Source organism: Prochlorococcus marinus str. GP2 (genome assembly GCF_000759885.1).
In the GTDB taxonomy this organism is placed as follows: Bacteria; Cyanobacteriota; Cyanobacteriia; order PCC-6307; family Cyanobiaceae; genus Prochlorococcus_A; species Prochlorococcus_A marinus_J.
The window spans coordinates 225,417-281,961 of record NZ_JNAH01000008.1 but is presented as its reverse complement, the minus strand read 5'-3'; the positions used below and the strand labels follow the sequence as shown (position 1 = coordinate 281,961).

The 56,545-nt window shown below is 33.8% G+C and carries 68 protein-coding genes and 2 tRNA genes (2 of these 70 only partly in view); 50 read left to right on the top strand and 20 right to left on the bottom strand.

The window, feature by feature from the left end:
* A protein-coding gene (locus EU91_RS00895; protein ID WP_025895071.1) for a DUF2839 domain-containing protein crosses the window boundary here: on the top strand, positions 1-83 show its 3' portion. The gene continues 163 nt to the left of window position 1, outside the view; the window shows 83 of its 246 coding nt (coding positions 164-246); its start codon lies beyond the left edge, outside the window; it ends in the stop codon at positions 81-83.
* Positions 84-85: 2 nt separating this feature from the next.
* Here the strand turns inward: EU91_RS00895 and recA are convergent, their stop codons facing one another.
* From recA to ndhN, 5 genes are all read right to left on the bottom strand, one after another.
* Positions 86-1,183, bottom strand: coding sequence for a recombinase RecA (gene recA, locus EU91_RS00900; RefSeq protein WP_032525077.1), 1,098 nt, complete (start codon positions 1,181-1,183; stop codon positions 86-88).
* A 112-nt stretch (positions 1,184-1,295) separates the two neighbouring features.
* Positions 1,296-2,072, bottom strand: a complete 777-nt coding sequence (locus EU91_RS00905) for an HAD family hydrolase (protein WP_032525076.1) — start codon at positions 2,070-2,072, stop codon at positions 1,296-1,298.
* Positions 2,073-2,088: 16 nt separating this feature from the next.
* Positions 2,089-2,160 (bottom strand) — tRNA-Gln (locus EU91_RS00910).
* Between the two features lie 94 nt (positions 2,161-2,254).
* Positions 2,255-3,262 (bottom strand): LdpA C-terminal domain-containing domain, encoded by a 1,008-nt coding sequence (locus tag EU91_RS00915; RefSeq protein ID WP_032525075.1) that lies wholly within the window; start codon positions 3,260-3,262, stop codon positions 2,255-2,257.
* 5 nt (positions 3,263-3,267) lie between these two features.
* Positions 3,268-3,744: an NAD(P)H-quinone oxidoreductase subunit N gene (gene ndhN / locus EU91_RS00920; protein ID WP_025965040.1), complete on the bottom strand. Its 477-nt coding sequence runs from the start codon at positions 3,742-3,744 to the stop codon at positions 3,268-3,270.
* A 279-nt stretch (positions 3,745-4,023) separates the two neighbouring features.
* On the opposite strand from ndhN, the gene rplC reads away from it, so the two are divergent.
* The 30 genes from rplC to prfA all read left to right on the top strand — a co-directional run bounded on the left by rplC (position 4,024) and on the right by prfA (position 20,142).
* Complete coding sequence (gene rplC, locus EU91_RS00925) at positions 4,024-4,677, top strand: 50S ribosomal protein L3 (RefSeq protein ID WP_032525074.1); 654 nt, start codon at positions 4,024-4,026, stop codon at positions 4,675-4,677.
* Positions 4,674-5,306 (top strand): 50S ribosomal protein L4, encoded by a 633-nt coding sequence (gene rplD / locus EU91_RS00930; RefSeq protein WP_032525073.1) that lies wholly within the window; start codon positions 4,674-4,676, stop codon positions 5,304-5,306. Before rplC ends, rplD begins: the two co-directional genes overlap by 4 nt.
* Entirely contained in the window at positions 5,303-5,605 is a 303-nt protein-coding gene (locus EU91_RS00935) for a 50S ribosomal protein L23 (protein ID WP_011819168.1), read from the top strand. The genes rplD and EU91_RS00935 overlap by 4 nt, the downstream gene beginning before the upstream one ends.
* Before the next feature lie 12 nt (positions 5,606-5,617).
* A complete protein-coding gene (gene rplB / locus EU91_RS00940) occupies positions 5,618-6,481 on the top strand; it encodes a 50S ribosomal protein L2 (protein WP_002807290.1) in 864 nt (287 codons plus the stop codon).
* A 37-nt stretch (positions 6,482-6,518) separates the two neighbouring features.
* Positions 6,519-6,797 carry a 30S ribosomal protein S19 gene (gene rpsS, locus EU91_RS0108875; RefSeq protein WP_032525072.1) on the top strand — a complete coding sequence of 93 codons (279 nt, stop codon included), beginning with the start codon at positions 6,519-6,521 and terminating at the stop codon, positions 6,795-6,797.
* A complete protein-coding gene (gene rplV / locus EU91_RS00945) occupies positions 6,794-7,180 on the top strand; it encodes a 50S ribosomal protein L22 (protein ID WP_032525071.1) in 387 nt (128 codons plus the stop codon). Before rpsS ends, rplV begins: the two co-directional genes overlap by 4 nt.
* Positions 7,180-7,911, top strand: a complete 732-nt coding sequence (rpsC, locus tag EU91_RS00950) for a 30S ribosomal protein S3 (RefSeq protein WP_011819165.1) — start codon at positions 7,180-7,182, stop codon at positions 7,909-7,911. Before rplV ends, rpsC begins: the two co-directional genes overlap by 1 nt.
* An 11-nt stretch (positions 7,912-7,922) precedes the next feature.
* A complete protein-coding gene (gene rplP, locus EU91_RS00955; protein ID WP_025938709.1) occupies positions 7,923-8,405 on the top strand; it encodes a 50S ribosomal protein L16 in 483 nt (160 codons plus the stop codon).
* Complete coding sequence (gene rpmC / locus EU91_RS09145; RefSeq protein WP_025895061.1) at positions 8,402-8,620, top strand: 50S ribosomal protein L29; 219 nt, start codon at positions 8,402-8,404, stop codon at positions 8,618-8,620. The genes rplP and rpmC overlap by 4 nt, the downstream gene beginning before the upstream one ends.
* A 6-nt stretch (positions 8,621-8,626) precedes the next feature.
* Positions 8,627-8,893, top strand: coding sequence for a 30S ribosomal protein S17 (gene rpsQ, locus EU91_RS09140; RefSeq protein ID WP_032525069.1), 267 nt, complete (start codon positions 8,627-8,629; stop codon positions 8,891-8,893).
* Positions 8,890-9,255 (top strand): 50S ribosomal protein L14, encoded by a 366-nt coding sequence (gene rplN, locus EU91_RS00970; protein WP_002807235.1) that lies wholly within the window; start codon positions 8,890-8,892, stop codon positions 9,253-9,255. The genes rpsQ and rplN overlap by 4 nt, the downstream gene beginning before the upstream one ends.
* Complete coding sequence (rplX, locus tag EU91_RS00975; protein ID WP_032525068.1) at positions 9,256-9,612, top strand: 50S ribosomal protein L24; 357 nt, start codon at positions 9,256-9,258, stop codon at positions 9,610-9,612.
* Between the two features lie 74 nt (positions 9,613-9,686).
* Complete coding sequence (gene rplE, locus EU91_RS09135; protein WP_032525067.1) at positions 9,687-10,226, top strand: 50S ribosomal protein L5; 540 nt, start codon at positions 9,687-9,689, stop codon at positions 10,224-10,226.
* Positions 10,227-10,235: 9 nt separating this feature from the next.
* Positions 10,236-10,637, top strand: a complete 402-nt coding sequence (rpsH, locus tag EU91_RS09130; protein ID WP_032525066.1) for a 30S ribosomal protein S8 — start codon at positions 10,236-10,238, stop codon at positions 10,635-10,637.
* A gap of 12 nt (positions 10,638-10,649) precedes the next feature.
* Positions 10,650-11,189: a 50S ribosomal protein L6 gene (gene rplF, locus EU91_RS00990; protein ID WP_025922639.1), complete on the top strand. Its 540-nt coding sequence runs from the start codon at positions 10,650-10,652 to the stop codon at positions 11,187-11,189.
* Between the two features lie 14 nt (positions 11,190-11,203).
* Entirely contained in the window at positions 11,204-11,572 is a 369-nt protein-coding gene (gene rplR / locus EU91_RS00995; RefSeq protein ID WP_032525065.1) for a 50S ribosomal protein L18, read from the top strand.
* Between the two features lie 15 nt (positions 11,573-11,587).
* Positions 11,588-12,208 (top strand): 30S ribosomal protein S5, encoded by a 621-nt coding sequence (rpsE, locus tag EU91_RS01000; RefSeq protein ID WP_032525064.1) that lies wholly within the window; start codon positions 11,588-11,590, stop codon positions 12,206-12,208.
* Between the two features lie 5 nt (positions 12,209-12,213).
* Positions 12,214-12,672: a 50S ribosomal protein L15 gene (gene rplO, locus EU91_RS01005; RefSeq protein ID WP_032525260.1), complete on the top strand. Its 459-nt coding sequence runs from the start codon at positions 12,214-12,216 to the stop codon at positions 12,670-12,672.
* A 29-nt stretch (positions 12,673-12,701) separates the two neighbouring features.
* The gene (gene secY / locus EU91_RS01010; protein WP_032525063.1) at positions 12,702-14,021 is read left to right on the top strand and encodes a preprotein translocase subunit SecY; all 1,320 of its coding nucleotides are present in this window, start codon (positions 12,702-12,704) and stop codon (positions 14,019-14,021) included.
* A complete protein-coding gene (locus tag EU91_RS01015; protein ID WP_032525062.1) occupies positions 14,021-14,569 on the top strand; it encodes an adenylate kinase in 549 nt (182 codons plus the stop codon). Before secY ends, EU91_RS01015 begins: the two co-directional genes overlap by 1 nt.
* 45 nt (positions 14,570-14,614) lie before the next feature.
* Positions 14,615-14,731: a 50S ribosomal protein L36 gene (gene rpmJ / locus EU91_RS09085; RefSeq protein ID WP_011377173.1), complete on the top strand. Its 117-nt coding sequence runs from the start codon at positions 14,615-14,617 to the stop codon at positions 14,729-14,731.
* A 41-nt stretch (positions 14,732-14,772) separates the two neighbouring features.
* Positions 14,773-15,138, top strand: coding sequence for a 30S ribosomal protein S13 (gene rpsM, locus EU91_RS01020; protein WP_032525061.1), 366 nt, complete (start codon positions 14,773-14,775; stop codon positions 15,136-15,138).
* Positions 15,139-15,183: 45 nt separating this feature from the next.
* Positions 15,184-15,576, top strand: a complete 393-nt coding sequence (gene rpsK / locus EU91_RS01025; RefSeq protein WP_032525060.1) for a 30S ribosomal protein S11 — start codon at positions 15,184-15,186, stop codon at positions 15,574-15,576.
* 55 nt (positions 15,577-15,631) lie between these two features.
* On the top strand, positions 15,632-16,570 hold the full coding sequence (locus tag EU91_RS01030) for a DNA-directed RNA polymerase subunit alpha (protein WP_032525259.1): 939 nt from the start codon (positions 15,632-15,634) through the stop codon (positions 16,568-16,570).
* Between the two features lie 14 nt (positions 16,571-16,584).
* Positions 16,585-16,935 (top strand): 50S ribosomal protein L17, encoded by a 351-nt coding sequence (rplQ, locus tag EU91_RS01035; RefSeq protein ID WP_025946442.1) that lies wholly within the window; start codon positions 16,585-16,587, stop codon positions 16,933-16,935.
* 36 nt (positions 16,936-16,971) lie between these two features.
* On the top strand, positions 16,972-17,781 hold the full coding sequence (gene truA / locus EU91_RS01040) for a tRNA pseudouridine(38-40) synthase TruA (protein WP_032525059.1): 810 nt from the start codon (positions 16,972-16,974) through the stop codon (positions 17,779-17,781).
* Positions 17,782-17,897: 116 nt separating this feature from the next.
* The gene (gene rplM, locus EU91_RS09125) at positions 17,898-18,329 is read left to right on the top strand and encodes a 50S ribosomal protein L13 (RefSeq protein WP_032525058.1); all 432 of its coding nucleotides are present in this window, start codon (positions 17,898-17,900) and stop codon (positions 18,327-18,329) included.
* Positions 18,330-18,338: 9 nt separating this feature from the next.
* Positions 18,339-18,749: a 30S ribosomal protein S9 gene (gene rpsI, locus EU91_RS09120; protein WP_032525057.1), complete on the top strand. Its 411-nt coding sequence runs from the start codon at positions 18,339-18,341 to the stop codon at positions 18,747-18,749.
* Between the two features lie 13 nt (positions 18,750-18,762).
* Entirely contained in the window at positions 18,763-19,020 is a 258-nt protein-coding gene (gene rpmE / locus EU91_RS01055; RefSeq protein ID WP_032525056.1) for a 50S ribosomal protein L31, read from the top strand.
* Between the two features lie 27 nt (positions 19,021-19,047).
* Positions 19,048-20,142 (top strand): peptide chain release factor 1, encoded by a 1,095-nt coding sequence (gene prfA / locus EU91_RS01060; protein ID WP_032525055.1) that lies wholly within the window; start codon positions 19,048-19,050, stop codon positions 20,140-20,142.
* 22 nt (positions 20,143-20,164) lie between these two features.
* Here prfA and EU91_RS01065 read toward each other — a convergent pair whose 3' ends face one another.
* Positions 20,165-20,722, bottom strand: coding sequence for an HNH endonuclease (locus EU91_RS01065; RefSeq protein ID WP_032525258.1), 558 nt, complete (start codon positions 20,720-20,722; stop codon positions 20,165-20,167).
* Positions 20,723-20,739: 17 nt separating this feature from the next.
* On the opposite strand from EU91_RS01065, the gene alr reads away from it, so the two are divergent.
* Both alr and EU91_RS01075 read left to right on the top strand, forming a co-directional pair.
* Positions 20,740-21,939, top strand: coding sequence for an alanine racemase (gene alr, locus EU91_RS01070; RefSeq protein WP_032525054.1), 1,200 nt, complete (start codon positions 20,740-20,742; stop codon positions 21,937-21,939).
* A 62-nt stretch (positions 21,940-22,001) separates the two neighbouring features.
* Positions 22,002-22,090 (top strand) — tRNA-Ser (locus EU91_RS01075).
* Between the two features lie 34 nt (positions 22,091-22,124).
* On the opposite strand, the gene EU91_RS01080 is transcribed toward EU91_RS01075, so the two are convergent.
* Positions 22,125-22,913, bottom strand: a complete 789-nt coding sequence (locus tag EU91_RS01080) for a TIGR01548 family HAD-type hydrolase (protein ID WP_032525053.1) — start codon at positions 22,911-22,913, stop codon at positions 22,125-22,127.
* 95 nt (positions 22,914-23,008) lie between these two features.
* Positions 23,009-24,811 carry a precorrin-3B C(17)-methyltransferase gene (gene cobJ / locus EU91_RS01085; RefSeq protein ID WP_032525052.1) on the bottom strand — a complete coding sequence of 601 codons (1,803 nt, stop codon included), beginning with the start codon at positions 24,809-24,811 and terminating at the stop codon, positions 23,009-23,011.
* Between the two features lie 335 nt (positions 24,812-25,146).
* Here cobJ and psaA point away from each other — a divergent pair, with 335 nt between their 5' ends.
* From psaA to EU91_RS01100, 3 genes are all read left to right on the top strand, one after another.
* Positions 25,147-27,450, top strand: a complete 2,304-nt coding sequence (psaA, locus tag EU91_RS01090; protein WP_032525051.1) for a photosystem I core protein PsaA — start codon at positions 25,147-25,149, stop codon at positions 27,448-27,450.
* Between the two features lie 27 nt (positions 27,451-27,477).
* Positions 27,478-29,706, top strand: a complete 2,229-nt coding sequence (gene psaB / locus EU91_RS01095; RefSeq protein ID WP_011819135.1) for a photosystem I core protein PsaB — start codon at positions 27,478-27,480, stop codon at positions 29,704-29,706.
* A 104-nt stretch (positions 29,707-29,810) separates the two neighbouring features.
* Positions 29,811-30,773 carry a glycosyltransferase family 2 protein gene (locus EU91_RS01100; protein WP_032525050.1) on the top strand — a complete coding sequence of 321 codons (963 nt, stop codon included), beginning with the start codon at positions 29,811-29,813 and terminating at the stop codon, positions 30,771-30,773.
* A 3-nt stretch (positions 30,774-30,776) separates the two neighbouring features.
* Here the strand turns inward: EU91_RS01100 and EU91_RS09610 are convergent, their stop codons facing one another.
* Entirely contained in the window at positions 30,777-30,941 is a 165-nt protein-coding gene (locus EU91_RS09610; protein WP_241433952.1) for a hypothetical protein, read from the bottom strand.
* Positions 30,942-31,253: 312 nt separating this feature from the next.
* Between EU91_RS09610 and EU91_RS01110 the strand changes: the two genes are divergently transcribed.
* Positions 31,254-31,367 (top strand): photosystem I reaction center subunit VIII, encoded by a 114-nt coding sequence (locus EU91_RS01110; protein ID WP_002807990.1) that lies wholly within the window; start codon positions 31,254-31,256, stop codon positions 31,365-31,367.
* Between the two features lie 27 nt (positions 31,368-31,394).
* Positions 31,395-31,994: a photosystem I reaction center protein subunit XI gene (locus EU91_RS01115; protein WP_025893579.1), complete on the top strand. Its 600-nt coding sequence runs from the start codon at positions 31,395-31,397 to the stop codon at positions 31,992-31,994.
* 71 nt (positions 31,995-32,065) lie between these two features.
* Here the strand turns inward: EU91_RS01115 and EU91_RS01120 are convergent, their stop codons facing one another.
* A complete protein-coding gene (locus EU91_RS01120; protein WP_032525048.1) occupies positions 32,066-32,824 on the bottom strand; it encodes a C40 family peptidase in 759 nt (252 codons plus the stop codon).
* A gap of 3 nt (positions 32,825-32,827) precedes the next feature.
* On the opposite strand from EU91_RS01120, the gene EU91_RS01125 reads away from it, so the two are divergent.
* Positions 32,828-33,736: a serine hydrolase gene (locus EU91_RS01125; protein WP_032525047.1), complete on the top strand. Its 909-nt coding sequence runs from the start codon at positions 32,828-32,830 to the stop codon at positions 33,734-33,736.
* Here the strand turns inward: EU91_RS01125 and EU91_RS01130 are convergent.
* Both EU91_RS01130 and EU91_RS01135 read right to left on the bottom strand, forming a co-directional pair.
* Positions 33,733-33,945, bottom strand: a complete 213-nt coding sequence (locus tag EU91_RS01130; RefSeq protein WP_032525046.1) for a hypothetical protein — start codon at positions 33,943-33,945, stop codon at positions 33,733-33,735. The two genes, EU91_RS01125 and EU91_RS01130, sit on opposite strands and share 4 nt — an antisense overlap.
* Position 33,946: 1 nt before the next feature.
* A complete protein-coding gene (locus tag EU91_RS01135; protein WP_032525045.1) occupies positions 33,947-34,621 on the bottom strand; it encodes a recombinase family protein in 675 nt (224 codons plus the stop codon).
* A 288-nt stretch (positions 34,622-34,909) separates the two neighbouring features.
* On the opposite strand from EU91_RS01135, the gene lipA reads away from it, so the two are divergent.
* On the top strand, positions 34,910-35,803 hold the full coding sequence (gene lipA / locus EU91_RS01140; RefSeq protein ID WP_072012907.1) for a lipoyl synthase: 894 nt from the start codon (positions 34,910-34,912) through the stop codon (positions 35,801-35,803).
* A gap of 6 nt (positions 35,804-35,809) precedes the next feature.
* Here the strand turns inward: lipA and EU91_RS01145 are convergent, their stop codons facing one another.
* Entirely contained in the window at positions 35,810-36,103 is a 294-nt protein-coding gene (locus EU91_RS01145) for a YciI family protein (protein ID WP_032525044.1), read from the bottom strand.
* Positions 36,104-40,675, bottom strand: a complete 4,572-nt coding sequence (gene gltB, locus EU91_RS01150; RefSeq protein WP_032525043.1) for a glutamate synthase large subunit — start codon at positions 40,673-40,675, stop codon at positions 36,104-36,106.
* A gap of 195 nt (positions 40,676-40,870) precedes the next feature.
* On the opposite strand from gltB, the gene rpsL reads away from it, so the two are divergent.
* From rpsL to EU91_RS01185, 7 genes are all read left to right on the top strand, one after another.
* Positions 40,871-41,245 carry a 30S ribosomal protein S12 gene (gene rpsL, locus EU91_RS01155; RefSeq protein WP_011863619.1) on the top strand — a complete coding sequence of 125 codons (375 nt, stop codon included), beginning with the start codon at positions 40,871-40,873 and terminating at the stop codon, positions 41,243-41,245.
* Positions 41,246-41,271: 26 nt separating this feature from the next.
* Positions 41,272-41,742: a 30S ribosomal protein S7 gene (gene rpsG / locus EU91_RS01160; RefSeq protein ID WP_032525042.1), complete on the top strand. Its 471-nt coding sequence runs from the start codon at positions 41,272-41,274 to the stop codon at positions 41,740-41,742.
* Positions 41,743-41,838: 96 nt separating this feature from the next.
* On the top strand, positions 41,839-43,914 hold the full coding sequence (fusA, locus tag EU91_RS01165; protein ID WP_032525041.1) for an elongation factor G: 2,076 nt from the start codon (positions 41,839-41,841) through the stop codon (positions 43,912-43,914).
* Positions 43,915-43,959: 45 nt separating this feature from the next.
* Positions 43,960-45,159, top strand: a complete 1,200-nt coding sequence (gene tuf / locus EU91_RS01170) for an elongation factor Tu (protein WP_025923574.1) — start codon at positions 43,960-43,962, stop codon at positions 45,157-45,159.
* A 101-nt stretch (positions 45,160-45,260) separates the two neighbouring features.
* Entirely contained in the window at positions 45,261-45,581 is a 321-nt protein-coding gene (rpsJ, locus tag EU91_RS01175) for a 30S ribosomal protein S10 (protein ID WP_002807536.1), read from the top strand.
* A gap of 51 nt (positions 45,582-45,632) precedes the next feature.
* A complete protein-coding gene (locus EU91_RS01180) occupies positions 45,633-46,289 on the top strand; it encodes an LON peptidase substrate-binding domain-containing protein (protein ID WP_032525040.1) in 657 nt (218 codons plus the stop codon).
* Positions 46,290-47,225 (top strand): methyltransferase domain-containing protein, encoded by a 936-nt coding sequence (locus EU91_RS01185; RefSeq protein ID WP_032525039.1) that lies wholly within the window; start codon positions 46,290-46,292, stop codon positions 47,223-47,225.
* On the opposite strand, the gene pheA is transcribed toward EU91_RS01185, so the two are convergent.
* On the bottom strand, positions 47,226-48,071 hold the full coding sequence (gene pheA / locus EU91_RS01190; protein WP_032525038.1) for a prephenate dehydratase: 846 nt from the start codon (positions 48,069-48,071) through the stop codon (positions 47,226-47,228).
* Between the two features lie 53 nt (positions 48,072-48,124).
* Between pheA and EU91_RS01195 the strand changes: the two genes are divergently transcribed.
* Positions 48,125-48,643 (top strand): DUF1997 domain-containing protein, encoded by a 519-nt coding sequence (locus tag EU91_RS01195; protein WP_032525037.1) that lies wholly within the window; start codon positions 48,125-48,127, stop codon positions 48,641-48,643.
* On the opposite strand, the gene EU91_RS01200 is transcribed toward EU91_RS01195, so the two are convergent.
* Positions 48,629-49,246: a ribonuclease HII gene (locus tag EU91_RS01200; RefSeq protein ID WP_032525036.1), complete on the bottom strand. Its 618-nt coding sequence runs from the start codon at positions 49,244-49,246 to the stop codon at positions 48,629-48,631. The genes EU91_RS01195 and EU91_RS01200 overlap by 15 nt on opposite strands.
* A complete protein-coding gene (locus EU91_RS01205; RefSeq protein WP_032525035.1) occupies positions 49,203-51,011 on the bottom strand; it encodes an Rne/Rng family ribonuclease in 1,809 nt (602 codons plus the stop codon). The genes EU91_RS01200 and EU91_RS01205 overlap by 44 nt, the downstream gene beginning before the upstream one ends.
* A 295-nt stretch (positions 51,012-51,306) precedes the next feature.
* Between EU91_RS01205 and EU91_RS01210 the strand changes: the two genes are divergently transcribed.
* Both EU91_RS01210 and clpS read left to right on the top strand, forming a co-directional pair.
* Entirely contained in the window at positions 51,307-52,533 is a 1,227-nt protein-coding gene (locus EU91_RS01210) for an LL-diaminopimelate aminotransferase (RefSeq protein WP_032525034.1), read from the top strand.
* 27 nt (positions 52,534-52,560) lie between these two features.
* Positions 52,561-52,878: an ATP-dependent Clp protease adapter ClpS gene (clpS, locus tag EU91_RS01215; RefSeq protein ID WP_032525033.1), complete on the top strand. Its 318-nt coding sequence runs from the start codon at positions 52,561-52,563 to the stop codon at positions 52,876-52,878.
* A gap of 12 nt (positions 52,879-52,890) precedes the next feature.
* On the opposite strand, the gene EU91_RS01220 is transcribed toward clpS, so the two are convergent.
* From EU91_RS01220 to EU91_RS01230, 3 genes are all read right to left on the bottom strand, one after another.
* Complete coding sequence (locus tag EU91_RS01220) at positions 52,891-54,510, bottom strand: photosystem II high light acclimation radical SAM protein (protein WP_032525032.1); 1,620 nt, start codon at positions 54,508-54,510, stop codon at positions 52,891-52,893.
* 106 nt (positions 54,511-54,616) lie between these two features.
* Positions 54,617-55,708 (bottom strand): glycosyltransferase family 2 protein, encoded by a 1,092-nt coding sequence (locus tag EU91_RS01225; RefSeq protein ID WP_032525031.1) that lies wholly within the window; start codon positions 55,706-55,708, stop codon positions 54,617-54,619.
* A gap of 45 nt (positions 55,709-55,753) precedes the next feature.
* Positions 55,754-56,545: the 3' portion of an ArnT family glycosyltransferase gene (locus EU91_RS01230; protein WP_032525030.1), read on the bottom strand. The gene runs 762 nt beyond the window's last position; 792 of the gene's 1,554 nt are visible here — the last part of the coding sequence; its start codon lies beyond the right edge, outside the window; the stop codon is at positions 55,754-55,756.

The window sequence follows — 56,545 nt, the reverse complement described above, 5'->3', positions numbered from 1 at the left end:
TCGGAGGGTTAGTCATCTTATGGATTGTAGTGAGATTTATAGGACCTGCTGCTGGGTGGTGGACTTTAGCTGATTCTTTATAAATCTAAGCTACTGTTTTTATATCATTAACAGCGATTGTGTTAGCAGGATTGCTATTTAATGCTTTCATTGAATTAGAACTGACTTCAGTTCCTTCTGTTAATTTCTCTTTAACCATAGATTCTACTTTATTCCTAATTTCTAAGTTTTGATCAAGCCAAATAATTGTATTATCTCTTCCTTGTCCAATATTTTCTCCTTCATAACTATACCAAGCACCTCTCCTTATGATGATATTAGTCTCTTCTGCTAAATCTAATAAGCATCCTGTTGTACTAATACCTTTCCCAAAGAGAATATCAAATTCTGCAATTCTAAATGGTGGTGCAACTTTGTTTTTTGCTACTTTCACTTTTGCTCTTATGCCATATTCCTCAGTACCTCTTTTAAGAGTTTGAATTCTTCTGATATCAAGTCTTACTGAGGCGTAAAATTTTAATGCATTACCTCCAGTTGTTGTTTCTGGATTACCGTATGTAACGCCAATTTTTAGGCGTAATTGATTCAGGAATATTACCGTACATCCAGATTTGCCAATATTTCCTGTTATTTTCCTCATTGCTTGGCTCATTAGCCTTGCTTGGCTTCCAATTACGTGATCTCCCATCTCTCCTTCTATCTCGGCTCTTGGGGTTAGTGCTGCGACCGAGTCAACAACTACAAGATCTACCGCACTCGATCTTATAAGTTGGTCAACTATTTCTAGAGCCATTTCACCAGTATCTGGCTGTGAAACTAATAAATTTTCAACATCAACACCTAAAGAGGCCGCATAAACTGGATCGAGTGCATGCTCAGCATCTACAAATGCAGCTACTCCTCCATTTTTTTGGACTTCCGCAATCGCGTGAAGCGTTAATGTAGTTTTTCCTGAACTTTCTGGTCCGTAAACTTCTACTACTCTTCCTTTTGGATAGCCTCCTCCTAATGCTAAATCTAAGGTGAGCGCTCCAGTAGATATTGTTTCTACTTTCATTCTTGAGGCGTCACCAAGTCTCATTATTGAACCTCGTCCAAAATTTCTTTCTATTTGACCTAAGACAAGACTTAATGCCTTGTCTTTTTCTTTTGATTCAGTTTTTTTGTTTTCTTCAAGGCTCATTGTTTGATTTATTGGTTAAAGTTCTTGTAATTATTCTAAATTTGGAAATTTTTATTTAAACCAAACTTCATAAATACAAACTATAGTACATCTGTACTCTAGCTGATTATCTTTAAATTGCAACTAATTCTCCAAGGTTTCCTAATTTTAATAATTTGATTTCATTACTTAATTTATTTTTATCTGATTCTTTCAAATATCCCCAATCAGCTAGGAAGCATGGAATGTGAGAAGTTTCTGAATTTTGTTTAATATCGATTAGAGTTTTTTTTCTATCTTCTATAAAGCCTAAAATTTCATAAGTTTGTGTAAGTTTTTCAGCTATTTTGATTTTTGTTCCAGATTCATAACCAAAAACAAATTCTGGAAATATATTTAATTTTTTGAGAATTTTTTCTGCAAATTTTTGACCCTTCGTTGTTATGATTCCTTTTTTTATTTCTCTTTTCTTTAATTCTTCCATAAAATTTAAAACTTCAAAGAATGGTTTATGTAAATTTACCCACTGTTCAAAATTTTTTTCAATTTGGTATTCGCGAGACTTATCTAATATTTTCTGCAGATCTTCGGCAAGCCAACAATTATCTTTTAATATCCTCTGGCAATTTTGATGATAATTATTAATGAAATCATCTTTATTATCACTTTTTAATGGATTTTCTGTTTTTATAATTTCGTGGACAATTAGAATCATTTCCCAACCATATTTAACCCAAGGCCTAATTTCTTTGAAGGAATTTGGTACTCCTTTATAAAATTTTTGATCAATAGTGATGTTGGGTGAATTTAAATATCTTTCACAGGCCAGCAAGGAGCTATGCCAATATTCTTGCATTCCATCAACTATTACTCCATCAAAATCAAATAGAAAAATTTTTTGAGAAGACACCAATTGAATATTAGAACTGGGCCGCTAGGATTCGAACCTAGGAATGTCGAGACCAAAACCCGATGCCTTACCACTTGGCGACGGCCCATTGAATTTTTATTTTAATACATGAAAAGATTTTTTTCTATCCAAAAAATACAAAGTTTTTATAAACATGGCGCTAGTTTTGAAAAATAAAAATATTATTTGAATGAGCTCGATTTCCATGGCTCTAGAAATTTCTTAGCTTTTTTGATTGCTAAAGCCATTGTTTCAGGATACTCATAAAGTTTTTTGTTATTTTTGTGAGCCAATTCAATAAGGGGCTGCATAATTTTTCTTGCAGCACTTCCAAATGCTATTCCGTCTGGGAGATTGTTTGAATTCAAAAATTCATGAGTTTTTTCATTTGTTCCTCCTGCTAGTTGAATTAATCCAGGTGGAAGATTTGAACCGATTTTTTCAAATAACTTTACAGTATCTCTACTTGTTGAAGGAGCAAGATCTCCAGACATTGGCCTTCCATCTAGCTGCCAAATAAGAGGAATATCAAGTTTTTTAATAATTTCATATCTTTCCCAAAGAGCTTTCAAAAGATCTTCGGGCTCTTGTGATTTTTTGAAAGATTGATTTAATCCACAACTGATAGATAACTTGTCTAATTTTATTTCAGAACTTTCTAAGATACGGACAACTTTTGCAAAAGACTCTAGGCGATTGATTTCTGTATGAATTTCTACTGCATTAGGCTTTATTCTCTGAAGTGTTGATCCTAAATCATCTTTTGACAAATTATATTCATATTCACTAATTAGATTTAGGGGACAGCTATTCAAACATCTTCCACATCCATAACATTTACTCTTTTTGATCCCAGAATTATCAATTGCAAATGTGGGGCATGCTTTTTCGCACGGTCTTGGACAATTAGGGGGACATTTCAATGGATCAAATTTTGCTTTACGAAAGTGGATATCATTTCCATCACTAATGCTTATCATTAATCCAGGGGAGTTTTCAAAGACTTTTTTTGCCCACTCGATTCCTTTTTTTGCTGCGTGGACTATAGATTCTTCTGCAGCAACATCTATGTAGTCGACACCAGCAGCAGTATAAATTGCACATAAATCTTCTATGGCAACAATATCTTCATTGCTTGCACCACAAATTAACTTAATCCATTTATCTTTTGTATTCTTAGTTGTAATCAAACAATTTAACTTTCAAATTCATCTAAAATGTAATTACTTAACGGTTTCCATTCAAGTTTTCTTGAACCACCCATTTCAATAACTATAGTTAGCTTATTATCGTTAGTACAAATCTCTATTAAGCTTTCTAATTCAGATTGAGACAATACTTGACCTTCTAATAACCAAAGTAATTTATTTTTATCATTTTCATTAAATAACTCAGAAGCTTGTGGGATAACTTGTTGAACTTCCCCGAGTGCTCCATTTCTTCCAACGCTTTGATGACCAAGGTGCGGTGGTCTAACGCCATGCAATTTGAGCAAGAAGACTTCTGGATCTCCAAGCCCTCTTGCTGAGGTTATAAAAGTTTTAAAGCCCTTGGCCCTCATTCTCCTCAAAAGACGAGTTTCATAACCACCTTCAAGAGGAGCAAAGATTGCAAGACATTTGTTAGTTTTTAAATCGTTATGAAACTTTTTCCCAGTAAGCAGTAATGGCATAAAAATTTCCTTTATTTCTATTTTATTTTATTTTATGGTACTTGATGATGTACAATTGTAACTCAGTGAATTTTTAAGCTCGCAAGCTAGCCGAGCCTCTGTAAAATTTCACATTTTTAGCGTTTCGTTAAAAACACAGGTGGGTTTATCCCAGGAGAAACTATCTAGATTTTCAGATAAGTCTCAACCTTAATTAATTGTTTTTTTATTAACTTCACCTTAATAACTGAAGGTTTTAGATAATTTAAAAATCATTACGAGCTAGCCTAATTTAGTCTTATGTCTATAGGAATTTTAGGAAAGAAATTGGGCATGTCCCAACTTTTCGACGAGAAAGGTAATTCGGTACCAGTTACTCTTATCGAGGCTGGTCCTTGCCGTATCACTCAATTGAAAACAAACGCTTTGGATGGTTATACTGCCGTTCAAATAGGTTATGGCTTGTCCAAAGATAAGCATATAAGTAAGCCTGAAAAGGGACATTTGTTGAAATCAGGTGAAGAACTTTTAAAGCATTTGAAAGAATATAGGGTTGAAGAAACTTCATCTTATGAAATCGGAAATCAAATAACTGTAAAATATTTTGAGGTTGGTCAAAAAGTTGATATCAGTGGCAAATCTATGGGTAGAGGTTTCGCTGGTTACCAGAAAAGACATGGTTTTAGCAGAGGTCCTATGAGTCATGGTTCAAAAAATCATAGAGCACCTGGATCTACAGGTGCAGGAACAACTCCAGGCAGAATTTATCCTGGAAAAAGAATGGCAGGAAGATATGGAGGAAAACAGATTACTACTAAAGGTTTGTTAGTTCTAAAAATTGATGATAAGAAAAATTTGCTTGTAGTAAAGGGTTCTGTACCAGGTAAGCCCGGCTCAATAATAAACATTAAGCCAAATAATGTTGTAGGAAAAAAAGGAGGTGAAAAATCATGACAACACTTGAAACTCTTAAGTGGGATGGTAAAAAATCCGGCAAAGTTTCTCTTGATTTAGCAGTTGCTAAGGAAACTTCTTCGGCAGACTTAATGCATAGAGCAGTCCTTAGACAGCTAGCAAATAAAAGACAGGGAACAGCATCAACTTTGACAAGATCTGAAGTGCGTGGGGGCGGTAGAAAACCCTATAAACAAAAAGGTACGGGAAGAGCCCGTCAAGGATCAATAAGGACACCCTTAAGACCTGGTGGCGGAATTATTTTTGGACCGAAGCCACGTTCTTATAATCTTGATATGAATCGTAAGGAACGTAGGTTAGCTCTTAGAACAGCACTTATGTCTAGAGTATCTGATATGAAGGCCGTTGAAGATTTTGGATCTAGTTTAAAGCAGCCTAAAACAAGTGAGATCATCAATGGCCTTGCTCGATTGGGTATACAAAAAACTGAAAAAGTTTTGGTTATTCTTGATAGTCCGTCCGATGTTATAAAAAAATCCATCAATAATATCGAAAAAGTAAAATTAATTGCCGCCGATCAATTAAATGTATTTGATATTCTCAATGCTAATAAATTGGTTATAGGGCAATCAGCTTTAGATAAAATTCAGGAGGTTTATGCATCATGAGTAAATTATTCGATTCTCGTTTAGCCGATGTAATAAGAAAGCCAGTTATTACTGAGAAAGCTACAAATGCACTAGATCTTAACCAATATACTTTTGAAGTAGATCATAGAGCGGCAAAACCACAAATAAAGGCTGCTGTTGAAGCCTTATTCAGTGTTAAAGTGATAGGAGTTAACACTATGAATCCTCCCAGGAGAACAAGAAGAGTCGGGAAATTCTCTGGTAAACGTTCTCAGGTCAAGAAGGCAATTGTGCGTCTTGCTGAAGGAGACAAAATCCAACTATTTCCAGAATCTTAAGGAGTTTTAATCATGGCAATCCGTAAATTTAAACCTTATACACCTGGTACTAGGCAAAGAGTAGTTACTGACTTTAGTGAAATAACAAGTGCAAAACCTGAAAGATCACTAATAGTTTCAAAACATAGAGTTAAAGGCAGAAATAATCGTGGAGTTATCACTTGTCGTCATCGTGGAGGTGGTCACAAAAGGCAATATAGATTAGTTGACTTTAGAAGAGATAAAAGAAACATCAACGCTAAAGTTGCAGCTATACACTACGATCCTCATAGAAATGCAAGGCTGGCACTTTTATTCTACGAAGATGGGGAAAAAAGATATATTATCGCTCCAGCAGGAGTAAAAGTCGGACAGAATGTCATATCTGGAGAAAGTGTTCCAATTGAAGATGGTAATGCAATGCCACTTTCTGTTATGCCATTAGGATCTAGTGTTCATTGTGTTGAGTTATATGCAGGTAGGGGTGCTCAGATGGTTAGATCCGCAGGAGCTAGTGCTCAAGTTATGGCAAAAGAGGGAGATTATGTTGCTTTAAAACTACCATCTACCGAGGTAAGACTTGTAAGAAAAGAATGCTACGCAACTCTTGGTGAAGTTGGTAATTCTGAAATAAGAAATACTAGCTTAGGTAAAGCAGGAAGAAGAAGATGGCTTGGAAGAAGGCCTCAAGTGAGAGGTAGTGTAATGAACCCATGTGATCATCCACATGGAGGAGGAGAGGGAAAAGCACCAATTGGTAGAGCAGGACCAGTTACTCCATGGGGTAAACCAGCTCTTGGATTAAAGACACGTAAAAAGAACAAACCAAGTAATAAATTAGTTGTTCGAAGACGTCGTCGTGTTTCTAAGAGGAGTAGAGGAGGAAGAGACTCTTGATTACTTCATTTATTATTCCAATTTCTTTTACATAATCATGGGACGTTCACTAAAAAAAGGACCTTTCATAGCAGATAGCCTGCTCAAGAAGGTAGAAAAACAAAATACTGATAATGACAAGTCTGTTATCAAAACTTGGTCGAGATCCTCTACGATTTTACCTGTAATGATCGGTCACACAATCGCCGTACATAATGGCAAGACTCACATTCCAGTATTTATTACTGAACAAATGATTGGTCATAAACTTGGTGAATTTGCTCCTACACGCACTTACCGAGGTCATTTAAGAGATAAGAAAGGAGCAAAATCATGACAAAAACACCTGAAACAACAAAAACAGCAATTGCTCATGGGAATTACGTTCGCGGATCAGCCTCTAAAGTGAGAAGAGTTTTGGATCAGATAAGGGGTAGGTCTTATAGAGATGCATTGATTATGTTGGAATTTATGCCTTACAGATCTACAGACCCCATCACTAAAGTTTTAAGATCTGCGGTTGCCAATGCAGAACATAACCTTGGAATGGATCCATCAACCTTAGTTATTTCTTCTGCATGGGCTAATAGTGGTCCAGTAATGAAAAGGTATAGGCCCAGAGCTCAAGGTCGAGCTTTTTCAATTAAAAAACAGACTTGCCACATCAGTATTTCTGTTGAATCTGCTCCTGCTAAAACTAATACGGAGGTACAAAACTAATGGGACATAAAATACATCCTTCAGGACTAAGATTAGGAATTACACAAGAGCATCGCTCTAAGTGGTTTGCTACTTCTAAGACATATCCAATTCTTCTCCAAGAAGATTTTAAAATTCGTACCTTCATACAAAAAAAATATGGAGCAGCAGGCATTAGCGATGTTTTAATAGCTAGAAAAGCTGACCAATTGGAACTTGAATTAAAAACAGCAAGACCAGGAGTTATAGTTGGAAGACAAGGAAGTGGGATTGAAGAATTAAGATCTGGCATTCAAAAAACTATAGGGGATAGAACAAGGCAAGTTAGAATAAACGTTGTAGAAGTTGAGCGCGTAGATGCTGATGCTTTTTTACTAGCTGAATATATTGCACAACAACTTGAAAAAAGAGTCGCCTTTAGAAGAACTATAAGAATGGCCTTACAAAGAGCTCAAAGGGCTGGAGTCTTAGGTCTAAAAATTCAAGTAGGGGGAAGGTTGAATGGTGCTGAAATAGCTAGAACTGAATGGACTAGAGAAGGTAGAGTTCCATTACATACATTGAGAGCTGAAATTGACTATGCAACACGTGAAGCTAATACAACTTACGGTGTCTTAGGCATAAAAGTTTGGGTTTTCAAAGGTGAAGTTCTCCCCAAAGAAGAACAAACTATCCCTGTGGGTGCGAGCCCTAAGAGGAAAGCTAGTAGAAGACCTCAGCAATTTGAGGATCGTTCAAATGAGAATTCATAGGAGGTATAAAAATGCTTAGTCCAAAACGTACTAAATTCCGTAAACAACATAGAGGCAGAATGAGGGGTGTAGCCTCAAAAGGTAATACTATTGCATTCGGTCAATTTGCTCTCCAAGCTCAAGACTGTGGCTGGGTAACTGCACGTCAGATTGAAGCAAGCAGAAGAGCTATGACCAGATATATCAAACGTGGTGGTCAAATCTGGATTAGAATATTTCCTGATAAACCTGTAACCATGAGACCTGCCGAAACCAGAATGGGTTCTGGTAAAGGTAACCCAGAGTTTTGGGTCGCAGTTGTAAAACCTGGAAGAATACTTTTTGAAATGGGTGGTGAGGATATCACTGAGGAAACTGCAAAGGAAGCTATGCGTCTGGCTCAATACAAACTTCCTGTAAAAACTAAATTTATCTCCATTGATAAAAATCTAGAAAACTCCTCCCAAGAAAATACAAAAAATAGTAAAAAATCTCAAGAGGAGGTTAAACAATGAAAAACTCAGAGTCACTTAAGGAATTTAAAAAATTAAATTCTGAACAAATTACTGAAAAGATTGATCAATTACGAAAAGATCTTTTTGATTTGAGATTCAAGCAAGCTACAAGACAGCTCAATGAAACTCATAAATTTAAAATTATCAAGAAACAAGTTGCGCAATTACTCACTCTCAGTAAGAGTCAATCTGCTTCTAAAACAACTTCTGATTAATTAGTTATGGCACTTAAAGAAAGAATTGGTACTGTTGTCAGCGACAAAATGGATAAAACAGTTGTTGTTGCTGTCATTAACAGATATCCACATCCCACTTATAAAAAAATCGTAAGTAGAACTACACGATATAAGGCGCATGATCCAGAAAATACATGTGTTTTAGGTGATCGAGTTAAAATTAGAGAAACTAGACCGCTCAGTGCTCATAAAAGATGGGCAATACAAGAGATTCTCAATAAAACAAGTCAGGCTAAGGAGGTTAAAAAATGATTCAACAAGAAACTTATTTAACAGTTGCCGATAATAGCGGAGCAAAAAGACTCCAATGTATTAGGGTTTTAGGTTCTAATAGAAGGTATGCGCACGTCGGAGATGTAATCGTAGCAACTGTAAAAGATGCTCTTCCTAATATGGGAGTTAAGAAATCTGAAGTTGTTAAAGCTGTTATCGTCAGAACTAAAGCAACTTTAAGAAGAAATACTGGTAATTCAATCAGATTTGATGACAATGCAGCAGTATTGATTAATGAAGATAAGAATCCAAAAGGTACCAGAGTCTTTGGTCCTGTAGCTAGAGAACTGCGGGATAAAAATTATACAAAGATTGTTTCTCTTGCTCCGGAGGTGATTTAAATGTTGGACTCATTAAAACAAAAGAAAAATTCCCAGAGAATAAAAATGAGAATCAAAACTGGAGATTTGGTAAAAGTAATTAATGGCAAGGATAAAGGGAAAACTGGTGAGGTTTTAAAAACTATCCCTCTTCAAAATAGAGTAGTTGTAAAGGGAATTAACCTTAGGACTAAACATGTAAAACCAACTCAGGAAGGAGAAACTGGAAGAATACTTACAGAAGAAGCATCTTTACATGCATCAAATGTAATGTTTTTTTCAAAGGATAAAAATCTTACAAGTAAGATTGAATACTTTATTGATAAAGAGGGAGTGAAGAAAAGAAGATTGAAGAAAACTGGTGAAGTAATTGATTAATTTTTCACCAGAAACCAGATTTCAACTTTTTCTAATTTATCAATTCTGACAAAGACCAGAATTAACAAAAAATTATGACTCTAAAAAATCGCTACAAAGAATCAATAAGACCAAAACTTTTAAAGGAACTTGGTCTTAAAAATATTCATCAAGTACCTAAAGTTGTCAAAGTCAACGTTAACAGAGGTCTTGGTGAGGCAGCTTCAAATTCAAAAGCTCTAGAAGCCTCTTTAAACGAAATGGCAACAATTACAGGACAAAAGGCCCTTGTAACTAGGGCTAAAAAAGCTATCGCGGGTTTTAAAATTCGTGAGGGCATGCCAATTGGTTGTACTGTTACTTTGAGAGGAGACAGGATGTATTCCTTTTTGGAGAGATTTATAAATCTAGCTTTACCAAGAATAAGAGACTTCAGAGGAGTTAATCCAAAAAGTTTCGATGGGAGAGGGAATTATACCGTTGGAGTGAAAGAGCAATTGATTTTTCCTGAAATCTCTTTTGATAAAATAGATTCAATAAGAGGTATGGATATAACTATTGTCACAAGTGCAAAATCAGATCAAGAAGGTAAAGCTCTTTTACAGGAGTTAGGAATGCCTTTTAGTAAGAATTAAATTAAAACTATGTCAAATCACGATCCTATTTCAGATATGCTTACTCGAATTAGAAATGCGAGTCAAAAAAAGCATACAACAACAACAATCCCAGGTTCAAAAATGTCCTTAAGTATCGCCAAAGTGCTTCAAAAGGAGGGATTCATTTCTGATATTAATGAGGAAGGTGAAGGTTATAAATCACAAATAATACTCGGTCTCAAATATAGTGGTAAAAACAAATTTCCTACTATCCGATCTATGCAAAGAGTTAGTAAACCTGGATTGAGAGTATATAAAAATACTAGAGGTTTACCAAAAGTTCTTGGAGGTCTTGGAGTTGCCATAATTTCAACTTCTAAAGGCGTTATGAGTGATCGCGATGCTAGAAAGCAAGGCATTGGCGGCGAAGTCCTCTGCTATGTTTATTAAGGAGAATTAATCATGTCAAGAATCGGAAAAACACCAGTACTTATTCCTGAGAAAGTTACAGTTGATTTTGATGGATTAACAGTTACCGTGAAAGGCCCAAAGGGTGAGTTAAAACGTCTCATGCCTGAGGGAGTTAGTTTTGATAAGAAAGATAATACTGTTGTCGTAAGTCCTACTACAACCAAAATATATTCAAGGCAGAGACATGGATTATGTAGAGCCTTAATTGCAAATATGGTTGAAGGGGTTACTCAAGGTTTTTCAAAGAAATTAGAAATTGTTGGCGTTGGATCAAGAGCACAAGTAAAAGGTAAAAATCTAGTTGTAAGTGCAGGATATAGCCATCCTGTAGAAATGATCCCCCCTGATGGTATAACATACAAAGTTGAGAGTAATACAAATGTTACTGTATCTGGAATTGATAAGGAAATTGTTGGCAATGAGGCAGCAAAAATCAGATCAATTAGACCTCCAGAGCCATATAAAGGTAAAGGAATTAAATACCATGATGAGAGAATTCTCAGAAAAGCTGGTAAATCTGGCAAAAAATAATTCCAATTAAAAAAATGACCAAATTTTCCAGGAAATTACAAACCCAAAAAAGACATAGAAGATTAAGGAGATTCTTAATTGGAGATGCAACGCGTCCAAGATTGTCTGTTTTTCGCTCGAATAACCATATTTATGCACAGGTTATTGATGATAGCGCTCAAATAACTATTTGCTCAGCTTCCACTGTTGATAAGGAAATAAGAGAAAAATCTGAGAAATTACCCTCTGATTGTAAATCTTCTTCCATTGTTGGAAAATTATTAGCAAAGAGAGCTATAAAAAAAGGTATTAAGCAAGTTATTTTTGACCGTGGTGGAAATTTATATCACGGCAGAGTAAAGGCACTTGCAGATGCTGCCCGTGAAGCTGGCCTAGAATTCTAACTTTTATTTTTTACTATGACTGACACTCCAACAAAACAAGAAATTCAATCCAAGAATGATAAAGTTCCTGGAGCTATGCCTGTTGAACAAAAAAAGAATAATCGTAATGATCGAAAAAGAAATAAAAGAGGTGATTCAAAAAATCTTGAGAGAGATTCTGATTGGCAAGAAAGAGTTGTTCAAATTCGACGCGTTTCTAAAACTGTTAAGGGTGGAAAAAAAATGAGTTTTAGAGCAATAGTTGTTGTAGGTAATGAGAAAGGTCAAGTTGGAGTTGGAGTTGGTAAAGCAGGAGATGTCATTGGTGCGGTGAGAAAGGGAGTTTCAGATGGTAAAAAGAATCTTGTTAGGGTTCCTTTAACTCCAAATAATTCAATACCAACTTTATCAAAAGGTAGAGACGGTGCTGCTAATGTACTTATTAGGCCAGCTGCTCCAGGTACAGGGGTAATTGCTGGTGGTTCAATTAGAACAGTTTTAGAATTAGCGGGCATAAAAAATGTCTTAGCAAAAAGATTAGGTAGTAAAACACCTTTGAATAATGCAAGAGCGGCTATGGTAGCTCTTTCACAATTAAGAACACACAAATCTGCCTCAAGGGAGAGAGGAATCTCACTTGAACAGCTCTATTCTTGAAAATTATGACTTCAACATTAAATTCACTTAAATCAAACTCTGGCTCTAGAAAGAAAAAGTTAAGAAAGGGTAGGGGTATTGCTGCTGGTCAGGGAGCTTCTTGTGGTTTTGGAATGAGAGGTCAAAAGTCACGTTCTGGGAGACCAACTCGTCCAGGTTTTGAAGGTGGCCAAATGCCTTTATATAGAAGAGTTCCAAAATTAAAGCATTTTGAAATAATTAATCAAAAAAATTTTTCTATTATAAATTTAGATAAATTAAATGACTTTAAAGATAACGATACTGTTAATTTAGACTCACTAGTTAAAAAAGGATTGATCTTTAAGCCAAAATTTCCTTTAAAAATCCTTGGTAACGGAAAAGTTAATGTAAAGTTAAAAGTCCAAGCTCATGCATTCACGAAAGCTGCAAAACAAAAAATTGAGGACGCAGGTGGATCTTGCGAGCTTATAGTTAATAAATAAATTTACTAAAAAATTTAGGTAAGTTCAAAATGTTTGTTAACAAAAGTAGAAATCCTAGCGCTTCTGAAATACTATCCCAATTATTTTTAAATAAAGAGCTAAGAAGTAGAGTTTTAACAACTTTAGGTCTTCTTCTTTTAGTAAGACTTGGTATTTATATCCCCATGCCAGGTATTGATAGAGTTGCTTTTAAAAGTTTTATAGATCAAGGAGGTCAATTAATAGGTTTTTTAGATATTTTTACTGGCGGAGGAATTTCTACTCTAGGAATATTTGCATTAGGCATACTTCCTTTTATCAATGCATCAATTATTATCCAACTTCTAACTGCTTCATTGCCTGTTCTTGAAGATTTACAAAAAAATGAAGGAGAAGCGGGTAGAAGAAAAATTGCTCAAATAACTAGATATGTTTCTTTAGGCTGGGGGTTTTTACAGAGTATTATTTTTTCTTTAATTCTTAAACAATATGCAATTGAGGGGATAAGTGAAACTACATTTGTTTTGCAAACTTCCATAGCATTAGTTACTGGATCAATGTTGGTGATGTGGTTCAGTGAAATTATTACAGAGAAAGGAATAGGACAAGGCGCTTCATTGGTAATTTTTTTGAATATCGTCTCGACTTTACCAAAGGCTTTAAGCTCAACTATTGAAAAAGCCCAAACTGGTGATAGAGGAGATGTATTAGGTATAGCAGTATTACTTGGAGTATTTTTATTGACAATTGTTGGGATAATTTTTGTTCAAGAAGGAGCAAGACGTATTCCAATTGTTAGTGCAAAAAGACAAATAGGAAATGCAACATTACTTCCTACAAGACAAAGTTATTTACCCTTAAAATTAAATGCAGGGGGTGTTATGCCTATTATCTTTGCATCCGCTTTAATTTTTTTACCAATAACTATTGCAAATGTTACGGGCAATCCAGTTTTAATAAAATTAGCTAGCAGTTTAAATCCTGGATCTTCAAATCCATGGCCATATGCGCTGACATTTTTCTCTTTGATTTTGGGATTTTCTTATTTTTATGCATCCCTCACGATTAATCCAGTTGATGTGGCATCAAATCTCAAAAAAGGAGGAGTTGCAATACCAGGAGTTAGACCAGGAACTAATACAGCAAAATACCTTTCAGGAATACAAAATAGGTTGACATTATTAGGAGGTTTATTTCTGGGTTCAGTAGCTATCATCCCAGCTGCGGTAGAAAGAGCGACAAATGTACAGACCTTTCAAGGTTTAGGAGCAACTTCATTACTTATTCTTGTGGGTGTGGCTATTGATACTTCTAAACAAATTCAAACTTATGTTATTTCTCAAAGGTATGAGGGACTAATTAATAATTAATGAAAAAACATCTATTATTTTTAGGGGCACCGGGAGCAGGGAAAGGGACTCAGGCAGAATTACTAAGTCAAACAAATTCTTACTTGCACCTTTCCACAGGGGAATTATTAAGAAAAGAAATCGAAATGAATACTATCCTCGGTCAAGAAGTAAAGGATATCATTAATCGTGGAGAACTTGTTAGTGACGAACTTGTATTGAAAATAGTAAGGCAAAATTTAGACAAGGATAATAAAGGTTGGATTTTAGATGGTTACCCAAGAAATTTATCTCAAGCAAATTCATTGAATGATGTCTTAATTGAAATAAACCAGCCTTTAGAACTTGTTTTTTACTTAGATATTCCCGAAGAAGTTCTTATAAAGCGTTTGCTTTTGAGAGGAAGGAAAGATGATACTGAAGAGACTATCAGAAAAAGGGTTGAAATTTATAAAAAAACTACAGAACCATTGATTCAATATTTCAAAGATCTTTCATTACTTGAGTATATTGATGCAGATAGAGATTTAAAAACTATTTCCTCAGAAATCAAACAAAAAATGGCTTGATGATGATGTAGAATATAAAATTAACGTTTATTTGCAAAAACCCTTATGAAGGTAAGATCTTCAGTCAAAAAAATTAGTCCTGACGATCAGATCGTGAGGCGAAGAGGTAAAATCTATGTTATTAACAAGAAAAGACCTCGCAATAAACAACGTCAGGGTTAAATTTCAACCCTTTAATTAAAACTTTTACTTACTCAAAACACGTGGCCAGGATTGCAGGAATCGACATACCTCGCGAAAAGCGAGTTGAAATTGGACTTACATACGTTTATGGAATTGGTTTAACTAGATCAAAGCTAATTCTTGCAAGTACAGGTGTAAACCCAGATATTCGTGTCAAAGATCTTTCAGATTCTGATGTACAAAAGCTCAGAGTTGCTACAGAGGAATTCACTTTAGAGGGAGATTTGAGGAGAAAAGAGGGAATGGCCTTAAAACGTTTACAAGATATAGGATGTGTTAGAGGAAGAAGGCATAGAATGAGCCTACCAGTGAGAGGTCAAAGAACTAGAACCAATGCAAGGACAAGAAGGGGTTCAAGGAAAACAGTTGCTGGAAGAAAAAAATAACAAATTAAATCTACACACAAATTTCAGTATTAAATTAACAACACTATGGCAGCTACAGTAAAAAAAACAGGTTCAAAAAAATCTAAACGTAATATACCTAACGGTGTAGTACACATTCAAAGTACATTTAATAACACTATTGTCTCAATTACTGACACTTCTGGGCATGTAATTTCTTGGTCTTCTGCAGGTGCAAGTGGATTTAAAGGCGCTCGTAAAGGGACACCTTTTGCCGCTCAAACAGCAGCTGAAGCTGCAGCTAGGAGAGCACTTGATCAGGGTATGAGACAAATTGAAGTATTAGTAAGAGGTCCAGGATCAGGTAGGGAAACGGCCATAAGAGCTTTACAAGTGGCCGGATTAGAAATAACTCTAATAAGAGATGTGACTCCATTACCGCATAATGGATGTAGAAGACCTAAACGAAGACGCGTTTAGTTCTTTATTATCTCCCCCCCCCCAACAAAACAAAACTTTCAACCCTATTTTTTCCGTGTTGCAATACCAGATTGACAGAATCGACCATCAAATATCAGATGATCGCTCCCAAAAAGGAACTTTTTTAATTGGCCCTTTAGAAAGGGGACAAGCTACAACTTTGGGTAATTCACTCAGAAGAGTTCTAATGGGAGGACTAGAAGGAAGTGCAGTGACCGCCGTCAGAATTGCAGGAATTAACCACGAATATGCAACAATTCCTGGAGTTAGGGAAGATGTCTTAGATATTCTTCTCAACTGTAAGCAATTATCAATCAATAGTTCTAATCCAGAACTCGAAATCGGCAGGCTAGTTGCAAGTGGTCCAATGGATGTTAAGGCAAATGATATTCAATTCTCATCTCAAGTTGAAATTGTTGATGGAGAAAAACCGATCGCGACTATTCAGGCTGGACATAGCTTAGAGTTAGAAATTCATGTTGAAAGAGGTGTGGGATATAGACCGGTTGATCGCAAGAATGAAGAGACAACCTCTATTGATTTACTTCAAATAGATGCTGTTTTTATGCCGGTTAAAAGAGTCAATTTTACGATTGACGAAACGGCAGTAGCAGAGGGTGGAACAGGTAGAGAAAGATTGAAAATGGAAGTAGTAACAGATGGCTCAACAAGCCCTGATGATGCTATTGCTGAAGCTGCAAATCAATTAATAGAACTTTTTCAACCTCTTGCAACTGTTACAATGGTCGAGGAAATTCCTGAAGAACCTGAACCATCTCCTGAAGCTCAAATTCCTCTTGAGGAACTAAACTTGTCCGTTAGAGCATATAATTGTTTAAAACGAGCGCAAGTTAATTCAGTTTCCGATTTAATGGGCTTTAGCTATGAAGATCTTCTTGAAATTAAGAACTTTGGCTCTAAATCTGCAGATGAGGTTATTGAAGCTCTTGAACGCATTGGAATTTCTATTCCACAAAGCAGAACTTCTGTTTAACAATTTTTAAGATTATGAGACACCAACTTAGAATTCCTTTATTAAGTAAACCTGCTGACCAGAGGAAAGCACTTTTAAGAGGTTTGACTACTCAATTAATTAGGGAAGGTAGAGTAACGACAACAAAAGCTAGGGCAAAAGCTTTGAGAAACGAGGCTGAAAGAATGATTTCTCTAGCTAAAGAAGGTAGTTTAGCTTCAAGAAGAAGGGCTATTGGGTATATCTATGATAAAAAATTAGTTCATTCATTATTTGAAAAAGCAAAAGAAAGATATGGAGATAGAAAAGGGGGTTATACCCGCATAGTCAGAACGGTCTCTAGGAAAGGTGATAACGCTCAGATGGCTATAATTGAGCTTGTTTAAGTTTTTCCAATAAAGGGTTTTACCAGAATATAACTTTTGAAAAGGGTAGCTTTACTAATCCAATATGATGGATCAAGTTATTCAGGCTGGCAAAGACAAAAAAATGCAACTACAGTTCAGGAAATTCTAGAGCAAGCTCTTTTCAAAATTACACATCATGCCGTAAAGACTTTTGCCGCGGGTCGAACTGATGCAGGGGTTCATGCTTCTGGACAAGTTGTACACTTTGATACTGATTGTGTGATTCCAGGAAATTGCTTTGAAGCATTACTAAATAGTTTTTTACCATCAACTATTAGAATCTTGGAATCGGTTGAGGTTGAAATTGATAGCTGGCATGCATGCTATTCAGCAAAATATAGGCATTATCGATATGTAATTAATAATAGTAAATTCCCTAACTTATTTATAAATAGTTGGTCATGGCATAGATACCAAAAATTATTAGATGAGACATTAATGTCTAATGCTTCAAAGAGTATGGAAGGTGAACATGATTTTTTTGCTTTTCAGAAAAGTGGAAGCACGAGGAGTAATTCAATTACAAATATAAAAACTATAAAAATTAATAGAGTAGGAGATTTGATTTTTATTGATATCAAAGCTACTGGTTTTCTTTATGGAATGGTTCGTTTAATAGTGGGTCAACTAGTGTTAGTCGGAGAAAAAAAAATATCTCCAAAAATTTTTACAGATATATGGGTAAATAAAAAGAAAAATGATGTTAAAGAATCTGCTCCAGCAAAGGGTTTATGTTTTATAAATGCTGTGTATGAAGAAAATGTTTTTAAAAAGATCAACAAAAATGATTTTTTCCCAATTTTTTTAATTTATGGTTTTTCTTAGTTAAATTTGATTAAGAAAGAGCTAATTGTGTAAATAATCCAAAATTATTGTTTAATTCTCCTGCAATAAGGTAGAATTGAGAACTGAATTTAAATTTATTTGCATAAATTTGGTCAATGAATAAAACAATTACTCCGTCTATAGAAACTATTGAAAGAAATTGGTTTTTAGTTGACGCAAAAGATAGGACACTTGGGAGACTTGCTGCAGAAATTGCAACTGTTCTAAGAGGAAAAAATAAACCAACATTTACTCCTCATTTAGATACAGGTGATTTTGTAATAGTAGTTAATGCCGAAAAAGTTGAGGTAACAGGTAAAAAAGCATCACAAAAGTTATACAGAAGACATTCTGGAAGGCCAGGAGGAATGAAAATTGAAAAATTTGAATCTCTTCAAGAAAGAATCCCTGAAAGAATTATCGAGCAAGCTGTTAAGGGTATGCTTCCTCATAACTCTTTGGGAAGACAACTATTTAAAAAACTAAAAGTTTATAAAGGCGCTGATCATCCTCATGCTGCCCAGAATCCTGTATTATTGAAGAACTAATTTACTAAAATGAATAGTCAAATAAAATCCAAAGCTGTTTATTGGGGAACTGGAAGAAGAAAAACTTCAGTAGCTAGAGTTCGATTGATTCCGGGAAATGGAATGATTAAAATTAATGGTCGTTCAGGAGATGATTACTTAAACTTTAATCCTCTGCATTTAAATTCAGTAAAAGCACCTTTGCAAACATTAGGCCTAGAAAACTCTTATGACATTTTGGTAAATGTCTATGGTGGCGGATTAACAGGACAAGCTGATGCTATCAAGCAAGGGGCAGCAAGAGCCCTTTGTGAATTATCTCCTGACAACAGGAAACCGCTCAAAAATGAAGGACATCTTAGTAGAGATCCTCGAGCGAAGGAAAGAAGAAAGTATGGACTCAAAAAAGCAAGAAAAGCTCCACAATTCTCTAAACGTTAAAGGAAATTTAATTATGCCAAAATCAAAAATTCACCCAAAATGGTATCCAGATGCAAAAGTTATTTGTAATGGAGAAGTTGTAATGACTACAGGTTCCACTCAACCCGAACTACATGTTGACGTATGGAGTGGAAATCATCCTTTCTTTACGGGAACTCAAAAAATTCTTGATACAGAAGGTAGAGTTGATAGGTTTATGAAAAAATATGGAATGGGTTCAGCTAATTCAGCTACATCTAAAGATAATAAAGAAAAAGATTCTAATAAATAGAATTCTCGAAATTAAGCACAATTTTAATTGGAATACTCAACACTAATTGCAAGGTTGAAAACTGCTTCGCAAAGTTTTGAAAATTTGGAAGTTCAACTTGCAGATCCTGACATAGCAAATGATCCTAAAAAATTAGAATCAATTGCTAGAGAAAGGTCAAAATTAGAACCTTTGGTGAATGATTTCAATAAGTTAGTTGATACTGATAAGGAAATTGAAGATTCGAGAAATCTTCTTAAAGAGAACAGAAATGATAAAGAGATGGAATCTTTAATAAATGAAGAGTTATCTAACCTAGAGGAATTAAAGAGTCAACTTATTCAAAAAACCACTATTGCATTATTACCCAAAGATCCAAGAGATGAGAGAAGTGTAATGTTAGAAATCAGAGCAGGTGCTGGAGGTAACGAGGCTTGTATATGGGCGGGCGATTTGGCAAGAATGTATGAAAGATATGGACAAAAAACTGGATGGTCTGTAAAACCTGTTAGCGCTTCTGAGTCAGATATGGGAGGATTCAAAGAGTTAGTCATATCTGTTAAGGGAGACTCAGTATATAGTCAACTAAAATTCGAGGCTGGTGTACACAGAGTTCAAAGAGTCCCATCGACTGAATCTCAAGGTAGAGTTCACACATCTACAGCCACTGTCGCTGTCATGCCTGAGGCTGATCCTGTTGAGGTTAAAATTGATCCAACTGAAATAGAGGTTGGTACTGCAAGATCAGGAGGTGCAGGGGGACAAAATGTTAATAAGGTTGAGACTGCTATTGATCTTCTGCACAAACCCACAGGAATCAGAGTTTTTTGTACTCAAGAGAGATCACAATTGCAGAATCGTGAAAGAGCAATGGAAATTTTAAGAGCAAAATTATACGAGATTCAATTAAAAGAAGCTAATGCTAAAGAGAGATCACAAAGGCTCTCACAGGTGGGAACAGGCGATAGGAGTGAAAAAATTAGAACTTATAATTTTAAAGATAATAGGACAACTGATCATAGATTGGGATCCAATTTTTCACTTGAACCAATTCTCGCTGGTCAATTGGATGAAGTTATTGATGCGTGCATAGCACAAGAACAAAAGAGAATGTTGGAAGAATTTAACAACGAAGTCAATTAACTTTATAGAGTTTTTATTGTTATTAGATTGAACCTCCTATCACATATTTACTCCATTCTTTATGTTTTCCAGAGTCAATATGCCTAGTAGCCTCAAAATTGAGATTACTAAGCGGTCGGTACGGCCTTCGTTGTAAAGGCATATTAGCCTCTTCTGGGGTGCGATTACCCTTTTGTACATTGCATCTAAGACATGCTGTAGTAACATTTTCCCAGTTATCAGTTCCACCTCTGCTTCTTGGAAGAACATGATCTATTGATAAATCACTACCTCTATAGTTACAGTATTGGCAAGCATTATTATCTCTTAGGAGAATATTTTTTCTTGTTAAAGAAACTTCCCTAAAAGGTACTTTGACATAGTAACGAAGTCTTATTACTGTAGGTAATTTTCTGCCGCAATGTATTGAATAGGATTTATCTTCCTCTAGGCTTTCTGCTTTACCTTTTATCATAAGAATTACAGCTCTTCTCCAAGAGGTAATGTTTAAAGGTTCGTAAGATGCATTTAAAACTAGAGTCTGGCCCATGCCAAAATACAATTTACATGTCATGCTAACTATATATTTCAACAAGCGCATATATTTGTGCAAAGTTAATGCAAATTCCGCAAACAAATCAGGGATTAAACTTTGGTAAATATTCCAATTTTGAAAAAGATATTGATCCAAAACAAAGAGCATGGATTGAAGTTAGTGGAAAATCAATAGAAAAAAATGTAAAGCAGTTAAGATCAAAATTAAGCAAAAGTTGTTTATTAATGGCAGTTGTTAAAGCTGATGGATATGGTCATGATGCGAAAGTAGTATCTGAATATGCTCTTAAAGGTGGAGCTTCGCAATTAGGTGTTGCTACTTTGAAAGAAGGGATAAGACTCCGGTCTTATGGATTTAAAGAACCAATCCTTGTTTTAGGAAATTTATATACGAAAAGGGATTTAATAATATCTTTTAAAAATGATCTTATGCCAACCATTAGTAGTCTAAGAGAATGTTTAATTTGTAATAACATTGGGAAGCATTTTGGTTCGAAATTTTCTTTAAATCTTAAAGTTGATACAGGAATGTCACGATTAGGATTTGAATCTAAAAAATTTGTTCAGCAATTTGAAAAAATTAAATCTTTTGAAAACATATCTATAAAAGGCATATATAGTCATTTATCCTCTGCAGATGAACCTGACTCATTAGATCCTAAAAGTAGTACTCAAAAACAAAGGCAAAAGTTTCAGGAATTACTAAAGCAGATTGGCGTTGATAACAATCATAATATCAAGACTCATTTGGCTAATTCTGCGGGCATGCTTCTAAACAAAGATTTTCATTTTGATATGGTACGTGTTGGACTTTCTATATATGGATATAGTCCTCTAGCAAAAAAAGATAAAACTTTATTGCTTAAACCAGCTTTATTTTTGAAGGTCAAAGTAGCTTTTATAAGGATTATTGATAAAGGTGTAAGTGTTAGTTATGGAGGCAAATTTATAAGTAATAGAAAAACTAAGTTAGCTGTATTAAGTATTGGTTATGCCGATGGCGTACCAAGAAATCTTTCAGGCAAAATAAACGTTCTTCATCACAAGAAACTATATCCCCAAGTTGGTTCTATTACTATGGATCAAATGATGGTGGACATAACAGGTTCAAATGAAATAAAAATTGGTAGTACAATGATATTGCTGGGATCTGATGGAGACAAAATAATAACTCCTCTCGATTGGGCAAGAGAATCTAATACTATTCCATGGGAAATTCTATGTTCTTTTAAAAATAGATTACCCAGAGTTCAAATTGATTAGACATTTCGATAAAATTAAAAAGTTTTGAATGTTTGCAAAAAAATTGATAATGTATAAGAACTGGAGAGGTGGCTGAGTGGTTGAAAGCGGCTCCCTGCTAAGGAGTTACAGGAGGTAACTTTTGTCGAGGGTTCGAATCCCTCCCTCTCCGTAATAAATGAAGAAATGTCTTTTGATTAATATTTTTACAATAAGTCAAGATTAATAGTTTTTAGATCATTAATAGAATTTAAAATCAAGTCAGCACCTGCATTCCTTAGATTTGTTTCATAAGAATTACGTTCTATTAATCGAGAATCTAAATGTAAATGAGGGGGCGCTATGCCAATACTTATGAATTTTTGAGATGGTATTTCCTTTCTAGCGTTGATAACTGTATTTATGTCTGCAATGGTATCACCTACATATGCAATGGGAATATTTGATGGCCCAAGTTTATTTCCAAGAAGCTTTTTTGATAACTCTATGAATCCCTTTGGATTAGGCTTGTCGGGAGCATCTCCCATAGATACTAAAGGGGGTGATTTTAGTCCAACTCTTTTTTCTAAAACAAATTTTGCAGAAGCAGACTCTGCACCACTCACAAAACCCCAAATTATTCCATTGCTTTGTAATGAATCAAAAAACTTTTTATCAACTAATAACTCCTCATTAGTTATAAATCCAGACCAATACTTACTATCTTTATTTGGATCTCCTCCAAAGTAAAACTTTTCAAAACATTTTACTATTTTTTCTCTTGGAGGAATTTTAAGCTTTAAGTTATCTCTTTTTATACATCTTTTTATAAGTTCCAAACTTAAATCCCAGTCATTATTCCAGATCCCTTCATTTTTTGCATTATCAATATCTATATAATTTGGCTCCCATCCGGAAAATTTGTAAACTGTTTTTTTTAATGAAAGTCTGTAACTATTTTCGACGCTGCGGATTACCCCATCTATATCAAACAAAATTAAACCAATATTTTTCAATTTATTTTCTTAATCGTTATTTTTAAACATTAGTATTCTTATAAAAAAAAAGCAAAGAAAAATATTCTATTTATTAGAATATGGGTCATCTAAATTTAATTATTCAAATATCCTCTGGGAGTGAGAAATATTTCATCAACTAAGGTTGTTTGAGAATTGCCAATAATAATGATTGATAACATATCAATCTCTTTAAAAGGAATGGTGTTTAAAGTAAAAAATTTTTTAGATTGATTTTCTCTCCCTACTTGTCTAGCTACTAAAACTGGAGTATCCCCATGCCTAGTTTGTAAACATATATCTATTACACTTTTTAGCTGCCAATTTCTTTCAATGGATTGAGGATTGAATAAAGCTATTACAAAGTCACCCACAAGAGCTCCTTCAATTCTTTTTTCTATTAAAGACCATGGAGTTAATTTATCGCTTAAGCTTACTATAGAAAAGTCATTCATTAGTGGTGCGCCACTAATCGCAGCAGCTAATTGAACACTGCTTATACCTGGATGTACTTCAAAGTAAGGTCGATATTCTTTTTTGATTTTTTGAAGTAATTCTAAAAGTAAACCAGCCATGCCATAAAATCCTGATTCACCTGAAGAAATTAAAGCCACTTTTATTCCTTCCTCGGCTATTTTTATTGCTTTACTGCATCTTTCTTTTTCTTCAGTAAGTTTGCTTTCAATTAAAACTTGATCACTCCTTTTTAATGGCTTAATTAAATCTAAATACATTTTGTATCCGATCCAAACAGTACATCTTGAAAGTGCTTTTCTTGCATTATTGGTTAGAAAGGAGATATCACCAGGCCCACTCCCAATAATATGTATTTCGCCATTGGTTGGATTATACTGATTTTTTGATTCTGCTACAGCTATAGTTACTGCCCCAGATTGATTTTTAAAAATTCTCTTTTCTTCTAATAATTTTGATTCTTCTCCTGCTGCAAGTAAGCAAGAGGCTTCTGCTACGGAAGGTGTGCCAATTTCCTTTTGCACGATATTTGATGGATTTGGAACAATTATTGTTGAAAGATCTTCTTTACTAAAAAACTTTATAGGCAAGTTTTTTTCTTCAGCAAGTTCTAAAATTCCTTTCTCATCTTTTTTAATATCAATAGTCGCGAATCCCGCAATTGATTGCTGTGATAAATTTCCTGAATCCAAAAAATTATTTAAAGAATTTGCTATAAATTCTTTGCTTGTATTTCTTTCACATCCAATGCCAATCCATAATACGGGCGGATGCCAATTTCTTTGATTATTTTTAAATACACTAATGTTAAATGTTGAATCTATTTTTTCAGTTTCTTTTTCATTAATTTGATTAATAATCTCACCTGATTCTGAAGTTTTCCATAAGCAATTACCAGATAATTGTTTGCAAAATATTTCTTCTTTCTTGGCTTGTTTTATTATTAGTTTTGACCAATCCTTTATATTTCCAGATCTTTTCCAACCCCATTGATTTCCAAATGCGTCAAGATTTAAGAAGCTTTGATCATTGGAATTATTAGTCTCTATTATTTCGCCACCAAATAAATTAGCAATTTGAAATGCAATATCTTGAGTATTTGACTGATGTAACCCAATTAAAGGAACTATCTTGGAACATTTGTTATCCATAACGATTACACCTGGATCCTGATCTTTAGAGGTTAAAAAAGAATTTATTATGCGTATTGATGCAGCAATAGAGCCTATAAAAATTATTAAATCTATCTCCTGCCATTTTTTAAGTAAGATTTCTCTAGGTTTTTGTACTTCAATAAGTTTATTTTCCTTTCCATCAACTTTTGAAGAACCTGCAATATATATATCTTTGACAAATTCGGTTTTTTTAAGCCTTTTTAAAATTTCTTTTGAATTATTAGATAGACCTATAGCAATTCCTTTCAAATCAGAAACTATTGATAGTTACGTTAAAAATTATATCCTGTCGCTGGATTTAAAAAATTTTCTTTGAAATATAAAAAAAAATTTAAGAAATTTATATACAATTTGAGTAAAAATACCCATAATTTAGTCATAGACTAGAATTTAACAAAATATTCATATAGTAACAATCATTAGAACATTTGTTACGTTAATGCATAACGAAAGAATCTTTGCCTTATTATTTTTGAAACGAATATCTAAAGTTCCGAAGGATTCGTTTTCTTGAACATTATCATTAAAAATAAGTTCAAGATCTGATCAATCGGCTTTAATGTCAATTATTTTCGAGGTGCTAGATGACCATCAGCCCACCAGAAAGTGGAGAAAAAAACAAAAAAGTTTTGGAGGATCCTGTTAAGGCCGATCCAAGACCTATTGATTTTGCCAAATTAGATAAGCCAGGTTTCTGGTCAAGTAAGTTATCTAAAGGTCCAAAAACGACAACTTGGATCTGGAATTTGCATGCTGACGCGCATGATTTTGATGTGCATACAGGCGATGCTGAAGAAGCAACAAGAAAAATCTTTTCAGCTCATTTTGGACATCTTGCAGTCATTTTTATTTGGATGAGTGCCGCATTCTTCCATGGAGCAAGATTTTCTAATTATTCAGGTTGGTTAGCTGATCCAACTCATGTAAAACCAGGAGCTCAGCAAGTTTGGGCAATTGTTGGTCAAGAAATGCTTAATGCTGATCTTGGTGCTAACTACAATGGTATTCAAATCAGTTCAGGAATATTCCACATGTGGCGAGCATGGGGAATTACTAACGAGAGTGAACTGATGGCTTTAGCGATAGGAGCTGTAGTAATGGCTGCACTTATGCTTCATGCCGGAATTTTTCATTATCACAAAGCAGCTCCAAAAATGGAGTGGTTCCAGGATATTGAGTCTATGCTTAACCATCATATAGCTGGTTTAGTAGGACTAGGGTCTTTAGCATGGGCTGGACATTGTATTCATATCGGAGCTCCTACTGCAGCTCTTTTAGATGCAATTGATGCAGGTTCTCCCTTAGTTATTAACGGCAAGGAGATCGCAACTATTGCAGATATGCCTATGCCGCATCAACTCTGTGATCCACAAATTATTGGTCAGATATTTCCAGGACTTGCAAGTGGGACAGGTAATTTCTTCAGTTTAAACTGGTTAGCTTTCTCAGACTTCCTTACTTTCAAAGGTGGACTTAACCCTGTAACAGGAAGCTTATGGATGACTGATGTTTCACATCATCATTTAGCTTTTGGTGTAATAGCAATCATTGGTGGTCATATGTATAGAACCAATTACGGAATTGGTCATAGTATGAAAGAAATATTAGATTCACAACAAGGAGATCCAATATTGTTCCCTGCTCCTAAAGGACATCAAGGTCTTTTTGAGTTCATGGCAGAAAGTAGACATGCCCAGCTTGCGGTTAACCTTGCAATGCTTGGATCAATAAGCATACTTGTATCTCATCACATGTATGCGATGCCTCCATATCCATATATAGCTACTGACTATATGACAGTTCTTGGATTATTTACCCATCATATGTGGATAGGTGGATTATTCATAGTAGGTGCAGGAGCGCATGCCGGAATTGCAATGGTTAGAGATTACGATCCAGCAAAACATATTGATAACGTATTAGACAGAATCCTCAAAGCAAGAGACGCCTTAATCAGTCACTTGAACTGGGTATGTATGTGGTTAGGATTCCATAGTTTCGGACTCTATATTCACAACGATACTATGAGAGCTTTGGGTAGACCTCAAGATATGTTTAGTGATTCTGCAATCCAACTTCAGCCAATTTTTGCTCAATGGGTACAGAGTATTCAAGCATCTTCTGTTGGAACTTCTCTTTTAGCAGGTACTGCAGAAGCTTTACCTCACAAAGCTTTAAGTGAAGTTTTTAATGGAAGTTTAGTAGAGGTTGGTGGAAAGGTTGCTATTGCTCCAATTCCATTAGGAACAGCTGATTTAATGATTCATCATATTCATGCTTTCCAAATTCACGTAACTGTTTTAATACTTCTAAAAGGAGTACTTTACGCAAGAAGTTCAAGATTGATCCCTGATAAAGCTTCTTTAGGTTTTAGATTCCCTTGTGATGGTCCTGGAAGAGGTGGTACATGTCAAGTTTCTTCATGGGATCACGTATTCTTGGCACTTTTCTGGATGTATAACTGTTTATCAATAGTTATTTTCCACTTCTCTTGGAAAATGCAGAGTGATGTTTGGGGACTTACTGGTGGTAATTTCGCACAAAGCTCAATTACTATTAATGGTTGGTTAAGAGATTTCCTTTGGGCGCAAGCTTCTCAAGTATTAACAAGTTATGGTCAATCCATAAGTATGTATGGTTTGATGTTCCTTGGAGCTCACTTTATATGGGCATTCAGTTTAATGTTCCTCTTTAGTGGAAGAGGATATTGGCAAGAATTATTCGAATCCATTGTTTGGGCACATAACAAACTTAAAGTTGCTCCAACCATTCAACCAAGAGCTTTATCTATAACTCAGGGTAGAGCAGTTGGCGTAACGCACTTCCTTGTCGGTGGTATTGCTACCACATGGGCTTTCTTCCACGCTCGCCTTTTCGGCCTGGGCTAATTACCTGAACTTCACCTTTTTAACTCAATGGCAACAAAATTTCCATCATTTAACCAGGGTCTAGCTCAGGACCCTACAACCCGACGAATATGGTACGGAATAGCTACCGCTCACGACTTTGAAAGTCATGATGGTATGACCGAAGAAAAGCTTTATCAGAAGCTTTTCTCTACACACTTTGGGCATCTAGCAATAATCGCCCTCTGGGTAGCTGGTAACTTATTTCATATTGCTTGGCAAGGTAACTTTGAGCAGTTTGTACTTGATCCAACTCACGTTCGTCCTATTGCTCATGCTATTTGGGATCCACATTTTGGATCTGGTATCACAGAAGCAATGACACAAGCTGGAGCTAGTGGTCCAGTAAACATAGCTTATTCAGGTCTCTACCATTGGTGGTACACAATTGGCATGAGAACTAACGAACAACTCTTCCAAGCTTCAATATTTATGAGTATTTTGGCTTGTTGGACTCTATTTGCAGGTTGGTTACACTTACAGCCAAAATTTAGACCTTCTCTAGCTTGGTTTAAAAATGCAGAGTCAAGATTAAATCATCATTTAGCTGTCTTATTTGGTTTTAGTAGTATTGCTTGGACAGGTCATTTGGTTCATGTTGCTATACCTGAATCAAGAGGACAGCATGTAGGTTGGGATAACTGGTTAACAGTCCTTCCACACCCTGCAGGATTAGCTCCTTTCTTTACTTTAAACTGGGGAGCATATGCACAAAATCCTGATTCTTTAGATCAAGTTTTTGGAACAGCTGAGGGAGCTGGTACAGCAATCTTTACTTTCTTAGGTGGTCTTCATCCTCAAAGTGAAGCATTATGGCTTACTGATATTGCCCATCATCACATAGCGATTGGAACAGTTTTTGTAATTGCTGGACATATGTATAGAAATACCTTTGGTATTGGTCATAGCCTGAAAGAAATTACAGAAGCTCATAATACAAGACACCCTAATGATCCGCATAAAGGTAGTTTCGGAATTAACCATGATGGAATATATGAAACTGTAAATAATTCATTGCATTTCCAACTTGGACTAGCATTAGCATCTCTTGGTGTAGCAACTTCTCTAGTAGCTCAACATATGGGTGCACTCCCTTCCTATGCTTTCATTGCAAGGGATTACACCACACAATCTGCTTTATATAGTCATCATCAGTATATTGCAATGTTTTTGATGGTTGGTGCTTTCGCACACGGTGCTATTTTCTTCGTTAGAGATTACGATCCAGAATTAAATAAAGATAATGTATTAGCAAGAGTGCTTGGAACTAAGGAAGCTTTGATAAGCCACCTTAGTTGGGTAACAATGTTGCTGGGATTCCATACTCTTGGAATTTATGTTCATAACGATGTTGTTGTAGCTTTTGGTAACCCTGAAAAGCAAATTCTAATTGAGCCAGTATTTGCTCAATTCGTTCAAGCTGCTCAAGGTAAGATGATGTACGGCTTTAACGCTTTATTATCTGATCCTACAAGCTCAGCAAGTCTCGCAGCTAATTCATTGCCAGGTAATCATTACTGGATGGATCTTATTAATAGACAAGATGCATTAAGTGCTTTCTTACCCATCGGGCCTGCAGATTTCTTAGTTCACCATGCTATTGCTTTAGGTCTTCATACAACTGCATTAATCCTTATCAAAGGTGCACTTGATGCTAGAGGAACAAAATTAATTCCTGACAAGAAAGATTTAGGTTATGCATTCCCTTGCGATGGACCTGGACGTGGAGGTACTTGCGATAGTTCATCTTGGGACGCTATGTACTTAGCTATGTTCTGGGCATTAAATTTACTAGCATGGGTAACTTTCTACTGGCATTGGAAACATCTAGCAATTTGGCAGGGTAATGTAGCACAATTTAATGAATCAGGAACTTATCTAATGGGTTGGTTCAGAGATTATCTATGGTTAAATTCTGCTCAACTTATTAATGGATATAATCCATTTGGAGTAAATTCTCTATCTCCTTGGGCTTGGATGTTCCTTTTCGGTCACTTAGTTTGGGCTACTGGTTTCATGTTCCTTATATCATGGCGTGGTTATTGGCAAGAATTAATTGAAACATTAGTTTGGGCACATCAGCGTACTCCAATTGCTAACCTTGTTGGATGGAGAGACAAACCAGTTGCACTTTCAATTGTTCAAGCTAGATTAGTTGGACTTGCACATTTCACGATTGGTAACATACTTACATTCGGTGCATTTGTTATCGCATCAACTTCAGGTAAGTTTGGTTAAATTTTCCTTAAATAATTTAAATCACCACTTTTGTGGTGATTTTTTTTTGTTTAATTTTAGTGTTCTAAATTAAGTTAAAATTATATAATTATTATTAAATATAAATGTCAGATATAAAACAATTAATTTCTATTATCGTCCCTGTTTTCAATGAAAGTGAGAGTATTGGTCTTTTATTGGATGAAGTTATAAGTGTAATGTCATTTCATAAATTTAATTTTGAATTGATTGTTGTAAATGATGGTTCTAAAGACAATACTCAACAAGTATTAAAAAAACTAACTCTCAAAATTAAAGAATTGTCAGTTATTTCCCTTCGCAAAAATTACGGGCAAACTGCAGCAATGTCAGCTGGCTTTGATAACTGTAAAGGCGATATAGTTATTACTTTGGATGGTGATTTACAGAATGATCCAAATGATATTCCTAAATTAATTTCAGAAATTAATAATGGTTATGATTTGGTTTGTGGATGGAGGTTTGATAGGAAAGATAAATTAATCAATAGAAAGATACCATCAAAAATAGCGAATAAATTAATAGCTCAGGTAACAGGTTTGAAGTTGCATGACTATGGATGTTCATTAAAAGCTTTTAAGAAAGAAATAATAGATGATATTAAGTTATATGGTGAACTACACAGGTTTTTGCCCGTCTTAGCAAATATTGAAGGTGCAAGAATAAAAGAAATTAAAGTTAATCATAGAAGCAGGAAATATGGATCTAGTAAATATGGAATCGATAGAACTTTTAGAGTTTTAATGGATTTACTAACTGTATGGTTTATGACTAAATTTTTAACAAGACCAATGTATGGATTTGGTTTTGTTGGAATTATAAGTATTTTGACTAGTCTTGCAATGAGTTCTTATTTGGTAGTTTTAAAAATAATTGGTGAGGATATTGGAAATCGTCCGTTGCTAATGTTTGCATTAATATTGGGAATTGCTGGGGTTCAATTATTTAGCTTTGGATTATTGAGCGAACTTCTAATTAGAACATATCATGAAAGTCAAAGTCGTCCAATTTATAGAATTAGATCAATAAGTAGCACCAATCAAAATTGAATATTATTTAAATTTTATTATTAATAAAGCTGATATTTTAACCACTTCAGGAGACATATCCCTTAGGCCTTTTCGTAAAATTGATAATGTTGATTTATCAGCCAATTCTTCCGCAATTTTTAATGCTTTTAATTTGTCTTCTGTATTTCCTTGAAAAAGACTAAACATTTTATTTCTTTGAGATTTTTTATAAAATAATGAGTACTTTTTTAACTCGTGATCGTATAAAAAATTTTTTTTATTAGAGAGAAATTTATAATTATTTTTTTTTAATGTAACAGAATGAAATTTGTCTTTATTTATTAATTTTCTAAAGCTTCTTTTTTTAAAAACTAGAAGTAATATTCCTATAAAAATAATAAGTAAAATTGCGAAAAAATTTAACATGTAAAAAGTTAATAATTTTTATATCATCCAGTAATAAAATTAACACTATTTCGCAGATAAATATTAGAGTATTTAAAGATGTTTAAAGAACTTATGCCATCTGATTTACCAAGTCTTTTACCCTCAATTTTTGTTCCATTAATTGGTATAGCAATGCCTGCTGTTTTTATCGTATTAATTGGAAGATTTATTACAGCAACTGAATAAATTATTAAACACTAAACTATTAAAAAAATGAGCGACTTTCAAAAATCATTCTCAGAATCAACAAGTTCAATTAAGTTTGATGAAAAATACATAGATAATTCTGTGCAACCAAATGATATTGGTGTTGCAGAACAATGGGCCGTAAAAACAGTTGCTGATCCATGTGTTGGTAATTTAGCTACCCCAGTTAATAGTGGCTATTTTACAAAAGCCTTTATAAATAATTTGCCTTTTTACAGAGAAGGTATTTCTCCTAATTTTAGAGGATTAGAAACTGGAGCAGCTTTTGGATATCTTCTATACGGTCCTTTCACCATGACTGGCCCATTAAGAAATTCTGAATTTGCTCTAACTGCTGGACTTCTTGCTGCTATTGGAGCTGTTCATATTTTGACAGCACTTCTAGTTCTATATAACGCACCCGGTAAAGCACCTAATGTTCAACCTCCAGATGCGACTGTGAATAATCCACCAAAGGACTTATTTACAAGAGCTGGTTGGGCTGATTTTACAAGTGGATTTTGGTTAGGAGGCTGTGGGGGAGCTGTTTTCGCTTGGCTACTTGTTGGCACATTACACTTAGATACCATAATGCCAATTATTAAAAATATTTGGACTGCTGGTTAATTCCTAAAAGTAAATAAATGTAATATTTTAATTTTAAATTTAATTTTAAATTGAAATGTGAACTCTACTTACTAACGCATGGTTCTATCCCATCTGTAATTTCTAACTACTCTTCCTGCTGAAATAAGTTTAGATTTATAGTGTAATGAGATTTTATCATTAGAATCTTTGAGGGTATCTAATCCTATTCCATTTCTGCCAAAATCCTTCCCAGAGCTATGGTAATACAATCCGTCTCCCTTGTAGATTCCAATATGATCACATTTTTCTTTAACTCCAAAAAATAAAAGATCGCCTGGTATCAGAGCCGAATATGAATCTTTGTAATAAAAAAGGTGTTTAGAAAAACTTTTTATTTGAAAAGAGTCTCGAGGTATATGAATTTGATGCTTTAAAAAAGCAGTCTGAATTAATCCAGAACAATCAAAATTAGGTCCTAATGTACCTCCCCATAGGTATTCATTATTTAACTCAGCTTGATCCTTGATCCATTTTAGAATTGAGTTAATTTTATCTTTTATAATGAAGTGTTCTTTTTTTGAATTTTCAGTTTTTCCTAATTCGTATTTTTCAATAATTAATTCATCTAAATTTATCCAACAGATGTAACCATCTTCATATAGTTGAATTAGAATTCTTGAAAATTGTTGGTTAAGTTGATAAATATTTGGATAAAGTAGCCTAAAAATTCTATTTTTAAAAATTTCAGTCACTAATTTATCTTCTATTTCATTTTGATATCCAGAAATATTAACTTTTAATTTCCACCAAATAGTTTTTGAAAAATTAGTTTGTTTAAATAGTGAGATAGGATTTTCATGATTTTGCATACAATGTCCTTTTACAATTTAAGTAAAGAGATGGGTCTAGCCTTAAATGATATTTTAGGGAAAGCATGCTCTTATAATAAAGATTTTTCAAGTGAAGATATTGCCATAACTTGGATTAATTATAAAAGTGAAAATAAAAGAGTATTTAAAGGTTTTGGAACTGGTATCAATAATAAAAAAATGGTTTACCCTGCCAGTATAGTCAAGTTAGTTTACGGCCTCGCTGCATATCACTGGATTAAAAAGGGAATTTTATTATTATCAGATGAACTTATTGAAGCTGTATGGAAAATGTTGTCTTTATCAAGTAATAATGCAACAAGCTTCTTAATTGATTTACTTACTGGAACAACAAGTGGACCTTGTATTGAAGGCGAATTATGGGAAAATTGGAAATATCAAAGAAGCATAATAAACGATTGGCTACATGATTTACGTTGGGAGGAATTGAGTGGTATAAATTGCTGTCAGAAGACCTGGGATGATGGGCCATTTGGTCGTGAAAAAGAATTTTATGGATATGATAATAAAAATAGAAACGCTATGAATTCTGATTCGGCTGCAAGGATTTTGGAGGAAATTATGATTCATATAGATTATCAAAAAAATGACTTAAATTTACGAGGTTTTTTAAAAAGAAATTTAAATAAAGTTTTTCTGAAAAATGATTCCCTTAATCAAATAGATGGTTTTTTGGGTGAAGGATTACCAAAAAGCATTAATCTTTGGAGTAAAGCAGGCTTAATGTCTGAAGTTAGACATGATTCAGCTTGGTGGACTAATAGTCAATCCCTCCATACTTTATTAGTTGTTTTTTGTAATGGTGAAAAATATTCCAAAGATACTTCCTTCTTACCATTAATAGCAAAAGAAGTATATGAATTTAATGAGAGGTATACCATTGAGGACTAAAGTAAATCCTCTAGGTAATTAGAATCTAATTTATCAGTATAGGCTTCATAAGGTAACATCATAACCTCTTCAAAATCTAAATCATTCATAATCCATTCTTTATATTCTGCTAACAAACTTTTTCTATCGTTATTATCTAATTCATAAATACGCAATGCTGTATTTTTAAGATTTTCTTTAATTAAATTTTCAATTTCTTTCTTTCTCATTTTATGTTAATTCTCCTTCCAAAATCACTCTTCTTATTGTTGACAAGGCAATTCCCGTTTGTGATCTGATTGATCGATATGAATATCCCTCATTACGTAATCTGATTACTAAAGATTCTTTTAATGGACTTATTTTGGGCCTTCCTCCCAGATTATTTCCAGATAATTTTCTGCGTAACAGTTGTTCTTTTTTCCTTTCACCTAAATTTTTGTCTTCTAAATTATCTAATTCATATAAAATCCTAAAAATTGAAGAATTTGCTTTAGAGGATTCATTAGTCGAAAAAAAACATGTCAAAGTTCGCAATTTAATATCCTTATCAATAAGTTTATTTATTGTCCTCAAACATTCTTTTTTACTTCTAAATGCTCGATCAAGCTGAGTTATTATAAATTGATCGCCTTTAGATAAACAATTTATAGCTTTATTGAGTTGGGGTTTGATTTCTTCATCTAAACTTATAAATTCAGAGAAAACTAAACTACAGCCTTCTTCCTTTAAAACTTTTATTTGATCTTCTAAATATTCATATTCATTATTAGTAGCTCTAGCATAACCTATTACTTTAGAGTTTTTATTTTTTTCAGATAGTAAAAGATGTTTTCTTTTAAATTTGAAAGACAATGTTTCATTACATATATTTTTTACTGTATCAATAAAAAAATAAAAAAACACTTTTTTGGATAAGAATCCTTAACATAATTGATATTTCTTCTCGTAGGTTTTATATAAGTGTTCTAATAACTGTTATAAAAAAACGTTCTAGAAAAGGTTTTAAAACAGTATATAGAACAAAAATAATATGTTAGGTAGTAACTTGAACTAGGATTTTTAAAAATTATCGATGAACTAGTAAAATTTATTTATTGACTTCTATGATTGATAGGCCTCATTTTTGAAATTATTAATAGTTAATTCAAAATGTTTTTAGTAAAATAAAAATACAGGCTAGAAAAAATTAATTTGACTAATAATTCCAATAGTTTAATTTCAAAACCTGATTGGTTAAGAGTAAAAGCTCCGCAAGTTGAGAGAATTGGGAATACTGCAAATTTGTTAAATGATTTAAATCTCAATACTGTATGTCAAGAGGCAAGTTGTCCAAATATTGGAGAATGTTTTGCAAGTGGCACTGCCACTTTCCTTATAATGGGCCCTGGTTGTACTAGGGCATGTCCATATTGCGATATTGATTTTGATAGATCTAAAAGAGAATTAGATCCAACAGAACCATATCGTTTGGCCGAAGCTGTTTACAGAATGCAACTTAAACATGTTGTAATCACATCAGTAAATAGAGACGATCTTGAAGATGGTGGCGCATCTCAATTTTTTGAATGTGTTTATCAAGTAAGAAAAAAATCGCCTGAAACTACTATTGAGCTTTTAATACCTGATCTTTGTGGCAATTGGAAAGCGCTTGAAAAAGTTCTGGATTCAAATCCAAACGTTTTAAACCATAATATTGAGACTGTGTCTTCGTTATATAAAAAAGTAAGGCCTCAGGGTAAATATGAGAGAACTCTTGAGTTGCTTAAAAGGACCAGAGAATATTCTCCCAAAGTTTATACAAAGTCAGGTTTTATGCTTGGTTTAGGGGAAAAAAATGAGGAGGTTTTAAGTCTTCTTAAGGATTTAAAAAGTAATTTCGTTGATATTGTTACTATTGGCCAATACTTATCTCCTGGCCCAAATCATTTACCTGTTCAAAAATTTGTGAGTCCTTCAAAATTTAATTACTATAAAGTTTTCGGGGAAAAAGATTTGGACTTTATGCAAGTAGTTAGTTCTCCTTTAACTCGTAGCAGTTACCATGCTGAAGAAATTCAAAAACTTATGAAAAAGTATCCAAGATAGTCATTTTTATTTATTTGAATCTATCCATTCATTTAATTTCCATTCAACTAGATCATTTTTAATCATTGGATCATTCTTAATGATTTTTAGTGCATTTTTATAATTATTCATCTCAAGAATGAGTAATCCGCCTTCCCCTGGCCGCTTTAACTCATCAACTAAAAAACCACTTTTTATATTAATTCCCTCTTTTTTTAATTTTTTTATCCAATCAATATGTTCGTTAATTATTTTTTGTTTTAAATCATGATTAATTAAGTATTCTTTTTTTATGATTTCAGTTTTTATAAAGAAAGGCATTTACATTTTTTTTATGCCAAGCATTTCTTCTTCGCTTGGGGGAACTATTAATTTGAAAGTTTTCTTATAATAAGACCAATTTTCAATTATTTTGGCAGCCTTTAAGCTATTTGTTTTTGCTCGATATTCTCTAATAATTTCCAATAATATATCTTCCTGTTTTGATGAAGTTATTTTATGAATACTAACTATTTCCTTGTTAACTTTATTACTTAAATCGTTCTTCTCATCGATTATAAAAGCTATTCCACCAGTCATGCCCGCACCAATATTCCTTCCTGTGGAACCTAGAATAACTACTTTACCACCAGTCATGTATTCACAACAATGATCACCTGCTCCTTCTGTCACCGCTATCGCACCACTATTTCTTACTGCAAATCTTTCTCCCGATTTTCCTAATGCAAATAATTTCCCACCCGTTGCTCCATAAAGACAGGTGTTTCCTAAAATAACCTGCTCGGAGGAAGTTTTTTCTATTTTTGGTGGAATTATTGTGAGTATTCCTCCATTCATTCCTTTACAAACATAATCATTAGCTTCTCCGATTAATTGAACATTCATTCCCTTTAATAAAAAGGCACCAAAGCTTTGTCCGGCATATCCTTTGAAATTTAAGTTGAGTTCGCCATTGAAGCCAGTGTTGCCGTAAAGTTCTGCGATTTCGCCTGATATTTTCGCACAAACACTTCTATCTGTATTTTTTATCTCAATTTCTTTATTTATTATTTCGTGATTTTTAATTGAATCTATAAATTCAGTATCAGATAAAAATTCGTCTTCTAATACAGAACCATTACTATGGGCAGTTTTTGAATGTTTTAACCATGATCTATCAGGGGATGAGTGTTTATTTACTAAAGAAGAAAGATCAATATTAGAAGTTTTTGGAAGATCGATATTTCTTGCAGAAAGAAATTCTTGATTACCAATAAGTTCTTCCATATTAGAAACACCGATACTACTCATTATCTGTCTTACTTCTTCAGCAATAAACAAGAAAAAATTGACAACATTTTCTGGAATACCTTTAAATCTTTTTCTTAATTCTTCTTTTTGAGTGGCAACTCCAACAGGACACTTGTTTGTATGGCAAACCCGAGCCATTATGCATCCTTCAGCAATCATCGCTACAGATCCAAAACCATATTCTTCAGCACCTAGTAAAGCAGCAATAACTACGTCCCAGCCAGTTTTAAGACCTCCATCAGTTCTCAAAATTACTCTTTCGCGTAAGTTATTCTCTAGGAGAGATTTATGAACCTCAGCAACACCTAATTCCCATGGTAAACCTGCATGTTTAATAGAACTCAGGGGTGAGGCACCTGTACCTCCGTCATGGCCAGATATTTGAATTACATCTGCATTAGCTTTGCTTACTCCAGCAGCAATAGTGCCTATACCAATTTCAGAAACAAGTTTAACGCTTACTTTCGCTTTTGGATGAACTTGGTGTAAGTCGTGGATAAGTTGAGCTAAATCTTCGATTGAATAAATATCATGATGCGGGGGAGGAGATATTAAAGCTACTCCAGGTTTACTATTTCTTAGTTTTGCGATGTAAGAATCAACTTTTGGACCAGGCAATTGTCCCCCCTCTCCGGGTTTTGCACCTTGAGCCATTTTAATTTCGAGTTGTTTACCACTTCTTAGATATTCAGGTGTAACTCCAAATCTTCCTGATGCTATTTGTTTAATAGCTGAGCATGCGGTGTCTCCATTTTCTAAGCCTTTAATAAATGGCAATGTCGCTGACTGAGTATTTTCATCGATATCATTTAAAACATTAAAACGAGCTGGATCTTCTCCCCCTTCTCCACTATTACTTTTTCCACCAATTCTATTCATTGCAACTGCTAAAACTTCATGCGCTTCTCTGGATAAAGCACCTAAACTCATTCCTCCAGTACAGAACCTTTTGCAAATTGAATCAACACTTTCAACTTCCTCTAATGGAATACTTTTTCTTTTTGAATTAATTGTTAGTAAATCTCTAAGAGATGTTGTCGGTCTATTACTAATAAGTTTTTTGTAAGTTTCAAAATGATCGGATCCTGGCCCTCGTTTTACCGCTGAATGTAAAACTTTGGACATCTCTGGGTTATTGGAATGATATTCTCCATTATTTCTAAATTGTACAAATCCTAAAAATTCTAATTTCTTTAAATCGATTTCTGGATAGGCTTTTGTATGTATTGAGAGTGTTTCATTAGTTAATTCTTTTAATGTTATGCCGGCTATACGACTTGTTGTACCATCAAAAGCAATTTTTATTAAGTCAGATCCAAGGCCTACAGCTTCAAAAATTTGTGCACCATGGTAACTAGATAAAAGTGAGATGCCTATTTTTGAGAGAATTTTTCTTAGACCGTCTTCTAGAGCTTTTTTAATATTTTCTTGAACATCAACTATTGATAATGGATTTATTTTTTTGCTATCAATGAGTTTTTGTGTTTTTGGGTGTTTTAACCAGTGTCTACCTGCTTCGAAGGTCAACCAAGGGCAAACTGCACTTGCTCCATATCCAATTAAACAAGCTAAGTGATGCGTGCTCCAACATTGACCGGTCTCAATTATGAGAGATGCTTTTAGCCTGATTTCTTTTTTTAGAAGATAATGATGAATTGCTCCAACAGCAAGTAAAGGCGGTATAAAAGTCTTTTTAGGATTAATTCCCTTATCAGAAATGATAATTAAAGAGCAACCTTCTTTTATAGACAGCTCACTTTGTTTACAGATTGCTTTTAATTGGTTCTCTAAGCCTTGAATACCTTCCTCTAAATCAAACAAACTTGAAATTGTCTGAGATTTAATTTTTGATTTTTTGATGGAAATGAGTTCTTCCTCATTAAGAATCGGACTTTGTAAATGAACAAAAGGTTTAGCATCTTTAATTTCAAATGGTGTACATCTTTCACCTAGATGCATCTCTAAGCTCATTACAAGTTTTTCTCTGAGAGGGTCAATAGGAGGATTAGTAACTTGCGCAAATCTTTGCTTAAAGTAGTCGTATAAAATATGTGGCTTAGATGAAAGAACTGCTAATGGAATGTCGTCGCCCATGCAATAAGTAGGCTCCTTAGCTAATGAAGCCATTGAATCTAAGATTAGGTCATTATCTTCCGCTGAAAACCCGTATGCAGTTTGTTGTTGCAACAACTCAAGGTCTTTTAGTTTGCAGTCTTTAATCCATTCATTATTTTCAATTTTTATAGTTCTATCACTAAGAAGATTTTTATAATCATGCCTTTGAGCAGCTTCAGATTTTACTTCCCAATTTCTTAGGATTCTATTCTGGTGAAAATCAACTGCCAACATTTGTCCCGGTCCTAATCGACCTTTTTCTATTATTCTTTCTTCTTCAAGATCTACTACTCCTGTTTCAGAACCCATTATTACAAAACCATCATTTGTGATTGAATATCTTGCTGGTCTTAGGCCATTTCTATCAAGGGTGGCTCCGACAAAATTTCCATCAGCAAATACAAGGAGAGCTGGACCATCCCAAGCTTCTTGTAGGCTTGCAGAATATTCATAAAAAGCTTTTATATCTTCTCTCTGCTCAAGTTCTGGTTGATCTCTAAATGCTTCAGGGACAAGTTTTAATAATGAGTCAGTAATGGGCTGACCTGAACGAATATTGATTTCAAGAGTTGCATCAAGATTTGATGAATCACTTTTGTTTACATCTACAATGGGCTTGATTTCATTAGATAACTCCCCCCAAAAATTATCTATATGTGTTTCTGAAGCTTTAGCCCAGTTGATATTACCTAAGAGAGTATTTATTTCGCCATTATGACCCAGAAATCTCATGGGTTGAGCTAGCGGCCATTTTGGAAGTGTATTAGTACTAAATCTACGATGATAAACAGAAAATGAAACTTTAAAACTCTCTTCTTTTAGATCTTGATAAAACTCGGATAATATTTCAGAGCGAACCATACCTTTATAAACAACTGTTTGAGAACTTAGTGAGGCAAAATAAAATTCACAATCCCCAACATCGTTTTTGAAGGTTTCTCTTATTTTTTTCTCAATTCTTTTCCTTAATTGAAATAAAAGCCTTTCAACATCATGATGATCTTTCTTTTCTATATAAAGAATCCACTGACAGATGAATGGAGCATTTGCTTTAGCTAAAGGACCCAAGATTTCATTATTAACTGGTACTTTTCTCCAGGATGTTTTCTTGACTTTTAATTTTTCTGCTTCTTGATCACATATTGATTTACATACTTCAATTTTTTCTTTTTTGTTAGGCATAAAAACCATGCCTAAACCTCTATTAAATTCTGGATTATTTTTTAGATTACTTTCCTCTTCTAGATATCCCCAAGGAATTGAACATAAAATCCCTGCTCCATCTCCTGAATCACTATCTCCACCACAACCTCCTCTATGTTCCATGCAGTTAAGGCCTTTAAGAGACTGTTTTAGGATCCAATTGCTTTCAATCCCTTTAATATTTGCTATAAAACCAACTCCACACGCATCTTTTTCCCCAATTATTCCATTTGGGGAATAACTATCTTGATATGGGCCAACGATTCTTTTGATACTCTCTCCCATAGATTATTTAATTCTATTTAGTTATTTATGTATTTCCATTATAAAAATAAATATGAAAATAAATCTAAAGATAATGAATATTTACCAAAGAATTTTAATTTGACAAATTTTAAAAAAAATATAATTAAAAACTTTTAGTTGGTGCTCTTAAGAGGTTATGATAGTTTAATGTTTATTTTTATCTAAATTTAATAGATGCCCACCATCTCGCAATTAGTAGGTTCAGAAAGAAAACGTCTGACAAAGAAAACAAAATCTCCTGCATTAAAGTCTTGCCCTGAGAGAAGAGGTGTATGTACAAGAGTCTATACATCAACTCCAAAGAAGCCTAATTCAGCTTTGAGAAAAGTTGCTAGAGTTAGATTAACTTCTGGTTTCGAAGTAACAGCTTATATTCCTGGTATTGGACATAATTTGCAAGAACATTCTGTAGTATTACTTAGGGGTGGAAGAGTCAAGGATTTGCCTGGAGTTAGATATCATATAATAAGAGGAACTTTAGATACGGCTGGAGTCAAAGATAGACGTCAATCCAGATCTAAGTATGGAGCAAAAGCTCCAAAAGATTAATTTGTAAACATCATTTTTTTTAAAACATGTCACGTCGTAATGCAGCAGTAAAAAGACCAGTTCTTCCTGATCCTCAATTTAATAGTCGTCTTGCTTCAATGATGATTTCTAGATTGATGAAACATGGTAAAAAATCTACAGCTCAAAGAATATTGTCTGATGCGTTTTCTTTGATAAGCGAAAGAACAGGTGGGAATGCAGTGGAATTATTTGAAAAAGCTGTAAAAAATGCTACTCCTCTTGTCGAAGTTCGAGCAAGAAGAGTTGGTGGTGCAACATATCAAGTTCCTATGGAAGTTCGTCAAGAGAGGGGTACAGCTATGGCATTAAGATGGCTTGTTACATTTTCACGTGCAAGAAATGGAAAAAGCATGTCCCAAAAACTTGCTGGCGAGTTGATGGATGCAGCAAATGAAACAGGCAGTGCCGTAAAAAAAAGAGAAGATACTCATAAAATGGCAGAAGCTAATAAAGCTTTTGCACATTACAGATATTAATTTCATCAAAAGGTACTTAAGTAGTTTATTATTATTAAAGTTTGCTTTTAAGGTGAACTATACTTATCAAAAATTATTTTATTTGGAGCTTTAAAATTGGCACGCGACTTTCCCCTAGAACGAGTAAGGAATATAGGTATAGCCGCTCATATTGATGCAGGTAAGACAACAACAACTGAAAGGATTTTGTTTTATTCAGGTGTAGTTCATAAAATAGGAGAGGTTCATGATGGTGCTGCTGTAACAGATTGGATGGCTCAAGAAAGAGAAAGAGGAATAACTATTACTGCTGCTGCAATATCTACTAGTTGGCAAGATCATAGGATTAATATTATTGATACTCCTGGACACGTTGACTTTACTATCGAAGTTGAAAGATCAATGCGTGTCTTGGATGGAGTCATAGCTGTATTTTGCGCAGTTGGCGGAGTTCAGCCTCAATCCGAAACGGTTTGGCGTCAAGCAGATAGATACTCAGTTCCAAGAATGGTTTTTGTCAATAAAATGGACAGAACTGGTGCAGATTTTTTAAAGGTTAATAAGCAAATTAAAGATCGCCTAAAGGCAAATGCACTTCCGATCCAGTTACCAATCGGTGCTGAAGGTGATCTCACAGGCATTATTGATTTAGTAGCCAACAAAGCATATCTTTACAAAAACGATTTAGGTACTGATATTGAAGAAGCACAAATTCCATCTGACATGGAGGAGGAAGCTGCTGAGTGGAGAAATAAGTTAATGGAAAGTGTTGCAGAAAATGATGAAGAGTTAATAGAAATATTTCTTGAAACCGGAGAATTATCTGAAGAACAACTGAAAAAAGGTATTAGAGAAGGGGTTTTAAAACATGGATTGGTTCCAGTACTATGCGGTTCAGCATTTAAGAATAAAGGTGTTCAACTTGTATTAGACGCTGTAGTTGATTATTTGCCTGCTCCAGTTGATGTAAAACCAATACAAGGTGTTTTGCCAAGTGGTAAAGAAGATATTAGACCTTCAGACGATAATGCTCCTTTTAGTGCTCTAGCATTCAAAGTGATGTCAGATCCCTATGGCAAACTAACTTTTGTAAGAATGTATTCAGGAGTTCTTTCAAAGGGAAGCTATGTTATGAATTCTACTAAGGATGCTAAAGAGAGAATTTCTAGATTAGTGATTCTTAAGGCTGACGAAAGAGAGGAGGTTGATGAATTGAGGGCTGGGGATTTAGGAGCTGTATTAGGTCTTAAGAATACAACAACTGGTGACACTCTATGTAACACAGAAGATCCAATAGTTTTGGAGACATTGTTTATCCCTGAACCAGTGATCTCGGTGGCTGTTGAGCCAAAAACTAAAGGCGATATGGAAAAATTATCAAAAGCTTTAACTGCTTTGTCTGAAGAGGATCCAACTTTTAGAGTAAGTACAGATTCTGAGACAAACCAAACAGTTATTGCAGGTATGGGTGAATTACACTTGGAAATCCTTGTTGACAGAATGTTAAGGGAATTTAAAGTTGAAGCAAATATAGGAGCTCCACAGGTTTCATATAGAGAAACTATTAGGTCTAGTTCTAAAGGTGAAGGTAAATATGCAAGACAGACTGGAGGAAAAGGTCAATATGGTCATGTAATCATTGAAATGGAACCTGCTGAAGTTGGTAAAGGTTTCGAATTTGTTAACAAAATTGTTGGAGGAGCTGTACCGAAAGAGTACATTGGTCCTGCATCCAACGGAATGAAAGAAACCTGTGAATCGGGCGTTCTTGCCGGTTATCCACTCATTGATGTAAAAGTAACACTAGTCGATGGTTCGTTCCACGATGTAGACTCATCTGAAATGGCCTTCAAAATTGCAGGTTCGATGGCTTTTAAAGACGGGGTTAAAAAATGCAATCCTGTCCTTTTAGAGCCTATGATGAAAGTTGAGGTCGAAAGTCCTGAAGACTTTCTTGGATCTGTAATTGGTGATCTCTCTTCTAGAAGAGGTCAAGTAGAAGGACAATCTGTTGATGATGGATTGTCTAAGGTACAGGCCAAAGTGCCCTTAGCCGAAATGTTCGGTTATGCCACTCAACTCCGATCAATGACTCAAGGTCGGGGTATATTTTCAATGGAGTTCGCAAATTATGAGGAAGTTCCTCGTAATGTTGCTGAAGCTATCATTTCCAAGAATCAGGGCAACTCCTGATCTCTAAACTAAAACACTCTTAAACCCTCGATTCTTTAATTCAAAATGGCTCGCGAGAAGTTCGAAAGGAACAAACCACATGTCAACATAGGTACTATTGGCCATGTTGACCATGGAAAAACAACACTAACTGCTGCTATTACAAATGTATTAGCTAAAAAAGGTCAAGCTCAAGCTCAAGACTATGGAGACATTGATGGTGCTCCTGAAGAAAGGGAGCGTGGCATTACCATTAATACGGCGCATGTCGAATATGAAACTGAAGGCAGACATTATGCTCATGTCGATTGCCCAGGACATGCTGATTATGTGAAAAATATGATCACAGGGGCCGCCCAGATGGATGGAGCTATTCTAGTTTGCGCAGCGACAGACGGTCCTATGGCTCAAACAAAAGAGCATATTCTTTTAGCTAAACAGGTTGGAGTTCCTGCTCTTGTAGTTGCTCTCAATAAGTGCGATATGGTCGATGATGAGGAAATTATTGAACTTGTCGAAATGGAAATTAGAGAACTGCTAGATAGTTATGACTTCCCTGGAGATGATATTCCTATAGTTCAAGTTTCAGGTTTAAAAGCTCTGGAGGGTGATTCTACTTGGGAATCAAAGATTGAAGAATTAATGAAAGCAGTTGATGCTAGCATACCCGAACCAGAAAGAGAAGTTGATAAACCATTCTTGATGGCAGTTGAAGACGTTTTCTCAATTACTGGTAGAGGAACTGTTGCTACTGGAAGAATTGAGAGAGGTAAAGTTAAGGTTGGAGAAGAAGTTGAAATAGTTGGAATAAGAGACACAAGAGTAACGACTGTTACAGGAGTAGAAATGTTCCGAAAACTTCTTGATGAAGGTATGGCTGGCGATAATGTTGGTTTACTTTTACGTGGTGTCCAGAAAGAAGATATTGAGAGAGGAATGGTTCTTGTGAAGAAAGGATCTATAACGCCTCATACTCAGTTTGAAGGAGAAGTTTATGTTCTCAAAAAAGAAGAGGGCGGAAGACATACTCCTTTCTTCGCAGGATATAGACCTCAGTTCTACATCAGAACAACTGATGTGACCGGTCAAATAACTGCATTTACCTCTGATGATGGCTCTAATGTTGAAATGGTTATGCCAGGAGACAGAATTAAGATGACTGGAGAATTAATTTGTCCAGTAGCTATTGAACAAGGTATGCGATTCGCTATTCGTGAAGGTGGACGTACTATTGGTGCTGGAGTTGTTTCTAAAATTCTCAAATAATAAATTTGAATTTTAAGAATTTAACCTCAATCACTTAATATAGATTAGTGGATTAGGGTCATTTTTAATCAATGACCCTCACTAATAATCAATCTGAAATTATGACTGCATCTATTGCACAACAAAAGATAAGGATAAGACTAAAAGCATTTGATAGAAGAATGCTCGATTTATCTTGCGATAAAATAATTCAAACTGCTGATACTACTTCTGCTTCAGCAATAGGTCCAATACCTCTACCAACAAAAAGAAAAATTTACTGTGTCTTAAGATCACCTCATGTTGACAAAGATTCAAGAGAGCATTTTGAAACAAGAACTCATCGAAGAATAATCGATATCTATAGTCCTTCAGCAAAAACTATTGACGCTTTGATGAAGTTGGATCTTCCTAGTGGTGTAGATATAGAAGTGAAACTCTGAAATACCCAAAAACTACTTAAATTGATTAAAATAAAAATAAATGTTATTTAAATGGGAGAACTCTCTGTAAGGGAATTACCTATATTTCCTTTGCCAGAGGTAGTCCTTTTCCCTCAAGAGGTATTGCCTTTACATATTTTTGAATCTAGATACAGAATTATGCTTCAATCTGTCCTAGAATCAGACTCTATGTTTGGAATCGTCAAGTGGGATCCAAACACTAAAAGTATGGCAAATATTGGATGTTGCGCTCAAATAATTAAACATCAAACTGCAGATGATGGAAGAAGTAATATTATCACCCTGGGACAACAAAGATTTCAAATTTTAGAAATCACTCGTTCAACCCCTTTTTGTTCCGCTATGGTTAGTTGGATTAGTGATGATAATGTTGATAATCTTCATAATTTAGATTCTCTAAAAGATTCGGTGACTGAAGCACTTAGTGATGTTATTAACCTCACTAGTAAATTAACTAATACCAAAAAGAAACTACCCGATAAATTACCTAATAATCCTATGGAATTATCTTTTTGGATAGGAGCCCATTTGGGGGGTCCTGTTGCAGAAGAACAGCAAAGACTTCTAGAGGAAAGAAATACTTATACTCGTTTGCAAAGAGAATATGAAATGCTTGATCATACAAGAAAACAACTTGCTGCAAGAACAGCTTTGAAAGAAAGTTTTCCTGATACAAAAGAAAATTAAATGTTTCAATTGCTATTACCTTTTTTTTTACTGGCTTTATCCCTTTTTACTTTAACTATCATCTGGAGAATTAAAGCTAGAAAATTTATTTCTTCTACTACAGTTGCATCTGCATATGATGCTTGGACCGAGGATAAATTACTTGAGAGATTGTGGGGAGAGCATATACATTTGGGTTTTTATCCCTTAAATAAAAGAAATATTGATTTTAGAAATGCTAAAGTTCAGTTTGTTCACGAGTTAGTAAAGTGGAGTGGCTTAGATACATTGCCAAAAGGCTCCAGAATTCTGGATGTAGGTTGCGGAATAGGAGGAAGTTCTCGAATTCTCGCAAAAAATTATGGGTTTAATGTTACTGGAATCACAATTAGTCCTGCTCAAGTAAAAAGAGCAAGAGACCTTACCCCATTGGGACTCAATTGCAATTTTCAAGTTATGGATGCTTTAGATTTGAAATTTGAAGATGGATCATTTGATGCAATTTGGAGTGTAGAGGCAGGTGCACACATGATCGATAAATCTAAATTTGCAGATGAAATGCTCAGAACTTTGAGACCTGGGGGGTATTTGGCATTAGCTGATTGGAACTCAAGAGATTTAAGGGCATACCCCCCATCCTTTTTTGAGAAGTTGGTTCTTAAGCAGTTGCTTGAGCAGTGGGTACATCCTAATTTTATTAGTATTAATGAATTCGGTGACATACTTAGAACTAATAAAAATAGCGCAGGAAAAGTTGTTTGTGAAAATTGGAATACTTATACTAATCCTTCATGGTACGACTCTATAATTGAAGGCATTCGAAGACCTTTTACAATTTTGTCCCTTGGTCCATTAGCTTTAATAAAATCAATTAGAGAAATCCCAACAATTCTTCTCATGAATTGGGCATTCAGAAAAGGTTTAATGGAGTTTGGAGTTTACAAATGTAGGGGATAATTAATGTAATTCCACATTTTCAGAAAAATAATTTCCAAAATCTACAAAGTTATTACAAAGTGGTTTTAAACGATTTTTTAGTTCGATAAAATTTTCAATATTATTAAGTTTATTTATTTCTAAATCAATATAAATTACATATTCGCCTAACTCTCTTTTAGAAGGCCTGGATTCTATTTTACTCATATTAAATCCAAAATCCGCAATATAATCTAAAGCTTTAAGTAAAGCCCCAGGTTTATTTGAGATTAATGAGAAAGCAAAACTTGCAATATTTCCCGAATTAGAGTTTGATTCTTTGCTCAATAAGACAAATCTAGTGCAATTACCAGGGATATCATTGATAGGAAAAGCTAATTCTTTCAGTCCTTCAATTTGAATTAATGATTTTGAACCGATAGCTGCTCTGAACTTACTTCCTTTGACCATTTTGACAGCTTCTGAGGTTGAATTTGTTGGAAGAGAGATCGCATTTGGAAGATTTTCAGACAACCATTCTGAACATTGAGCTAATGCTTGAGGATGAGATAATACTTCAGAAATGATTGAAAGTTCACCATTACTAATTAATGCATGTTTTATAGGTAAAACAATTGCTTTATTGATAAATATATCTGGAAATTTCCAAAGAGCATCTAGGGTGGCTGTAACTCCGCCTTCTACAGAATTTTCAATAGGAACAACAGCAGCATCACAATTGTTGTAGGCTATTGACTTAATGACCGAATGTAGCCCGTTACATGGTACAAATATAGGTGTCTGAAAATTGGCAAGCTTTGATAATATATGAGCTGCTTTTTCTGCGTATGTACCCTTAGGACCTAAATATGCAACTTGTTTGCTCATGATTAATTGTAAGAAAAAAAAGGAATCAAATAAGCATTGGAGGGATATAGAAAATGCTTCTGTCTTTTGATGCAAAACAAAAACTAAAGCTTTCTGTAACAAGAAATAAAGAATATCTTTCTAAGTATCTTTTGGAAGAAGAAAGAGTTGTTGGAGCAATGCTTGACTCCAAAAAATTGGTACCTGAAGGTGAAGGAAGGTACAAATATACAGTAACAAGTTTTAAAGTTTTTCAATTAGATATTAACCCTGTTGTTTCAATTGCGGTAGAGAATAAAAATGGAATTTTAAAAATGAGTGCTCTTGAAAGTAAGTTGGATGGATTGGGGATTATAGATGATTTTAATCTTATTCTAAAAGCGAATTTAGAAGCAACTGATATTGGATTAGAGGGAGAAGCGCTTTTAGGGGTTTCTGTAAGTCAACCTCCTCTATTGAAGTTAGTACCAAAGAAAATCTTAGAATCTACTGGTCATTCTGTGTTAAATGGGATTTTGTTGGGTATAAAATCAAGAGTTCAACAGCAATTAGTTAACGATTTTTTAGATTGGTGTGAATCAAAGAAGATTTGACTTTTGTAAAAAACTTTTCCTATGAAGATTAGTTATTCCATTTTCTTTGATAATTGAAAGATGTTCTCTGGTCCCATAACCTTTATTTTTGAATAATAAATAACCTGAGTATTTTTTTTCTAATCTTTCTATTAAATTATCTCGAAATACTTTTGCAACTATGCTCGCGGATGCTATAGCAATAAATTTTGAGTCTCCTGAAACAATATTTTTTTGAATCCCATTCCATGGTCTTAATGATAGAGGGCCATCAATTATTACTTCCGATGGCTTCTCTTTTAATTTTTTCAGAGCTCTTATCATTGAAAGTTCAGTCGCAAATCTGATTCCAAGCTGATCAATTTCTCTTGTTGAGGATTGCCCAATTCCATAATCTGAGGCAAGCAATAAAATTTTCGGTAAAAGTAATTTTCTTTTTTTGGGGGTTAATTTTTTACTATCCTTTACACCAAATTGTTTTAAAGCAAATTTATTTTTTTCGGTCAATACTACAACTGCTGAGAAAACTGGACCAAAAACTGCTCCTTTTCCAACTTCGTCTATTCCAACTTCGTATCTTTTATTCAATACTTGCTGATGATCTTCTCCTTTTTTTTCTTGCATTTTTAATATCTTCAATGAGTTCAATTTCATCATTTTTATCTAAAGATGCAACTTTATCATTCTCATTAATTTCTTTTTGTAAATAATCTTTGGAATTTGCATTTGCTTCAATTTCAATCTCTGTGGATTCTATAGATTTTGATGATTTTTTTGTTTTTTTCCCTTTTGTTTTTTTATTATCTAAAGTTTTTTCGTTTTCATTATTATCCTTCAAGCGCACAAAATTATTACTAGTGAGATATTCTTTACCCAACTTTATTAGTGGGTTAATACCTAATTGACTGAAAACAATTTTTTCATCATTCGTGAGATCAACAGTAATAATATTTTTTTCTTTTGAATTCTGTGTATTCAAATGATTATTTTCTTTTTTGATAAGAGAATCTTCATTATTAAGGTTCTTGTTATGAAGAAATTCATTTTCAGATATTTCTTCTGGTTTTTCAGTTGATTGGGAAGTATCAATATTTAAAGGTTTTAAGTTGTTTGATTTATCAGGAGTCTCTTCTATATTTTTAACTTTTAGATTAGAAGTTTCAAAATTCAATTTATCTTCAACATGGCCTGTACCATCGCAAGAAGAACATTTCTTTCCAAATAATTCATATATATTTTGACCTTGTCTTTTTCTGGTTAACTCAACTAAACCTAATTCAGTAAGCTGAGCTATCTGAGGCCTAGCAGTATCATCTTTTATTGCAGAAGTAAAATGCTCGAGTAATTGGAATTGATCTCTTCTGGATTCCATATCTATAAAATCTACAACAACAACTCCACCAATATTTCTTAATTTCAATTGTCTTGAGATTTCTACAGCTGCTTCGCAATTCGTCCACAAAACAGTTTGTCTTGAGTTGGCTGATCTTGTAAATGACCCAGAGTTTACATCAATTACTGTTAGGGCTTCAGTTGGTTCAATTATTATATAACCTCCGGAAGGAAGATCTACTCTAGGTTGAAGAGCTTTTTGTATTGCTTTTTTAATTTCATACGTTTCTAAAATATGTTGATTTAAATTATTATCGTGATATTTAATATCTACATTTGAGTCATAATTAATTAAAAAATCTTTTGCCCTTTCAACCGAAAAATTACTATCGATAATTATCTTTTTAGTTGAAGATTGAATATAGTCTCTTAAAATCTTAAGTGAGAAATCATCATCTCGTTTTATTAAATTTGGAGGATTTGAAGTCTCAGAAGCTTTTATAATATTTTCCCATTGTTGTATTAAATTTTCTAAATCTTCAATAAGTAGTTCTTCTTTTATCTTTTCCGCCTCTGTTCTAAACAACAAACCTGTGCTGGGAGGTTTTATTAAAACCCCAAGAGCTTTTAAACGGCTTCTTTCTGTTTCTGTATTTATTTTTCTGGAAATATTCACACCTTGTCCATATGGTTGCAGTATCGAGTATTTCCCAGGTATTGAAATACTTCCGGTAAGTCTAGGCCCTTTAGATCCTGTGGGTTCCTTTATTACCTGTACAAGAACTTTTTGTTTTGGTTCTAATAATTCAGTTATTCCGAATGTTCCTTTTTTTAGTCTTAATGGACCAAGATCTGATACATGGATAAATCCATTTTTCTCACTTTCACCAATATTTATAAAGGCGGCATCAATTCCAGGGAGAACATTTTCAACTGTTCCTAAAAAAATATCGCCAATTTGATATTGGCCTTGTGCGACGATTAATTCATCAACTCGATCATCTGTGAGTAGTGCTGCTATTCGAGCCTGCTCAGCGATGATAATTTGCTGAGACATATATTTTGTACTGAAAGGTTTGTATTTTGAAAGTCATCTAATGTAAAAAGACTTAATTTTTAACATGTATGTAAGCAATTATTCAAAGCTAAGATTATTTACTTTTTAAATTAAAGTTAATAGAAATTAGATTCTTCTATATGTAGGCTTTAGACGACTTTCAAACAATTGGAAATTGAATTCATAGCTATGATTATCTTTTGATTTAACCATAACTAGAATAATATTAACATTTAATCACCACTTAAGCACGTTGATCAATTATTCTAATATTGATTAAATATTTTTTTCTCAAGTGGTTCAAGTAAACGAAAACTATTTAAAACTCAAAGCTGGCTATTTATTTCCTGAAATTGCTAAAAGGGTAAAAAAATACTCCCAGTCAAATCAGACTTCAAACATAATTAAACTTGGAATAGGAGACGTTACAGAACCGTTACCTAAGGCCTGCATAGATGCTATGGGTAAAGCTTTAAATGAAATGGGTACATCTGAAGGCTTTATGGGTTACGGACCAGAACAAGGTTACTCTTGGCTTAGAGAAAAAATATCTGAGCATGATTTTATCTCAAGAGGTTGTGAAATTTTACCTGAAGAAATCTTTATTTCAGATGGTTCAAAATGTGATAGTAGTAATATTTTAGATATTCTTGGAAAAGATAATTCAATTGCTGTAACAGATCCTGTCTACCCTGTTTATGTAGACAGTAACGTTATGACAGGAAGAACTGGCAATGCTAATGAAAATGGTACTTATCAAGGATTGACATATCTCGCAATTAATGAGGAAAACGACTTTCTGCCAGAAATACCAAAAAATAAAGTTGATATCGTATATCTTTGTTTCCCGAATAATCCTACCGGTGCAACTTTAACTAAAGAAGACTTAAAAAAGTGGGTTGACTATGCTCTTCAAAACAAATCTTTAATACTTTTTGATGCAGCTTATGAAGCATTTATTCAAGACAATCATATTCCTCATTCTATATATGAAATTGAAGGTGCTAAGGATTGTGCTATAGAATTTAGATCTTTCTCAAAGAATGCAGGATTCACAGGGGTAAGATGTGCTTATACAGTTGTACCTAAAAAACTTTTAGGATTTAGTTCAAAAAATGAGGAAATAGACTTATGGCCTCTCTGGAATAGACGACAATCTACAAAATTTAATGGAGTTAGCTATATAGTTCAAAAAGGGGCAGAAGCTGTTTATTCGCAAGAAGGAAAGAAAGAAGTTAGAGGTTTAATAAATTTTTATATGGAAAATGCAAAAATTATGAAAAACAAGTTACAGATTGCAGGATATAAAGTTTATGGTGGAGAAAATGCTCCATATATCTGGATCAAAGTCCCTAACAAGATGACATCTTGGGACTTTTTTGATTTCCTTCTTCAAAAAGTTGGTGTTGTAGGCACACCTGGGAGCGGTTTTGGATTATCAGGGGAGGGTTATTTTCGTTTATCAGCATTTAACTCTAGAGCAAATGTCATTGATGCAATGGAAAGAATAATTAATATATAATTGTTATGAGGAATATTTATTAATTAAATGTTATCTATAAATTTAGAGCAAAATTTAAGTACTAATTCAGTAGTGCTTGAAAAGAAACCTACTGAATTAAAAAATAAATCTCCAAAATATAAGGTTTTACTCCATAATGATCCGGTCAATTCTATGGAGTATGTCACTATTTCTCTAAGAGAAGTTGTTCCTCAATTAAGTGAGCAAGATGCTATTGCAATAATGCTAGAAGCTCATAATACAGGCATCGGATTGGTAATTGTTTGTGATTTAGAACCAGCAGAGTTTTATTCAGAATCATTAAAATCGAAAGGAATTTCTAGTTCCATTGAAAAAGAGGATTAAAATGTTAAATTATTATTTTGAATGAGCTAATTTTCTTTCAGATAAGGGACGTACTTTTAAAGATTCTTTTAATGAAGACTTTCCATACTCTCTTTCGAGAATGTTAATAACTGTTTTACCAAATTCATCTTCTTTATTATCAAAAGCTTCTAGGCAAACTTGACCAAGTTTTTCCCCTAGAGCTCCTGGATTCCATAAAAGTTTTCTTGCTGTCCAAGGCATCATGCTCATTGGATTATAATTAGGCTTTAAAATTTTATGATCTAGGGCATACTTTTCAAGGAGAGTGTGGGGTTGCAATCCTATAAAAAATATAGCTGGATCTACTAAACCTTTACCAAAAATATTTTCTAATTCTCTGTGATAAGCAATAGTTTGTCTTATCGTGCTTGGCGTTTCATCAAAAACATTAAAGGAATAATTAACTGAAACATGATTCTTGAATCCTGATTTGACCAGCATTCTACAATTATTTAATACCGTTTCAAGGTCATATGCTAACCTCATTTTTCTGACAAGTTCTTGAGATCCTGAAGTAATTCCTATTTCAAAATAACTCATACCTGTATCCACCATAAGCTGAGCAAGATCAGCATCAATATTATCCGCTCTGATATATGCAGCCCAATGAATGTCATCCCAACCTTGGTCTTTAATGGCTTGTAATAATGCTTTTGCATCTTCTATATGTTTTTTGGCTGGAATAAACTGCGCATCTGTGAACCAAAATCCCCTAACTCCAAGATCATATAATTGCTTCATTTCTTTGATTATTTCATTGACAGGATTAACACGAACTTTTTTACCCTCTACAACTGTGTAAACACAGAAACAACAATTATGAGGACAACCTCTTTTTGTTTGCACCCCTACATAGTATTCTCCACCCTCTATGTACCAATTAAATTCTGGCCAGATGGATTTAATAAACTTATAGTTACATGCAGTTTTCAAAGTGCCAGATGGTTGTTCATGAATTAGTTTGTTCCTAGGTTTCTGGCCAGCAAGATAACATCTCTCTTCCTCTATAGAATCATTTCTAATAATTTTTTCTATGAGATTTTCTCCTTCTCCAACAGAAATAACAGTTCCTTTTGGAAGTAAATCTCCTAATTGTTCGTAAAAAACGCTAACAGCTCCACCTCCCAAAATTACTTTTACATCTTTGTTGTATTTTTGAGCTCTTTTTAATCCCTTCTTGACTAGAGAAGTATTTCGATATATTTCTCCATAATGAGATGCGATTAATTTCAATCCGCCCCATGAACCTCTAATTTTTTTAAAGATATTTTTAGAATAGAAAACCTCAAAAGAGTTTTGCAAGGGATTTCCGCTTCTACCATCAACAGGTGCATAAATTTGTATATCTCTCCAAGAAAAGATTATTAGATGAGGTCTAAACTGATCAATTTTTCTAACTAAATATTTGGAAACCTTATTAGATGGAACAATGGCTAGATCAATAAATTGTTGCTCAATGGCTGGAAAACATTTATGAATATGATCGGCTAAATAAATAGGCCCTATAGGAAATATTGGGTTACATGGAAGTCTTACAGTAAGAATTTTCCCATAATTTTTTTTACGGAAATTATTTTGATTTAATTTTTTGAACTCTAAATTAAATTTCATGTCATGAAATTATTATCAGTTTATCTTCATTAAGAATCTAACTATATTATTACCAATTTGGCGAAATTAAAAATTTTTTAAAATGCTAATGAAAATTTATTTAAATTCAAAGATCAGAAATCATATAAATCCAGCATACTTTAAGGAGTTTTAGTCCATCAATCCACCTGGATATATTTGGTGCTCCAGATTTTCTTGCATAATATCTCACAGGATAATTAAGTATCTTAATATTATTTTTTGCTGCTTCAAAAATTATTGTGAAATCTCCAAATGGGTCAGATTTGGAGTCCCAACTCCCATTTTTTTTCATAAGTTTAAAGAATTTTCTTGAAAAAACTTTTGTTCCACAAAGTGAATCTGATATTGGCTTATTAATGAGTATTGATAAAAATATTGCAAAGAGTCTATTTCCTATATAGTTAGCCCATCTCATTGCATCCTTTTCCATTGGGAAAGTTGTTCGGGCACAATTAATTAAAATATTTTCATTTTTTGTTGATTCCATTATTGCTGCAACACTATCGTTAATATCTACAGTGAAATCACTATCAATTATGGCAAGGGTTTCACCAGAAGAAATATTAAATCCCTCTACAACAGCATTTTTCTTCCCTTTGGAAGTTTGTTTTAAAAGAGTTATTTTAAAAAAATCTGCGTAATTTTCTTTTAATTCTTTTAGCATCAAATATGTATTATCGTTGCTATTCCCTTCTACAAATATAATTTCTAATTTATTTGGTATTCTTTTAAATTTATTTAATGCGTTTATTAAGAGTTTTTTATTACCAGCTTCATTTCTTGCAGGAATTACTATTGATATTAGATGATCAGAAAAATTTTCACTAAATTTATAAAAAACAATTTCTAGTTCGTAGGCTAGTTGTTTTATGATTGGTAACTTGCGAAAAATATTTTTTAATGATTGCGGAAAAAGTCTAGTTTTCAAAGGAGTTAATTTTTTTGCTTTCCATCTTATGGATCTATAGTTATAAATTTCTGCAAGAGATTCAATATCGCTTAAAGTTATTCTTGCCTGGCTAGTAGTTTCTCTAAAAATTCTTGAATCAAATTTTAACCATCTGGTAATTGGCTCCCATGCATTGCCACGGACTTTTATAGAAATCAATTCGCTATTATTTTTGAATAATTGATGAAGTTTATTATGCGTTAAGTTCCAAGTATTAACTGATTTCATCCTTTTACAATCTCATAAAGACACTTTATTATATCTGGTGTTAGTTCATTTTTTTAATATTAATATCCAGGGTTTTAAAATATCATTTTCATATAAAACTTCATAAGAATTATTATCGTTTTTTATTGCTTGAACTTTAGTTGTCCATGCTAATTCTGATTTCTTTAGCTGATCAACGCCCTCTAAAAACTCTCCAAGTTTTGGAGTTAATAATGAAATTCTAATAATTTTTGATGAAGATAGAGAATTATTAATTCCTGCTTTATCAACTTTTATAGGTTGGTTTTTTACTATGTCAAAAGATGAAATATATTCCATTTGTTCTCTTATCTCTCTTGATCTATCGGTGAATAATCCTGATTGCAAAAGAAATGAAGCTAGTAAGTAGGGACCAATTATGAGAGTTATTAATATTTCTTTAAATGATTTTTTGTATTGTATTAATGACCAAGATAATCCGAAAAACAATAAACCAAGAATTATCAATGTATTTTCCTTGAAGTTAAAGTTACTTATTTCTTTGAAAAAAAAATAATAAGTGAAAGTTAGAGTAACAATAAATAATGGAATTATTTTAGAAGTAATAAATATAGAGATTCTATAAAATCTCTCAGAATTAAAAAGATACCTTATGCCTGCATAAGTATTTAGTGCAAAAATAGATGTGATTTGTAAAGGATAATAGGGAGTTTTCGTAGAAAAAATACTTAGAATTAAAATCAATAAGCAGGGGAAAAAGGTAAGAATGTATTTATTTTCTTTATTGCTAGAAAAATTTCGTATTGTGCCAATAATTCCAAAAATACTCCAAGGTAGAAATGTTACGGGAATATTCCA

Bases quoted from the DNA above. Each gene is read 5' to 3' on its own strand.
- recA (WP_032525077.1), bottom strand. From the start codon at position 1,183: ATGAGCCTTGAAGAAAACAAAAAAACTGAATCAAAAGAAAAAGACAAG.
- ndhN (WP_025965040.1), bottom strand. From the start codon at position 3,744: ATGCCATTACTGCTTACTGGGAAAAAGTTTCATAACGATTTAAAAACT.
- rplC (WP_032525074.1), top strand. From the start codon at position 4,024: ATGTCTATAGGAATTTTAGGAAAGAAATTGGGCATGTCCCAACTTTTC.
- rplD (WP_032525073.1), top strand. From the start codon at position 4,674: ATGACAACACTTGAAACTCTTAAGTGGGATGGTAAAAAATCCGGCAAA.
- EU91_RS00935 (WP_011819168.1), top strand. From the start codon at position 5,303: ATGAGTAAATTATTCGATTCTCGTTTAGCCGATGTAATAAGAAAGCCA.
- rplB (WP_002807290.1), top strand. From the start codon at position 5,618: ATGGCAATCCGTAAATTTAAACCTTATACACCTGGTACTAGGCAAAGA.
- rpsS (WP_032525072.1), top strand. From the start codon at position 6,519: ATGGGACGTTCACTAAAAAAAGGACCTTTCATAGCAGATAGCCTGCTC.
- rplV (WP_032525071.1), top strand. From the start codon at position 6,794: ATGACAAAAACACCTGAAACAACAAAAACAGCAATTGCTCATGGGAAT.
- rpsC (WP_011819165.1), top strand. From the start codon at position 7,180: ATGGGACATAAAATACATCCTTCAGGACTAAGATTAGGAATTACACAA.
- rplP (WP_025938709.1), top strand. From the start codon at position 7,923: ATGCTTAGTCCAAAACGTACTAAATTCCGTAAACAACATAGAGGCAGA.
- rpmC (WP_025895061.1), top strand. From the start codon at position 8,402: ATGAAAAACTCAGAGTCACTTAAGGAATTTAAAAAATTAAATTCTGAA.
- rpsQ (WP_032525069.1), top strand. From the start codon at position 8,627: ATGGCACTTAAAGAAAGAATTGGTACTGTTGTCAGCGACAAAATGGAT.
- rplN (WP_002807235.1), top strand. From the start codon at position 8,890: ATGATTCAACAAGAAACTTATTTAACAGTTGCCGATAATAGCGGAGCA.
- rplX (WP_032525068.1), top strand. From the start codon at position 9,256: ATGTTGGACTCATTAAAACAAAAGAAAAATTCCCAGAGAATAAAAATG.
- rplE (WP_032525067.1), top strand. From the start codon at position 9,687: ATGACTCTAAAAAATCGCTACAAAGAATCAATAAGACCAAAACTTTTA.
- rpsH (WP_032525066.1), top strand. From the start codon at position 10,236: ATGTCAAATCACGATCCTATTTCAGATATGCTTACTCGAATTAGAAAT.
- rplF (WP_025922639.1), top strand. From the start codon at position 10,650: ATGTCAAGAATCGGAAAAACACCAGTACTTATTCCTGAGAAAGTTACA.
- rplR (WP_032525065.1), top strand. From the start codon at position 11,204: ATGACCAAATTTTCCAGGAAATTACAAACCCAAAAAAGACATAGAAGA.
- rpsE (WP_032525064.1), top strand. From the start codon at position 11,588: ATGACTGACACTCCAACAAAACAAGAAATTCAATCCAAGAATGATAAA.
- rplO (WP_032525260.1), top strand. From the start codon at position 12,214: ATGACTTCAACATTAAATTCACTTAAATCAAACTCTGGCTCTAGAAAG.
- secY (WP_032525063.1), top strand. From the start codon at position 12,702: ATGTTTGTTAACAAAAGTAGAAATCCTAGCGCTTCTGAAATACTATCC.
- EU91_RS01015 (WP_032525062.1), top strand. From the start codon at position 14,021: ATGAAAAAACATCTATTATTTTTAGGGGCACCGGGAGCAGGGAAAGGG.
- rpmJ (WP_011377173.1), top strand. From the start codon at position 14,615: ATGAAGGTAAGATCTTCAGTCAAAAAAATTAGTCCTGACGATCAGATC.
- rpsK (WP_032525060.1), top strand. From the start codon at position 15,184: ATGGCAGCTACAGTAAAAAAAACAGGTTCAAAAAAATCTAAACGTAAT.
- rplQ (WP_025946442.1), top strand. From the start codon at position 16,585: ATGAGACACCAACTTAGAATTCCTTTATTAAGTAAACCTGCTGACCAG.
- rplM (WP_032525058.1), top strand. From the start codon at position 17,898: ATGAATAAAACAATTACTCCGTCTATAGAAACTATTGAAAGAAATTGG.
- rpsI (WP_032525057.1), top strand. From the start codon at position 18,339: ATGAATAGTCAAATAAAATCCAAAGCTGTTTATTGGGGAACTGGAAGA.
- rpmE (WP_032525056.1), top strand. From the start codon at position 18,763: ATGCCAAAATCAAAAATTCACCCAAAATGGTATCCAGATGCAAAAGTT.
- EU91_RS01065 (WP_032525258.1), bottom strand. From the start codon at position 20,722: ATGCGCTTGTTGAAATATATAGTTAGCATGACATGTAAATTGTATTTT.
- alr (WP_032525054.1), top strand. From the start codon at position 20,740: ATGCAAATTCCGCAAACAAATCAGGGATTAAACTTTGGTAAATATTCC.
- psaA (WP_032525051.1), top strand. From the start codon at position 25,147: ATGACCATCAGCCCACCAGAAAGTGGAGAAAAAAACAAAAAAGTTTTG.
- psaB (WP_011819135.1), top strand. From the start codon at position 27,478: ATGGCAACAAAATTTCCATCATTTAACCAGGGTCTAGCTCAGGACCCT.
- EU91_RS01100 (WP_032525050.1), top strand. From the start codon at position 29,811: ATGTCAGATATAAAACAATTAATTTCTATTATCGTCCCTGTTTTCAAT.
- EU91_RS09610 (WP_241433952.1), bottom strand. From the start codon at position 30,941: ATGTTTAGTCTTTTTCAAGGAAATACAGAAGACAAATTAAAAGCATTA.
- EU91_RS01110 (WP_002807990.1), top strand. From the start codon at position 31,254: ATGCCATCTGATTTACCAAGTCTTTTACCCTCAATTTTTGTTCCATTA.
- EU91_RS01115 (WP_025893579.1), top strand. From the start codon at position 31,395: ATGAGCGACTTTCAAAAATCATTCTCAGAATCAACAAGTTCAATTAAG.
- EU91_RS01120 (WP_032525048.1), bottom strand. From the start codon at position 32,824: ATGCAAAATCATGAAAATCCTATCTCACTATTTAAACAAACTAATTTT.
- EU91_RS01125 (WP_032525047.1), top strand. From the start codon at position 32,828: ATGTCCTTTTACAATTTAAGTAAAGAGATGGGTCTAGCCTTAAATGAT.
- EU91_RS01130 (WP_032525046.1), bottom strand. From the start codon at position 33,945: ATGAGAAAGAAAGAAATTGAAAATTTAATTAAAGAAAATCTTAAAAAT.
- EU91_RS01145 (WP_032525044.1), bottom strand. From the start codon at position 36,103: ATGCCTTTCTTTATAAAAACTGAAATCATAAAAAAAGAATACTTAATT.
- gltB (WP_032525043.1), bottom strand. From the start codon at position 40,675: ATGGGAGAGAGTATCAAAAGAATCGTTGGCCCATATCAAGATAGTTAT.
- rpsL (WP_011863619.1), top strand. From the start codon at position 40,871: ATGCCCACCATCTCGCAATTAGTAGGTTCAGAAAGAAAACGTCTGACA.
- rpsG (WP_032525042.1), top strand. From the start codon at position 41,272: ATGTCACGTCGTAATGCAGCAGTAAAAAGACCAGTTCTTCCTGATCCT.
- tuf (WP_025923574.1), top strand. From the start codon at position 43,960: ATGGCTCGCGAGAAGTTCGAAAGGAACAAACCACATGTCAACATAGGT.
- rpsJ (WP_002807536.1), top strand. From the start codon at position 45,261: ATGACTGCATCTATTGCACAACAAAAGATAAGGATAAGACTAAAAGCA.
- EU91_RS01180 (WP_032525040.1), top strand. From the start codon at position 45,633: ATGGGAGAACTCTCTGTAAGGGAATTACCTATATTTCCTTTGCCAGAG.
- EU91_RS01185 (WP_032525039.1), top strand. From the start codon at position 46,290: ATGTTTCAATTGCTATTACCTTTTTTTTTACTGGCTTTATCCCTTTTT.
- pheA (WP_032525038.1), bottom strand. From the start codon at position 48,071: ATGAGCAAACAAGTTGCATATTTAGGTCCTAAGGGTACATACGCAGAA.
- EU91_RS01195 (WP_032525037.1), top strand. From the start codon at position 48,125: ATGCTTCTGTCTTTTGATGCAAAACAAAAACTAAAGCTTTCTGTAACA.
- EU91_RS01200 (WP_032525036.1), bottom strand. From the start codon at position 49,246: ATGCAAGAAAAAAAAGGAGAAGATCATCAGCAAGTATTGAATAAAAGA.
- EU91_RS01205 (WP_032525035.1), bottom strand. From the start codon at position 51,011: ATGTCTCAGCAAATTATCATCGCTGAGCAGGCTCGAATAGCAGCACTA.
- clpS (WP_032525033.1), top strand. From the start codon at position 52,561: ATGTTATCTATAAATTTAGAGCAAAATTTAAGTACTAATTCAGTAGTG.
- EU91_RS01220 (WP_032525032.1), bottom strand. From the start codon at position 54,510: ATGAAATTTAATTTAGAGTTCAAAAAATTAAATCAAAATAATTTCCGT.
- EU91_RS01225 (WP_032525031.1), bottom strand. From the start codon at position 55,708: ATGAAATCAGTTAATACTTGGAACTTAACGCATAATAAACTTCATCAA.